The sequence below is a fragment of the Paenibacillus sp. LK1 genome (genome assembly GCF_002750415.1).
Taxonomy (GTDB): domain Bacteria; phylum Bacillota; class Bacilli; order Paenibacillales; family Paenibacillaceae; genus Paenibacillus; species Paenibacillus taichungensis.
The window spans coordinates 173015-230685 of sequence record NZ_PEII01000011.1 but is presented as its reverse complement, the minus strand read 5'-3'; the positions used below and the strand labels follow the sequence as shown (position 1 = coordinate 230685).

Sequence of the window (57671 nt, the reverse complement as noted above, 5' to 3'; positions counted from 1 at the left end):
GTCTGTATTATTTGAGAATGCATACTATGTCTTGACCCCTTCAGAACAAGTACCTGAGGAAGCTTATGACAGATTATCTGATCTTCTTGCGTACACACGTGCACAGATTGTTCGTGTAGAGCCGCTGCTGCACGATGACATAGTTGGAGCGATCAGTCATTTGCCACATGTTATTGCAGTTGCGCTGGTGAACCAGGTGCGTGAATATAATGAGTCGAACCCTTTGTATAAAATGCTGGCTGCAGGCGGTTTCCGTGATATTACTCGGATTGCCTCCAGTGATGCCATTGTATGGAGAGATATTCTGCTGAGCAACCGTGAGGTGCTGCTGGGCTTGTTGAAGGACTGGAACGGCCAAATGACGGCTTTCACCGAAATGCTGGAGCAACAAAATGGTGAGGGCATTGAGGAGGCGTTTCGTCAGGCACGCGAGTTCCGCAGTGTGCTGCCAGAACGAAGGAAAGGCATGATCTCGTCGTTGTTTGATCTATATACGGATGTACAGGATGCACCGGGGATGATCGGCAAGATTGCCACCGAGCTTGGGGCGAATGATATTAACTTAAGCAACATGGAGATTATTGAGAACCGGGTCGATGTGCCGGGCATTATGCGTTTGTCGTTCCGGCAGGAAGAAGAAATGGAACGTGCCAAAACGTTGCTGGATTCCCTGGGGTATCAAGTGTGGGTTTAGGTTATTGGAAGGGGGCGAAAGCCCTCTTTTTTATGTTGATAATCAGCTGTTACAGGACATGTTCTAAAAAAGGACAAAAAAAAGACCGCTTACATAAGCGGCCATTGCTCACGTGGAGCAATACAGTTATTGGATAGGAGTGGAGAGAAACCATACTGTACTTTTATTATATGTATCCGTTTTCATTTTGTCAACACTTTGAGTAAAATTGTTTAAGTTAATTATAACATTCGTAAATTAAGGAAATATAATCCTTGCATAAAGTGAGTTGGAAATGCATTTTGTCTATTGCTTGATGATCGGAAATAAGGTTTAATGGTGCAATTGCTAAAAATATGTTATGACGAAATTCTGCTGAAATTTTAAAATTATTTCTTAATTCACACAAACTTTTTGAGGCCTTCGTTCGTCCAATATATGAGTGGCTTCACAAAAGGGATCAAATTGAAGTCATGGACGAGAAAATGGCTGCATAATAATGACTGGTCGGGCTTCAACGGAAGCCATGGATTTGCCAGGATGATGCAGACCGTTGTACAATAAATACTGTTAATGTAGAAACGTTGGGGAAATTGCCATTACATAGGGGAATTTGGCGGGAAGGCCTGTTTTGGCGCTGAACGCTGTTTTATGCGGTGAAAACCGCAACTTTTTTGTGCCTGTTCGGTAATACATGGATAGAGTCGAACGGGGAGAAGCACATGGATGGGCGAGGAGGGGTCGCACTCAAATGACGGATTCCCAGTTGATTCGAGAGATCAAGGAAGGTAACCTGGAGTTATATTCCGAGCTGATGAGTCGTTATCAGCGTAAAATACTGGCTTTCGTATATCATATGTTGAAAAGTTCTAATATGGAGCTGCTTGCGGAAGATCTCTGTTCTGAGACTTTCTATAAGGCGTTCCGCAGTCTGCACTCATTCCGAGAGGTGGATGCCTCATTCTCAACCTGGTTATATACCATTGCGAGAAATACGGTACTGAGTGAGCTTCGCAAACAGCGTAGTGGGAGTGTTCCACTTGAAGAGAGCGGTATTGTACCTGTTGCTCCTTCTGAGAATGCGCCAGAGCATGCTGTATTGCGCAGTGAGCGGGTGATGCTGGTTAGGGATGCAATTAACAATTTACCGGAGAAGCAGCGTTCTGCCATTATACTCCGTGAGTATGATCAACTAGATTACCAGGAGATTGCAAATATTCTTGGGCAGAGCGTCAGTTCTGTAAAATCGTTATTGTTCAGAGCAAGGTCAAGCGTAAAAACTCAATTGGAACCTTATTTCTTCGAACCGGTCTACGAGCCATATGAAGGGATGAAGAACAGATGAATTGCAATGAAGCCCAGGAACTGTTTGCACTGGTCTGGGACTTGCCGGAAGCTCATCCTCAGCGAATTGCATTTCATGCTCATCTCGCTGGTTGTGAAGATTGCTCGCAGCAATTTGAGGTTTGGGAAGAAGCTCAAATTCTGCTGCACAGCATACCGGTCCCAGTGACAGAACAACAAGCAGAGAAAGTGAACCGTAATGTTATGGACCGGATCTATGCGGAGTCTCCATGGCTACTGCCGGAAGAGGCAAAGGTTAATCGTTTCTCTGCTGTGATCCGCAAGCATATGTCTTTGTGGATTGCTGCGTTCCTGGCAATTTTCTTATGCAGCTTTCTGTACATGGCGATGTTTAAGCCGGACGTATCAGAAGCTGAGCAGACCAGCGTGGTCTCTACGGGTATTTTGGAGACAGGAGTAGCGGGCAGTGAGCCTTCTTCCTCCGGATTGTACAAGTACAACATGACGGGAGCAGATAGAGGGAGTATTATTGAGCCCTTCGTTGTGAGCATGGGCCCAGCGTATCCACAGTACTGGATGGCGTTGTCGCTGCTTGCAATAGGTATGGCTCTGTTCTCTCTTGGGCGGATGCATCGTTCAACAAACAAACGCAAACAAGGTGCACGTGCTTAGGTAAAGCTTTCGTTCACCGTATAGAGAAATGAGGGATGAGATGCGCATTGGGCTTATTCGTCACGGTCTAACCGACTGGAATGCAGCAGGGCGTATTCAGGGACAGACAGACATACCTCTGAATGCGGAAGGTCGTGAGCAAGCTGAGCGTCTGGGTAGACGTTTGCTTACCGAAGAGTATCGCTGGGACCATATCATTACGAGCGGGCTGTCCAGAGCTCAGGAGACGGGAGAGATTATCTCCGGGCTATTGAATGTTCCTTTGCTTGAGCCGGATGCACGCTTGAAAGAGCGTGCCTTTGGTCAAATTGAAGGTCTGACATCCGAAGAGCGTGTGGCTCGCTGGGGCGCTTCCTGGGAGACGCTTGATTTGGGACAGGAACAGATTGCTGATATTCAGACACGTGCATTGGGCTTTCTGGAGGATTTATGGGAGGCTCATCAGGACCAAAATGTGCTGATTGTCTCCCATGGCGCTTTTTTAGCCAGTTTGCTATCAGCTTTGTATAAAGACCGCTATACGGAACGAATTGGAAACCTATCGCTTACGATCCTGGAGAAGGAACGTGACGATTGGAGTCCATTGCTTTATAACTGTACACGACACCTTTCATTAGATCTGGCAAAACAACCTGAGTAATTAACTCAGGTTGTTTTTTTGCGTTATAGCAATGTGTAACTGGCATTCTATAGAGATTGAAATAAACATTTACACAAGAACGGAGAGGACAGAATTAACCTGAGGAAGCGGAGCTAAAAGCTTTCTGAAAGAAAGCTGCGTCGGAAGCATACGCTTCGCCTTTATCCCCAGATTTTCCCCTTCGAAAAAAGGGAATCCAAAAAAATTGGGGATAACAGCGATCAGAAGGTTGTTCTGTCATTGGAGTGGCAAGTGTAAATATTCTCTAGTTCAATTTCTATATGATTTTGAACCTCTCATTCTTCTTCTGAGCAGGCAACTTCGGGCATAGTATGGTTAAAACATAAAAGATTTGCAAAAAAGAGGTTTAGATCATGGGAATTCCGTCAACGATGTTTACAAAACCAAACTACTCCAGGCCCCGAATCAACAGCCAAAAAGTAGTCAAGGGCGAGGCGATGGACCCATGAATCTAGCGGATATGCTTACTTTTGCCGATATCGGCCAGCTTAATCGAATAGCAGACTATTACCAGTGCGAGTGTAAGCCCAATTCCAAACATGAACTCATCCAGAGTATTCTCACTACATTGGGCAGCAGACCTTTTTTTGAGCAGCAGGTTAGGGAACTAAACCAGGTAGATCTACGGTTTTTGAACAACTTGCTGTTTGATACCCGCCAATACTTCGGTATGGAGGAACTTGTCGCCATTGCTCGTCAATCGATGGATAAAAAAGATAGCGAGGCTGGAGCCAGTCCACGTGATCTTATCGTACGCTTCACGAAGAGTGGATGGTTATTCAATGGCACAACTCAGCAGACCAGATACCTGTATCAGGTACCTAAGGATTTGCAAATGAGATTTCGTGATGTGTTATCCACTCACCTGAAAGCAGGCATTGCACAGACGAGCGAGCCGCCCGTTTACAGGGATGAATACCATCTACTCGCAGATGATCTGAAACTGTTTCTGCAATTTGTCCAGCAGCATGAAATAGCACTGAACGCAGAAGGCATGATGTATCGTCGTTCTCAACAGCAGATCATGGAGCATTTGCATGTGAGTGAGGCGCTGGTGGGTAAGGCAGGATGGAGATTCGGTTATGGTCGTTCGTTCAAAGACTACCCCGACCGATTTGCGTTCATCTACGACTATGCTTTTCATCATCGTCTGGTCCGTGAGGAGCAGGGCACGCTGAAATTGTCACCTTCTGGTGAAGACAAGCTGGGTGCGGAGAAAACAGCCGAGATGATACAGCTATTTCGGTTTTGGTTAAGACTTTATAAAGGTGCTATTCCCAATCTGTCCTCCATAGTGTACTGGACAGGGGAATGTGCAGCTGGCTGGTCCACAGCAGAGTCTTTGTTCCGCCAGATTGGTCCCTACATTCAGCCGTTCTATTATGACACTGCCGAGACGATTTATGACAACAGGATACTCAAAATGATGCTGCACCTAGGCATGCTTCGCATTGGAGAACATGCAGATGGGCGAACAGTACAAATGACAGCATGGGGTTCACGGCTTGCGTCATCCTGTCGCTCGCTGTCCGGGGATATTAGTCCCGTTATGTTTGACAAGTGAAGGACAAGTTGCTAAAATCACTCCCAAATTAAGGAGTGATACTAATGATAATTCCATACAAAGGTATGCAACCCCAGTTACACCCTTCGGTCTATATGGCTGAAGGCGCCAAACTTATAGGTGATCTGACAATGGGTGAAGAATCTACGATCTGGTTCAATGCTGTGCTGCGCGCCGATCTGGCACCCATTGTGATTGGACGGCGCTGTAATATACAGGATAATGCTGTTGGGCACGTCAACACGGATCAACCTTTGATTTTGGACGACGATGTATCGGTAGGGCATTCTGCGATTATCCATGGATGTCGTATCGGAACAGGTTCGCTGATTGGTATGGGCGCTATCCTTCTCAATGGAGCCGAAATTGGTGAATATACGCTGATCGGGGCCGGTTCTGTTGTAACTGAAAATACTAAAATACCGCCCTATACCCTTGCTTTGGGCACACCAGCCAAAGTGATACGTGAGTTGACTGACGCAGATCTTGAGCGGATGTCCAGAACTACACTAGGTTATGTTGCCAAAGGAAAGGAATATAGGAGCTCTTAAATCCGTTTTGGAGGTGCATCCTATTGGATAAAATGAAAGTTACGTATGAAGTCATGTTGGGGCTGGCTGCTGAGATGGTGTGGGACGACGCGCTTCGTAAACAGCGCAGCGAGAAGCTGTATATGGAAATCGATAAGGCATTGGCTACCGGAGACGAAGTAGCTTTCCGGAATCTGACGGATGAACTAAAGGCCATAAACTGATGAGCATGTAAAATAATATATACGACAGGAAATGCGTGAAACACGCATTTCTTTTTTGTGTTCTTCATCATTCTTATGCGGAAAAAGTATGAATCTCTGGATTTATAATATACGCTCATATATAATATGGGAATAAAATGGATAGAGAGGGGAATTAGGGAATTGAAATTCAGTGAGATGACTCAAGACAGCTGGGCGGAACTGCAACTCTATCTGGATACATGCCTTATTCCATATACAGCCCTGACGGGCAAGCAGTCCCCGGTTGAAGCAACTGAGGCGTTGGAGCGACTTAGAGATTTTTTGGATCTGGTGGAGATTCCTTTTAAAGGACGTATCATGACTTACCCTGCATTCCATTATGCGTGTCCAGATATGTCAATGGCATTAAATACCTTATCCGAACAGCTCAAATCCTCCGGTTTCAAATATGTGGTTATAATGTCATCTGATGGCGAGTTGGAACATACCCAAATTACCTCTGCAGATTTGGTATTAAGTCGTTCTACTTTAATTCAAGAGGTTGGAGAAGAAGGGATTTCGCGTTTTGTCGGGGAAAAAATCCGTGAGTTATGGAAAAGATGACCTACCTGTGACAAATGTGACAATTTACCAACATTTTTTTAATAACGCTTACAAATGAACCTTAAAAATGTGTGACAAATTCTTGACGGTGTTCTAGGGCTACTATATGATTATGTATGTTCTAGTAAGTCGTGGAATTTCTGATAATGAAAACGATTGAGAGAGTTGGCTGAAAAAGGGGGTTGGAGACAGTATGAGCAGTGAGCATGACCAGCACGAAGCTTCGATGAAATTGCCAAGCCGCATGGAAATGTCACGCAGGCAGTTTTTGACGTACACGCTTGGTGGAGCTACAGCCTACATGGCCGCCGGTGCAATACTCCCCATGGTCCGTTTTGCGGTGGACCCGATTTTGCAGCACAAGGGAGAAGGCACCTCTGTCAAAGTAGCGGAAATCAGCAAAATTACGAATGAACCTCAAGAATTTACGTTTGAATTGAAACAGCAAGATGGTTGGTATTTGAGCAATGCTTCGTTAATCGCCTGGATCAGGAAAGATGAGCAGGGCAAAATCTATGCGCTTTCACCCATTTGTAAACATTTGGGATGTACCGTAGGTTGGAACAGTGATAAGCAATATCCTGACGAATATCATTGTCCGTGCCATGGCGCGCATTATAACAAGGAAGGCAAGAACCTTGCCGTAGCCCCGAAGCCGCTTGATGAGTATGTGGTTAAAGAAGATCAGGGTTGGGTTTATCTGGGCGACATTATTCCGAACACCCGAGTCAAATAGGAGGCGTGAACGCAGATGTTTAAAAATGTCTATGACTGGATTGACGAGCGTCTCGATATCACGCCAATTTGGAGGGACGTTGCGGATCATGAAGTTCCAGAGCACGTAAACCCGGCTCATCACTTTTCCGCATTCGTGTACTGCTTTGGTGGATTGACGTTCTTTATCACTGTTATTCAAATTTTGTCAGGGATGTTCCTGACCATGTATTATGTGCCTGATATTATTAATGCTTACGCCAGTGTTGAGTATTTGCAGACTAAAGTAGCCTTCGGCCAAATTGTACGCGGGATGCACCATTGGGGAGCCAGCTTGGTTATCGTTATGATGTTCTTACATACGATGCGTGTGTTCTTTACCGGCTCTTACAAAGCACCACGCGAGATGAACTGGGTTGTCGGCATGCTGATCTTTTTTGTCATGCTGGGTCTGGGGCTTACCGGTTACCTGTTGCCTTGGGATAACAAAGCCTACTTTGCAACCAAGGTTACTCTGGAGATTGCGAATACGGTTCCTTGGCTGGGACCGATCATTAAGGAATTCCTGCAAGGTGGAACTATTGTAGGTGCGCAGACGTTAACACGATTCTTTGCCCTGCACGTCTTTTTCCTTCCGGCTGTGCTTCTGGTGCTTCTGGTCGGTCACTTTATTATGATCCGCAGACAGGGCATTTCGGGACCACTATAATCTGAGAAGGGAGGAATCGACATGGCTCACGGACACAAGTCAGATGACCAGGAAAAGATTATCTTCGTCGGGGACTCACGCGTCCGTAAAGGAGCGGGGTTTATAACTCCACCGGATTACACGGCGTATCCCGGCAAATCAGAGGCTTTTATTCCTAACTTCTTGCTGAAGGAATGGATGGTTGGTGTCGTTGTACTGGTTGGTATTCTGGTATTAACGATTTCGGAACCTGCACCACTGGGCTATCCGGCCAATCCAAGTGCATCGGTTATCCCGATGCCGGACTGGTACTTCCTTTTTCTGTATCAGTATTTGAAATACCCATATGCCTCAGGTGATTATGTCCTGCTCGGGGTACTTGGAGTCAGCGGAGTTGCTTTCGGTGCTTTGTTACTGGCCCCTTTTCTGGATACAGGCAAGGAGCGGCGTTTCTACAAACGTCCGATTGCATCATCACTTATGATTCTATCGGTGATGGCCGTTTTCTACCTGACCAATGTAGCGTGGACACACTACGCGCATGAATTGGAAGCAAGCGGCCAAAAGCCGGAACATATTCAGCGTGAAGAAGAAGCGCGGGAGAAACACGCGCAGGGTCTGCCTACCTCCAACGCGCCAGGTCAAAAAGAAGAAGTGGCGATCGTTGAGAAGGATGACCCTGCAATGGAAACCTTCAAAAAGGCCGGATGTATCGGATGTCATGCGGCTGATATGAAGGGTGCAGGAGGCCCTTCGCTTCGGGGGGTGGGTGACAAACACAGCCAGGAAGAAATCCTGACGATTATCAAAGAAGGATATAACAGTATGCCTGCTCAGTACGACAACGCCATTGCTCAAGGGCTAACAGATGATGACATCAATCACTTGGCGGAATGGCTTGCGAAACAGAAGGCAGAACAGTAAAATCGAAATAAGCAATGAAACCTGATCGTTTATGCGGTCAGGTTTTTTTGAGGCGTTTTTCGCAACATCATCTTTTGGAACGCAGAATACACATAATGGAAGGGGCAGAGCATGTGGCTTTATCGTACTTTTGGAGCCGGGAATTTCTAACAAACCGTTACTTCCTGTGGCTTCTTTTTTGGTGTAACGCATTAGGAACAGTATATGGATACATATGGTACGGGGATCAATTGGAATATACGCTGGCACAGCAACCACTATGGCAAATTGTGTTTGTGCCGGACAGTCCGACAGCGAGTCTGTTTTTTACACTATCCTTATTGTGGATTTTGTACAAGCCGAAATCGAGGCTTCTGAATCGGATTGGACATGTCATACAGGCGCTTGCTGTGGTTACTTCGGTAAAATACGGCGTATGGGCAGTCTCCATCATTTTTGCAGGTTGGATGCAGGGGGGCGCACAGAACTGGCAGGATTGGATGTTGATTGCGTCGCATAGCGCCATGGCTATCGAGGCTTTGCTGTATGTGAGGTTCTTTGGGTTCCGTTGGGGTGCTTTGGTGATTGCTGCCTTGTGGACACTGCTAAACGATACAATGGATTATACCTATGACATCTTCCCTTGGCTGCCCGCATCGCTGATGGAGCATCTGGATGGTGTACGCAATTTCACCGTGGGATTGACGCTAGTGAGCATTCTCTGTGCGTGGCTTGCCTTGAGACAGGCCAAACGGGCCTGATTTCATCATGTAAGCTTGTTCTAAGGAACTCTCCCTTGCCATACATTGATGGTGGGAGGGATGTCCATGAAGAGAACGTTCAGGATCAAAACTGGATTTGTGGTGGTGTCGTTCATGACTCTACTGTTCTGGACGAACTTGTCATACAGCGTATCGGCGGAAAGTACAGGTGCGAATGGAAATACAGATCAGCAAGTATCAGCCAAAAAAACAATTGAGCAATTAAATGAAGAAGCGGCCCTGCTGTATCGACATGCCTTGGAGAATGATATTGAAGAGGTTAGAGGCAGTATTTTGCGAATCAGTAAAGGTCTGGAGCATATATCCTTTGAGGGTCAGACTACTGTAGAAGGCATTCATGCCCTATCCGAGACCATTGTTGAAGTAAAAGAAGCTGCGGTCAGGGTGAAAAATGATGATGCGTCTTTGCAGCAGGCCTCTGCCAAACTTCGACTTGCGGCTGATAGTCTCGCTAACCCGGCCAAACCTCTATGGCTCCAGTATTATAAAATCGTAAAAAATGATATTGATGCGCTGTCAACCGCGGCAGACCAGCAGTTAAGTTCGACGATAATAGCAAGCCGCTACGCCTTGCTGGAGGAGCATTACGAGACGATTCGACCTGCGGCGATGATCCGCCGTGAACCTTACGAGATCGCCCAACTGGATGCCTGGTTGTCTCATACCAAAGGTCTGACTGCGGCCAAGCAGATTGACACCGCACAATTAAAGAGTATGGTAGCCCATGGTGAAGAGTTGGTGAACCAGTTGTTTGGTCGAGAAAAGGACGAAAGTGCCTTTGTACCGTTTGTTCAGGGGCCCAATCGCAGGGCGGCCGGATTGCTGATTACTTCCATAATCATAGCAGCACTAAGTTATGCGGGTTACCGTAAATATCGGGCACAGCAGCAAGGCATTTTTCCGTTTCGTCGTTGAGCCATTACTGTCATCATGATATGACAAAGACCTCTGTCTACAAGGAAGGCCAGCTGGTGGCGCTTCTCTTGAAGATAGAGGTTTTCTTTTGTACAAGTATAAAGTTCAGCTTTCCTTAAACCCTTCTCCATGTACGTCATGCACATCGCTAATAATAACAAATGCTCTAGGATCAACCGAACGCACAATCGTCTGCAAACGTCTGAATTCCTGCCTGGAGATGACACAGTAAGCAACATGTTTGGCTTGTTTCGAATACGCACCAATGGCTGGAATGAGCGTTACGCCGCGATCCATATCACGGGTAATCAAATCTGCAATCTCAGGTGCATGATCACTGATGATCATAAATGCGCGGGCCGAATAAGCCCCTTCCTGAATGAAGTCGATTACTTTAGAGGCGATAAATACAGCCACAAGGGTATACAGTATTTTTTCTTTGGGAATGTAGACGAGGGAGATACCAATAATGATGAAATCGATACCTAATAGTACTCGTCCCATACTCCAGCCATATTTTCGATTAAGAATGCGGGCTATGATGTCAGAACCACCTGTCGTTCCGCCCCAGCGGAAAACGATTCCAAGGCCTGCTCCCAATGTAACCCCAGCGTAAAGCGCCGCAAGTAAAAGGTCATTCTCGGTATGCAGCGGTTCAATCCAGCCAAGATCAATCATTTTTTCAAATAACCACAGGAACACCGTAAGCGCTCCTATACCCACGCCTGTATAAATCATCTGTCTGCCGCCCAAAATCTTGAGCCCCACTAGAAAGAGTGGAATATTAACGACCAAGGTTGTAAGCGAAGGAGAGATGTTGAATGCATAATTTAGCAGGACCGTAATCCCGGTTACGCCGCCTTCCATGAGCTGGTTGGGGATGATGAAGTACAGAAGTCCAAAGGCATACAATGCCGTACCCAATAGGATGGGGAGAATCAATTTGAATTGAACCCAGGTTTTGGAAGTGCTCATAAGTTCCCTCTCCGTTTTACAAATTAGAATGAGAAAGCAATCATTCCCATCTTAGTATACCTGTTTATTGATTCTTTAAAAATGATTTGTCGTTTATGATGGTGGAAGTGAATCTAAATAACTGATATATTAGGAACAAATACGACACAATTTCAAAAGGAGAATCCGTTCTCATGGAGAAAAGCATTGCAGAAATGCAGCGTGAGGTTGATCTGTATATTTCCCAGTTCAAAGAAGGGTACTTCAGCCCGCTGGCCATGCTCGCCCGTATGTCTGAAGAGGTGGGAGAGCTTGCAAGGGAAGTGAATCACGAGTTCGGTGAAAAACCGAAAAAATCTTCCGAAGCAGACAATTCCATTGAGCTTGAGCTCGGGGACATTTTATTTATCACGATTTGTTTTGCTAACTCTCTCGGGATCGACCTGGCAGAGGCGCACGACAAAGTCATGCATAAATTTAACACACGCGATGCAAATCGGTGGACGCCAAAAAACACCGATTAGGCGTAGATTACATATGCTGTACCATCACCTCAATGGGGGAGGGACAGCTTGGATGATGAAACCGGAAGAGTATATGCAGCATGCTTACCGCTGTATTTTGCAAAATGATTTTGAGCAGGCGATTCGTTGGTTTGAATCTGCCATTAATGCTTACCCGGAACATGCGGAGCTCTATTATCGTTGTTCCATTACACATGCCCGTAGTCAACACCTTGTTCCAGCGCTTGAATATGCACGTAAGGCTGTTGAACTGTCACAAGGGATAGAGGAGTATGTTTTGCATTTGCAGACCCTGGAAGCCAAACAGATAAGCCTCCAGGCCAAGGTGCTGCTTGAACAGGCAGGAAACGGAACGCATGAACGATATGTGCAGGCGGCCGATCTGCTGAAACAGGCAGTAAAACTTGACCCGTTATATGTGGAAGCGCATATCATGCTTGCTCTTGCTTACAGTGATCTGAATGAGTTCGACCTTGCAACCCGTTCCGTTCGTGACGCATTGTTGCTGGACCCGCAGAATGATCAACTGCATCTATTGTTACAGGAAATTAAGCAGCGTATGAAATCCATTCAATAAGATGCCGTTTCATAGCGGGATGGAGATCTTTTGAATGGATTTAACCAATCGAACCAATATAGTGAGGAGATGCAGTCAAGATGAGTGAAGTAATAAGAGTTGCCGTAATCGGAGCAGCTGGCCGGATGGGCCGTGAAGTAGTGAAACTGGTGCTTCAAGATCCTGAACTGGAGCTCGCCGCAGCGGTCAACCGCTCCGGAGTAGGCACGGATGCCGGAACACTTGTCGGTCTACCCGAATGTGGGGTGCTTCTGACCGATGATATCGAGATGGCTTTTGCAGAGACTAAACCACAGGTTATGGTGGACTTTACAGTCCCTCAATATGCCTTTGCTCATACAGAGATTGCGATCCGGCATGGGGTCAGACCTGTTATGGGGGTTACCGGCTTTACGCCGGAACAGATCGAACAGCTGGACAAGCAGTGTCAGGACAAAGGCATTGGAGGGTTGATTGCCCCGAACTTCTCAATCGGTGCTATTCTGATGATGAGATTTGCCGCACAGGCTGCCAAACATATGCCGAATGTGGAGATCATCGAATATCACGGGGATCAGAAGCTGGATGCTCCTTCGGGTACAGCAATCAAAACAGCCGAGCTAATTGCAGCAAACCGCGAGGAACTTCGTCAGGGTAATCCGAATGAAGAAGAGACGATCGAAGGATCGCGTGGTGGATATTATAATGGTTTCCGAATTCATAGTGTCCGGTTGCCGGGGGTATTCGCCCAGCAGGAAGTGGTATTTGGAGACTTTGGCCAATCCCTCAAAATCCGTCATGATTCATATGAGCGTGCAGGTTATATGCCTGGTGTTAAGATTGGTGTACAGAAGGTTATGGAATATACAGGACTTATCTACGGATTTGATCACTTTATCGACTAAAAGAGGTAGTTCAAAAAGTCAACTTTTGATCACGAGGTCACTCGAGAAGCGGATACGACATCGAATCTTGAATTCAGCCGGGCCTTCCGTTGCTCACGTAGGTTCGCAAGCACATGCTTTCGAAGCCGTTTTCTCCGAAAACGTGTAGCTCCGCTACTCAGTTCCTAGCTTCATCCAACCTTCTTGGTGCTGAGAACCTGACTTTTTGAACACACACTAAAAGGAGATTGTCATGTTGAAAATTGCATTTATTGCCCATGATCGCAAAAAAGAAGAGATGGTTAACTTCGTGACAGCCTACGAAAACGTATTTACAGACCATCAATTATACTCGACAGGTACAACAGGTCTTCGTATTATGGAAGGAACCTCACTACAAATCCATCGGTTTGAATCCGGTCCACTGGGCGGAGATCAACAGATCGGAGCCTTGGTTGCACAAAATGAGATGGATTTGATTATTTTCCTGCGTGATCCATTGATGGCACAGCCTCATGAACCAGATATTAACGCTTTGCTGCGTCTGTGCGATGTACAGGGGATTCCGCTTGCTACGAATATTGCAACTGCAGAAATTCTCGTCAAAGCGCTCGATCGCGGTGATTTTGGCTGGAGAGAGCTTGTACATAAATACAAGCCTGAGGGTGGATTGAATTCGGGTGATGCTCAATGAGTTTGGACATTCTCATATTTGGTGCACACGCGGATGATGCAGAGATTGGGATGGCAGGAACGATTGCCAAACATACTGCAGCTGGACTGAAAGTAGGCGTGTGTGATCTGACCCGAGCGGAGATGTCTTCCAACGGGACGGTAGAGCGCAGAGCCGAGGAAGCGGAGCAAGCCTCCCGCGTCCTCGGTCTTTCGTGTCGAAGCAATCTCGGTTTGCCTGATCGGGGGCTGTATATTACTCCTGAACACATCGAAGCTGTGACTGCCGAGATACGGCGTCATGCCCCTCGAATCGTGTTTGCGCCATATTGGGAGGATCGTCACCCAGATCATGTAATGTGCAGCAAGCTGGTGCAGGAGGCTGTCTTTAATGCCAAGCTTAGAAACTATAAGCCGGACATGCCCGCAGTTCAAGTGAAAGAATTGTATTTTTACTTCATTAACGATATCGGACCAACGGATTTGATTGTGGATATTACGGAACACTATGAGCAGAAGGAAAATTCATTGCTAAGTTATCGTTCCCAGTTCGAATTGGGAGAAGGCGCAGTTGCCACTCCATTGACTCAAGGATATATTGAACGTGTGAAAGCCCGGGATTCTTTGCTCGGACAGCGGAGCCTCATTCCTTTTGCAGAAGGATTCGCTAGCATTACACCTTATGTAGTTCATCAATTTGGCCAAGCAGCCAAGTCATAAAACGATCGAACTTGCTCGTATAAATCATTTATCAATTGCATTTCCGTTGCATTACATCAACCTGCACACGCGGGAGATTAAAGGAGCGTCCACCGGATGGATCAAAAGCTAAAAATTGGTATTACCTGTTATCCGTCCCTCGGAGGGTCTGGCGTTGTCGCAACGGAGCTGGGCAAATTGCTTGCCGAACAGGGTCACCAGGTTCACTTTATTGCCAATAGTATCCCGTTTAGACTGGGTAAATTTCAGAAAAATATTTTTTATCATGAAGTTGAGGTCAACGATTATTACGTCTTCCGTTATCCACCGTATGACCTGTCATTGGCCACGAAAATGGCGCAAGTAGCCAAAGCACAGCAACTGGATCTGCTGCATGTACATTATGCAGTGCCCCATGCGGTGTGTGCCTTCTTGGCAAAACAAATGGTTGGTGAGGATTTAAAGGTGGTCACAACGTTACACGGAACAGATATTACCGTACTGGCGCAGGATGAGTCGCTGAAGGATCTGATTCGACTTGCCATCAACGAGAGTGATGCGGTTACGGCCGTATCCCAGGATTTAATTCGTGAAACGGTTGATTTGCTGGATATTAGGCGTCCAATCGATCTGACCTATAACTTTATTGATAAAAGAATTTATTATCCACGTGATGCAGCAAGTCTGCGTAGAGACTTCGCAGCACCTCACGAAAAAATACTGATGCATATTTCCAACTTCCGTCCAGTGAAGAGAACACAGGATGTGGTAGAAGTGTTCCGTCAAGTACAGGAGCAAGTACCAGCCAAACTGTTATTTGTTGGAGAAGGACCGGATTTGCCGAAGATTCAATGGAAGATTAATGAGCTTGGACTGAATGACAAGGTCCATTTCCTAGGCAAGCAGGATGATATTGCTCAAGTCATTTCAATGGCTGATGTGCTTATGCTGCCGTCGGAGAAGGAAAGCTTTGGTCTGGTGGCACTCGAAGCCATGGCTTGTGGTGTACCTACCATTGGTTCAATAGCAGGGGGGATCCCTGAATTGGTATTGCACGGCAAGACCGGATTTTTGTCTCCAATCGGTGACACGCAATCGATGGCGGAGAACACGATTCGTTTGTTGACAGACGACCGTTTGACAGCGGACTTTAGAGAAGCGTGCCTGAAACGGGCACACCATGATTTCTGCAACGATGCTATTCGGCATGAATATGAACAAATATACTACCGGGTGCTGGGACGTGAAGTTCCGAATCTGAAGCCGGTTTGTGGCTGATTGTCAGATAGGATTGTTCCATCTTGGAAATATATCTGTGTAAGCCACACCAAGCAACACGTAGTTATGGGGTGAGAGTAAGTGGTTCAATGGACACAGGTAGATCATGAAATGGCAAGACAAAGTGAACAGGTGCTGCGAACATTAAATGAAAAAGGATACGAAGCTTATTGGGTCGGTGGTTGTGTGCGTGATGAACTGCTGGAACGTAGCGTGGATGATATGGATATCACCACGTCCGCTTCTCCTGAGCAAGTCATGGAACTGTTTGCGGATTGCATTCCTACGGGCCTCCAGCATGGAACGGTTACTGTACGTTCAGGAGGTTTTTACTTTGAAGTTACAACGTTCCGCACTGAATCTGAATATAAGGATAATCGAAGACCCGCTGCCGTTCAATTTGTGCAGGATGTCAAAGAAGATTTGCAGCGGCGTGACTTCACCATGAATGCTCTCGCTATGGATCAAGACGGAAATATCGTTGATCCTTTCGGCGGACAATCGGATATCCAGGATGGACGGGTCAGATGTGTAGGATCGGCGACAGAACGGTTTGGTGAAGATGCGCTGCGCATGCTTCGCTGTGTTCGTTTTGCTTCGGTATTTGATTTCAAAATTGCCTACAACACCTGGAAAGGGCTTGTTCATCAAAAGGATCTGCTCCAACATATCGCCATGGAGAGAGTACGTACCGAAATGGTGAAAATGATGGCAGGCCCCCATCCGCTGCGCGGTCTGGAATTGCTGTTTCGCAGTCAGGCACTGGAGCATGTGAAGGCACCAATTCACAGGGAACGATTCAATAAAGCCCTCATGTCTAATATGGAACAATTAATGGAACAGAACGTTTTGTTGCGCTGGTCCATGATACTGATTGCAGGCCATTATACCAAGGATGAAGCAGATGCTTTGCTTCGAAAATGGACGTTTTCTAATGAAGATCGTTCCCGCATTAATGGAGTTCTGCAGGTCGAAGAGTTGATCCAGAAAGTCATACAGGAGCAAAAGGATGAAGAGACACTGCGATCAGAATGGATCATAACTGTGCTGTCTTGCGGACGTCAGGCAGTAGAGGACTGGCTCATTATTCAACCACTGCTTCCATCAGGTTGGAGAGATCAAGAGGTCCTACACGAAGAACAGATCATGGTAATACAATCCCAAGGCGCTGCATGGAGCCAATCCATGAAGGTGCACGAACTGAAAGATTTGCAAATTACAGGTGAGAACATTCTACAGTTGCTCGGACGTAAGGGTGGACCATGGCTTGGACAACTGATGAAACATCTCTTAAGAGAGACTGCGATCGGAAATATAGCGAATCAGCATGACATGCTGACCAACGAAGTAAAGCGGGTGGCTGCAGATGACAAAGCATGAGGAACTGTTACATATGTTACTAAATGCAGAAGGAGAGTTTGTGTCTGGTGAAGAGATCAGTCGCAACCTTTCCATTAGCCGAACGGCCGTGTGGAAGCACGTAAACAAACTGCGTGACATGGGTTATGAGTTTGAAGCCGTATCTCGCAAAGGGTATCGCTTGGTCACGAAACCGGACAGTATCGATGCCACAGCGCTTCAACTGGCACTGGAAACGACGGTGTTTGGTCGGAAGGCAATCATTCTGAATTCCACATTGTCCACCCAAGGTGATGTTCAGCACATGGCTGAACAGGGGCAGGGCGAAGGGACAGTGGTGCTGGCAGAAGAACAGACGGGTGGACGAGGCCGCTTTGGACGTAAATGGTTCTCACCACCGGGAAGAGGCATCTGGATGAGTGTTCTAATGCGTCCGGAGCTTGCACTGCAAAATACACCACAGCTTACATTATTAACAGGTGTGGCGGTGTGTCGTGCGATTAGATCGTATACAGGCGCTGATGCCGGTATCAAATGGCCTAATGATCTTTTAATTGATGGTCGCAAGGTATGCGGGATCCTGCTTGAATCAACCGTTGAAGACCACGAATTACGTTACTGTATCGCAGGCATAGGCGTAGATGTGAACTTCGATCCCAAGGATTATCCCGAGGATCTGATATCAATTGCTACTTCACTTAAGATGGAGACCGGACAAACGATAGACCGAACCAAACTTGCAGCGGCCATTCTCTCGGAATTGGAGCGTTTGTATTATTTGTATCAAAAAGAAGGGTTTGGCGTGATCTCTTCGCTCTGGGAAGCTTTGTCCGTATCCATGAACCGTGAAATTAAGGTGGCTAATCCGCAGGGTATCATCGAAGGTACAGCCATAGGGCTTGATCCTTCTGGTGCATTGATTTTGGAGAAGAAAAACGGTGAGCGTGTATCGGTATACTCCGGTGAAGTTTCATTGATAAATTAAACAATTTGTCGAATTTACACCGTTAAAATGAACATAAGACGTGAACTTTGGGCAGAACTTTGGTATACTGTGTTCGTGAGGCGATATCGGCTAATGCAGACCGAATTGCACTCCGGCAATAGTATGCTTTGTTCTGTTTTTAAAATGTTACAGTGACAAGGCAGGAATAGTAGTAAAGTGAGTTGTTGGATTCTGCTCTGAGCCGAAGAGGACCGAGACAGAAGGGACGATCGCAAGTGACTCTTTTTTGACTTTTCGGGACTTTTTAGTGGAAACTAAAAGGTTTTTTTGTTGCGTTTAAATTGAAAAGATGAGAGGAGCCATGACGAAAATGGCAAACAAACAAGCATTGAATATTGTGAAAATGAAAAAATATAAGCAGGACGGCGTGCCGCTTAGCATGATTACAGCTTACGATTATCCGACAGCCCAATTGGCCGAGGAAGCTGGTATCGATCTCATTCTGGTTGGTGATTCACTGGGAAACGTGGTATTGGGTTTTAACTCGACCTTGCCTGTTACGATCGACGATATGGTGTACCATACACGCTCTGTAGTACGTGGAGCGGGAAATACGTTTATCGTGGCTGATATGCCCTTCATGACGTATCATGGCAGCTTGGACGAGACGCTCAAAGGGGTTCGTCGCCTGATGCAGGAAGGTCATGCACAAGCGGTCAAGATGGAGGGCGGTCTCGAAATTGCAGATACGGTAAAAGCGGTTGTGCAAGCCGGTGTACCTGTACTTGGACATATCGGGCTTACCCCACAATCCGTGAATCAAATTGGCGGTTATCGTATTCAGGGCAAGGATGCTGCTGATGCCAAACGGCTGATGGACGAAGCCAAGGCGCTTGAAGCAGCGGGAGCCTTCGGCATTGTACTCGAACTGGTTACGGAAGAAGTGGCAAGAGCGATCTCGGAAGAACTTTCTATTCCCACAATTGGTATTGGCGCAGGTAGAGGGTGTGATGGTCAGGTACTGGTATTCCATGATGTGGTTCAGTATGCTTCCCCATACACGCCAAAACGCTTTGTTAAATCGTATGGAGACGTAGGTACATTGATTCGCAATAGCATTGAGTCCTATGTGAAAGAAGTCAAGGATCGCTCATTCCCGGCAGAAGAGCATGTATTTACCGCCGCTGACGGCGTTCTGGATCAACTATACGGACATCGTAAAGAAAAGGTGGAGACGAACGCATGAAAGTGATACGGACAATCGCAGAATTAAGACAAGAACTGAGCTTGAAACGTCAGTCGATTCAGTCCAGAGAGTCCGTTGTAGGACTCGTGCCTACGATGGGATTTCTTCATGAAGGCCATGCAAGTTTGATGCAAGCGGCTAAAGAACAGAGTGATATCGTGGTTTTGAGCATATTTGTAAATCCAATTCAATTTGGTCCGAACGAAGACTTTGACAGTTACCCAAGGGACGAAGCCAGAGATGTGGAAACTGCACGAGCAAAAGGGGTAGATATCGTATTTATTCCCTCTGTTGAAGAGATGTATCCACAGCCTACACAAACGACTGTATCGGTTTCTCGTCTAACGGATCGCTTATGCGGTGCATCACGTCCAGGGCATTTTGACGGAGTGACTACAGTCGTGTCGAAGCTTTTTAACATTGTACAACCACAGCGTGCATTTTTTGGCATGAAGGACGCACAGCAGGTAGCAGTGATCCAGCAGATGGTTAACGATTTGAACATGGCAGTTGAGATTGTGCCTTGTCCTATCGTCCGTGAGAGTGATGGCTTGGCGCTTAGTTCGCGCAACGTGTACCTCAGCTCAGAACAGCGTCAGGAGGCTCTTGTTCTGTCCAAGGCATTACGTGAGGCACAGGAAGCTGTAGATGCAGGGACGGCGATGACAGCAGCGGATATCCGCAGTATATTGCGTCAGAACATTGAACGTTCACCAATGGCTGTGATTGATTATGCTGAAATTCAGGCTTTTCCAAGCCTGGAGCCACTTGCTGATCAGGAAAAAGTTCATGGTCGTGACGATCTGTTGATCGCACTTGCAGTAAAATTCGGCAAAACAAGATTGATTGACAATATAAGGCTGCAAAAATCGGAGGTACTGTCCCATGTTTAGAACACTAATGAAATCCAAAATTCACCGGGCAACCGTTACGGAAGCAAACCTGAACTATGTGGGTAGCATTACCATAGATGAAGATTTAATGGAAACTTCCGATCTAATGGAAAATGAGAAAGTACAAATTGTGAATAATAACAATGGTGCACGTCTGGAAACCTATGTCATTCCAGGTCCACGTGGAAGTGGAGTGATCTGCTTGAACGGAGCAGCAGCTCGTCTGGTACAGCCTGGGGATACAGTCATTATCATTTCATATGCGATGATGTCTCAAGAAGAGGCAAATAATCACAAGCCTACCGTTGTGTTTGTGGATGGACAGAATAAACCTGTGCAAACGATGAAGCACGAAGTTCATGCGACGATTATGTAATCGACTGGTAAGGGGAATGAAATCGACCCATTCTACAAAAAATGAGTACAGGTCACTGCACTAATCCATTTTTTCAAGGGTGGGGATGCATCGATGTTCCAGCATGTTTTCGCAGAAATGAACGACATGTTAGATGAAATTATCAAGCGCTACCCTTCTGCTGAAGGCCTAAGCAAACAGGAATTGCTGCAAAAGTGGAATTTGCTGAAGCGGATGAGTGACGGGATGATTGATGAGTGGCTGATGTTTGAAGAAAAAATGAGCCAGGTGAGGGAAAGGGAACTGGATAAGCCTGCTTCCCTCGAACCTGAACAGGAAGCTGTTACCGCACTGCCAGAACTGCATCTGGAGTGTTTCAGTCGCGGTCAGGGATATTTCAAACTGCAAATGTACCCGCAGGCGATTATGCAATTTTCTAGGGTTGTGACCGACTATCCGGAAAGTGCATTAACTCGTTTTTACCTGGCTCTTGCTCATCTCAACCTGGAACAAACCGAGGAAGCCGGAATACACTTGCAGCGGATCATGCATCTGAACGGTTCGCCGAGATTGAAGGGGCTGGTATGTAACGTCCTGGGCTGTATCGAGGCCAAGCTCGCGAATCCTGAAGGTGCATGTTCATTATTTGCGCAGGCGCTTCAGTATGACCCATCGTTGACCGAACCGCTGTATAACATGGAAGCATGTCGATTAAACAGCGGAAAACTGCAATATGCAAATCAGCTGACTGCCTTAAATTAAGGCCAATTCGGCGGCATAAAGACGGTGTTCCCTCCTCTGGCATAGCGGCGGGGACACCGCTTTTTTGTCAGTTAATTTTCAAATGCCCTTTTTTTTGCTATGCTGTAACATAGACTGGAATGGAAGGGACCGTACATTGCAATGAAATTTGCCGTATTGGATTTCGAAACAACCGGCACGCAGTCCGACGGTGAGATAATACAGGCCGGACTTGCCATCATAGATCATGACTACAGCATAACTCAAATATATAGTTCTTATGTGAACCCAGGTGTACCGATTCCTCCGTTTATTACGGGGTTAACCGGTATTACTGATGAAGATGTGGCGGATGCTCCCTCATTGGAAGAGATGATGATGGAGATGGTTCCGCTGCTTGACGATGTTGTTCTTGTTGGACACAACGTTGCTTTTGATTTTCATTTTCTTCAAAATGCACTCGATCGATGCGGTTATCTGCCATTTACCGGACGGATTCTGGATACGATTGATTTCCTGAAGATCACGTTTCCGTCACTGGGGTCTTATCAACTCGGTTATGTGTCTTCGGAATTCGGATTTCAGCATGACCGCCCTCATCAGGCGGACAGTGATGCTCTCGCAACAGCTTTTGTATTACTGAAGTGCCTCGATGAGCTGCGTGCACTGCCTCTGATCACGATTCAGCGCCTCAGTGACCTGTTTGCGCCGGAAGACAGTGACTTGGGTTGGTTCTTTGATGGAATGCGTACTGAGAAGGAAGCAGAGCCGATTCAGGATCTGGATGGTCATACGTATTACCGCCAGCTCGCCCTGAACGTGAGTGACTGGACCGATATAGGCTCACCACGCGATGAGCGAGAAGGTAATCCGCTGGAAGGCGTAAGTTTTGAGCAGTTCATGGATCAGGTTAGAGATAACCTGAAGGAGACGCTGGACCATTATGAGGAGCGTGAGGCGCAAACTCAGATGTTCAGCAGTGTACGACAAGCTTTGGATGAAGAGAAACATCTCTTGATTGAAGCTGGAACAGGTACAGGTAAATCACTTGGGTATTTGCTGCCTGCCATCTATGAAAGTGTGAAACAGGAACAGAAAGTCATGGTCAGCACACATACCATCAACCTGCAGGAGCAATTGAGAGAGCGGGATATTCCTATGCTGACCCAGGTAGTTCCGTTCCCGTTCAAGGCAGCAGTGTTCAAAGGACGTGGGCACTATCTGTGTCTGCGTAAGTTTGAGCACAAAATCAATAAACGTGAATTCGCTACACCGAAAGAGGATTATTTTACAGCGGCTCAGATGATTGTCTGGCTTACTCAGACGGAGACTGGAGACGACGAGGAGCTTAATCTAAGCGGGCGCGGAGGAGACTTCTGGGAGACAGTACAGAGTGAGTCTGAGTCTTGTCTTGGACGTTCCTGTCCTTGGTTCCGCAAATGTTTCTATCACCGGGCCAAACATGAAGCCGGGCTGTCTGATATCGTCATTACCAATCACTCGAAATTATTTACGGATGTCAAAGCAGCACATCAGCTGCTGCCGGCCTACGAAAGTCTCGTCATCGATGAAGCACATCATTTGGAGGACGTAGCAGGTAAGCATCTGGGTCTTCATATGAAATATTTCACGTTGGTTCATACTCTGACCCGACTGTTTAAAGATAGCCGTAATGGCCAACTGCCGATGCTTCGTTCTCAATTATCGGGTCACGAAAATTCGGTACAGTGGGGCTCCATGATTGATCAGATGTTCCCGCTTGCCGTCGAAGTCAAAGAGATGTGGGATCGACTAAGTGATACATTGTTTGGACTGCTGCCTGAACGCAGCGATGCTTCTCCAGGCGAGACAGGACAATTCTCTCTTAGACTGAAGCCTTCACAAAAACCAGCTAAATGGCAGGAATTGCAGGATGCTGAAAACCAAATCTATGTCACTCTAGGTGATTTGATTCGTAAAGGCGACAAGCTGCTGCTTGAAGTGAAAGAAGATCAGGATGATTATCAGTCCGATAGTCTGATTACGGATATCTCAGGTCTGCTCAAGGACTTGGCAACGATTAAGGATAATCTGCGATTCTTCATGCGGATGGATGATGCCAACACCGTGTACTGGATGGAGGCCAGCGGCCAATTCCGCAGTAAATCACTTCAGCTCTATGCTGTTCCTGTCGATGTCAGTGCACAATTGAAGGATATGTTCTTTGATAAAAAGAAAAGCGTTGTGCTTACATCGGCTACGCTCTCCGTTGACAAGTCATTTCAATTCATGATCGAACAGCTGGGTTTGCAGGAAGCTGCCGAGAATAACCGTTTGTTAACGTCCATGTTGCCGTCACCGTTCAATTATCGAGAACAGGCGCTGCTCGTCATTCCGCGTGATTTCCCAAGCGTGAAGGGCAGTGTAGGCGATGCCCACTTTGTGGATATGCTCGTGCACTCCCTCGCGGAAACGGCTATTGCCACTCGTGGACGTATGATGGTGTTGTTCACCTCCTATCGCATGCTGCGCCAGGTCTATGACCCACTTAAGGAGGCCTTGTCAGGCAATGATATCTCTTTGCTTGGGCAAGGGGTGGACAGTGGCAGCCGTTCCAAGCTTACACGCCGCTTCCAAGATGCAAAAGCAACGGTGCTTCTTGGCACAAGCAGCTTCTGGGAAGGGGTGGACATTCCAGGAGAGGCTCTGACTTGTCTCGCGATTGTCAGACTGCCGTTCCAGCCACCGAATCATCCATTAGTCGAAGCGAAGAGCGAGCTTTTGCAGCAGCAGAAGAAAAACCCGTTTATGAAGCTGTCCGTGCCACAAGCCGTCATCCGTTTCAAACAGGGTTTTGGCAGACTGGTTCGTACAGGCAAAGACAGAGGCATTGTAATTGTATACGATACACGCGTTATTGAAGCGTATTATGGCAAGTACTTTTTATATTCATTACCTGGTCCTAAAATGGAGCACATGCTCACCGAGCAGATGGTTCCTCGTATTTCGGAATGGCTCGAGAGACCGACCGAAGAGCAACAATAACAGATACGCTCTGTAGCTTCCATTATTGCAAGACGCCAGTGGTTGGCGGTAAAATTAAGTAATATGATTTTTGTTTCGTGGATATGCGAGTAAAGCAATTAAAGGAATAAAAGCAATTATCCATTATATAACAACGAGCATCCTGTTTAACTCAGTAATCTTTTTGCTCGTTCTAGACAGGGTGCTCATCTTTTTCATCTATCTATCGTGGCCTTTGTAAGGGGGAGCAATGAATGAAATCAGATAAAATTTCGGAAGCCGTGGTGCGTAGATTGCCTGTTTACTTGCGTTATTTGAATGAACTGCATCAGCGCGAAGTCAATACGGTCTCTTCACAAGAACTGGGACTGAGGCTGGATTTGAATCCTGCCCAGATTCGTAAAGACCTGGCTTACTTCGGTGACTTTGGTCGTAAAGGGATCGGGTATGACGTTTCATATCTCATTGAGAAAATCCGCCATATTTTAAAAATAGACCAGCAGATCAATGTAGCTCTTGTCGGAGCAGGTAATTTGGGACATGCCTTGTCTAATTACAATGCCTATCTCAAAGACAACATGAAGATCGTCGCTGTATTTGATGCCTACGGTCCGAAGATTGGGAGTCAAATCAACAGTTTGACGGTGCAACCAATGAATGAATTAACGGATTCGGTCAAAAAAGACAACATTCGTATAGGTATTATCACGGTTCCGGATACGGAAGCCCAAAATGTTGCAGATCAACTGATTGAGTCAGGAATTGAAGCGATTCTAAATTTTGCGCCAACGATTCTGAAGACTCCGCCGCATATTCGTATTCATCATGCCGATTTTACGACGGATTTGCTTAGTCTGGCTTATTACTTGGAGAATGGAAAGGACGACGAGGAAGATGACGACAAATAGATGGGTAATTCACAACGGCAAATTTGCCGTGTGTGAGGGTACGAATTGGAAAGTGGTTCAAGGTTTTATGGTTGTTGAGAATGACAAGATTGTGCATATTGGTGAGACATTGCCGGAAGGAGACGAAAGTCTGACAAAGGTGGACGGAAAAGGACTGTTCTTCTTGCCGGGTCTGATCAATACGCATGGTCACGCGGCCATGTCACTTCTGAGAGGCCATGGAGACGATCTGGCGTTACAAGTATGGTTGCAGGAGAAAATGTGGCCAATGGAAGCCAAAATGACGTCTGAAGACGTATATTGGGGCACATCACTATCTGTTCTTGAAATGTTGAAAGGCGGAACAACAGCTTTCCTGGATATGTATGATCATATGGATCAGGTGGCGAAAGTGGTGGAACAATCCGGCGTTCGGGCTGCTCTGGCACGTGGGGTAATCGGACTTTGCTCAGAAGAAGAACAACTGCGCAAGCTCGAAGAGTCCGCAGCATTTGCCCGTCAATGGAATGGACAAGCAGACGGAAGAATTACAACTGTAATCTCTCCACATGCCCCTTACACTTGCCCTCCGGATTACATAGAGAAGCTGGTACAGGTTGCTCATGACCTGAATCTGCCTTTGCATACGCATATGTCTGAAACGCTTCGTGAAGTGGAACAGAACGTGGCTGATCACGGACTTCGTCCGGTTGCACATCTGGAGAAACTAGGATTTTTCTCCCGTCCATCTCTGGTTGCCCATGCGGTACATCTGAATGATGAAGAGATCGAGATTCTCGCAAAGCATGATGTAGCAGTTTCCCACAATCCAGGTAGTAACCTGAAATTGGCTTCGGGTGTTGCACGAGTACCTGATCTGTTGAAAGCAGGCGTGACTGTGTCCCTGGGAACAGACGGACCAGCAAGTAACAATAACCTGGATATGTTTGAAGAGATGAGATTGGCTGCGTTGATTCATAAAGGTGTATCTGGTGACCCTACTGCAGTGCCAGCAGGGGAAGCGCTTCTGCTTGGAACTTCATATGGTGCCAAATCCATATTCCTGAATAATACAGGCGCTCTGCAAGTTGGCATGAAGGCTGACTTCATCGCGTTGAACATTCAACAAGCTCATTTCTATCCGCATACGGATCTGATTTCCCATACGGTCTACTCGGCATCGGCCAAAGATGTGGAGCATGTGTGGGTGGATGGTAAACAAGTGGTTAAACATGGCGAATGTCTTACAATGGATGAAGAGCGCATTCTGCGTGAGTCTCAGCTGGCATTTGACAGTTTGCTTGGCCGATAATTACAAGGACAGCATCGTCATAGGGAAAGGAAGTTCAGCTTTTGAAGAAAAAAAAGAAGTGGATATGGATTTCGCTGCTGCTCCTGGTTCTGATTCTGTTTGGACTTCAGCGTTATTATGTCTATGTTACCCAGGATCAGCGCAAGGAAGAGGCGTTGGCCATACAGGCGGCCCAGGAACAGCTGGGGATTACGTCCCACGAAGAGCTGCGTAAGTATGTTTGGGGACAGAAAGACGGCGGAGACAACATATACTGGACCCTGATCGGCAAAAATAAGGATAACCAGGATGTCATGGTGTGGGTGAAGTTTGATGAGAATAACAAACCGGTGACGGGAACTAATGCGGTACACGGGGAACTGTTAAAGAACGGCATGAATGAGGCTCAGATTCGAAATCGGTTCAGCTCTGAAGTTCCGGGCGGGGAGATCAAACGAATCATGCCAGGCGTTGTGAATGGAATCTATGTATGGCAAGTGTATTACAACGATGATACGCACAACTATTATCGGTTTTACCGCTTCAGCAACGGGGAACAGGTGGACCTGGTCTATACGATACCGAACAGCTAGAATTAGCAGACGTACTAACGTCTGAAGAGAATACATTAAAGAACCGGCAGACGGAAACCCGACTGGTCCGGTTCTTTGACGTACTTTGTTGATCATTTTGGATTTGAATAGTTAAAATTAATAATTTATTCATATTTTCGCCTTAGATATTGTATATACGATGTGATATACTCAAATATGTATTCAAGGATACATCATACACAAATAAATCCTGTTAGGCACATCACAGGACATTACGTACACATATTTATATTCTTGCCTACAAGTTATAGGATGGGCCAAAATTTAGGAGGGGTAACTCACTTGAAAATAAAAGTATTGCCTATTGCTCTGACTGCCGTCATTTCAGCCGTTGTGTTGTTTGGAGGTTGGTTTGTGTATCGTCATTTGGCTGTGCAAAGCCCAATTGAAAAGATGGTTACCCAGTACGATGGAGTCAATGATGTTCAATTAACTATTAACCGCAATGATGTACAGTTGAAACTCGATCTGCAGCCGGATGTTGATCTGGGCAGGTTGGTACAATATATTCACAAAGAAGGACAGACCTTGATTGGCACTCGTTCGTTGAAGTTGGATGTCGTGGATCATTCCAACGAAGCGCTGGAGAGCTGGTGGGGAAGCGCGATGTTTACCGTAGCTCAAGCGATGGAAAACAAGCAATACACCGAGATTACACCGACCTTGTCTAAAATGGCTACAAATGGGATCAAGGTAAATACAGCCATGGATGACAATAATGTATATGTCAGTCTCAGAGATGGAGATGCCAGCAAGTTTATCATTCTGCCGCGTGTGCCCGGTCAGATAGGAGTGTGGCCTAATGCCTAAATGGACGAAAGAAATTGCCATTGGATTTGTACCCGTATTAATTATCTTTCTCGCTTTTATCGGTGTAAACATGATTCCCATTCTGATCGCTGCAATGCTTGTGGGTGCTCTGCTGCTTATGATGCAAATGCGTGGCGGAATTACGGTGGGCGCAGGTCAGGAACGTAAACGCAAGAAAAAAGGACCTTCCAAGCTGACTTTTGAAGAAATCGGGGGTCAAGAGAGTGCCAAGCAGGAACTGCGGGAAGCGCTTGATTTTCTCATTCGACATGAAGAAATTCAGAAGTTTGGTATTCGTCCTTTGAAAGGTATCCTGCTTACTGGCCCTCCAGGAACAGGTAAAACCTTGATGGCCAAAGCTGCTGCTCATTATACCGATTCTGTTTTTGTTGCTGCTTCAGGCAGTGAGTTTGTTGAGATGTATGTTGGTGTAGGTGCAGGCAGAATACGGGATTTATTCCGTGATGCAAGAACACGTGCTGCTAAAGAAAATAAGGAAAATGCCATTATATTTATCGATGAAATTGATGTAATCGGTGGAAAACGGGAAGGCGGACAACAGCGTGAATATGATCAGACGCTGAATCAGCTGTTGACGGAGATGGATGGCATATACTCTTCCGACACACCGCGCATCCTTGTGATCGCCGCTACGAACCGAAAAGAAATGCTGGACAGCGCGTTGACACGTCCAGGACGCTTTGACCGTCATATACAGGTAGACTTGCCGGATAAGAAAGGCAGAAAACACATACTGGAGCTGCATGCAGTCAATAAACCTCTTTTGGAAGGGGTAAGTCTTGAGAAGACAGCAGAAGAATCCTATGGTTTCTCTGGAGCACAGCTGGAAAGCGTTATGAATGAAGCTGCAATTTACGCTATGAGGGACGGGCTGCCCAACATTGAACAGCGTCATCTGTCCCTTGCGATTGATAAAGTAATGATGGGTGAGAAGACAGACCGCGAATCCAGCGTAGAAGAGAAGAAAAGAGTGGCTATTCATGAATTGGGACATGCCATCATGGCTGAACTGGTTCGTCCTGGCAGTGTGAGTCAGGTTGCACTCAGCCCTCGTGGACAGGCCCTGGGATATGTACGTCATAACCCGCAACAAGAGCAATTTTTGTACACGAAGCGCTTCCTTGAAGAGCAAATCATGATTGCCCTCGGAGGTGCAGCAGCGGAGGAAATGTATTATGGTGGACGCAGTACTGGATCACGCAATGACTTTGAACAAGCAACGAATGTGGTACAGACGATGATGGCTTCCGGGCTCACAACGTTGGGTATTGTTAACATGGATATGGTCACAACGGAAGAACTAATGCGGGAGAACAAATTGATCCTGCAAGACCTGATGGAACAGACCAAACAATTGCTTGAAGAACAGCGGACAATTTTCGACAATTCTCTCGACACGTTGCTCAGGGAAGAAGTATTGTCTGGCGATCAATTTCGTTGTCAATTTCGTGACAGCGCCCTTCTACCGGCATAATTTATTTATGTCGGTTATTTTTTTTTACATTTCAGTCGTGCTAAGATATTATTATATGTTGGGTCGAAATTTGTAATTTTCGGCGAACAGGGTACAATAGAGAAATAGAGAACCGAAAGGATGGAGCAGAACCATGTTTTTCAAAAAGATAGGAGTTGTCGGCGGCGGCACGATGGGGCAAGGTATTTCCCAGATGCTTGCAGCCAAAGGACTTGATGTGCTTCTGGTGGAACACACAACGGAGAAGCTGGATCATGCATATAACATGATTGAGACTAACCTCGATAAACAACTGGAGAAATGGGCTATTACGAAGGCTGAGAAGAAATTGATTCTCTCCCGTATTACCAAAGTTGCTCATCTGGCTGAACTCGGAACTTGCGATATGGTCATTGAGACTATTTCTGAAGATCTGGAAGCGAAAAAAGCGGTATTCAGTCAACTTGACCAAGTTTGCCCAAGCAACGTAATTCTTGCAAGTAATACATCCACGCTGAGTTTGACTGAGCTTGCAAGCTCAACCAAATACCCAGAGCGTGTTATTGGTATGCACTTTATTCACCCGGTTTCCCGGGTTGATCTTGTAGAAATTATTCGTGGTCTGAAAACATCCGATTCCACTTTTGCAGAAACTAGACGTTTTGTAGAAGAAGTAGCGGACAAAAAAGGCGTTATGATCTATGAATCACCTGGATTTGTTACGTCCAGATTGATCTGTCTTTTGATCAACGAAGCGCTGCATGTACTGCAGGAAGGTGTCGCTTCCGCTGAAGATATTGATGACGCTATGCGTATCGGATACAATTTCCAGCACGGACCGCTTGAGATGGCAGACCGTTTCGGTTTGGATTCAGTAGAAGCTGCACTTGAAAGAATGTTCCGTGAATTCGGTGAATTGAAATATCGTCCTTCCACAGTCCTGAAGAAAATGGTACGTGCAGGACACCTGGGTGTAAAAACAGGCGAAGGATTCTTCAAGTACGACAAGGATGGTGACCGGCTGTGAAAGTACTCGTAATTAATGCGGGGAGTTCCTCGCTCAAATATCAATTGTATAACATGACGGATGAATCCGTATTGGCAAAAGGTCTGGTAGAGCGGATCGGGATGGATTCTTCCATTCTGACTCATAAACCAACCGGCCGCGAGGATGTTACGGAAGTTAGCGAAATTCTAGAACATACTACAGCGATTCGTAAAGTTATTGACATCCTGACAGACAAAGAAAACGGTGTGCTTGGTTCCGTTGATGAAATTCAGGCTGTGGGACATCGTGTAGTTCACGGTGGTGAAGCATTTAAGGAATCAGCATTGGTTGATGATGCTTCCAAAGCAGAAATCCGCCGTCTGTTCGATCTGGCTCCACTGCATAACCCTGCAGCAATGATGGGGATTCGTGCGGCTGAATCCAATATGCCAGGGGTACCACAGGTAATGGTCTTTGATACGGCTTTCCATCAAACGATGCCTGAAAAAGCATATCTGTATGCCATTCCACGTGTGCTTTACAAAAAGTATAAAGTGCGTCGTTATGGAGCACATGGTACTTCCCATGATTACGTAAGCAAGGCAGCAGCTGAATATCTGGATCGTCCATTGGAAGATCTGAAGATCATCACATGCCATGTTGGTAATGGTGGTAGCGTAACGGCTGTACATGGCGGCGTATCCGTGGACACGTCCATGGGTATGACTCCACTCGAAGGATTAATGATGGGAACACGTAGTGGTGACCTGGATCCGGCCATTGTACCTTATGTTATGAACAAGGAAGAACTGAGCGTGAGCGAAGTAAACTCCATGTTGAATAAGCATAGTGGACTTCTTGCAATCTCCGGTATTAGTAGCGACATGCGTGAAATCACGGAAGGTATGGAGGCTGGCGATGCTAACTCCACGCTTGCATTTGAGATGTACGAATATCGTTTGCGCAAATACATCGGTTCTTATGCAGCAGCAATGAACGGTGTAGACGTGATCGTATTTACGGCTGGTGTAGGTGAAAACTCCGTTGTTCTTCGCCAAAAAGTATGTGAGCAACTCACGTATCTGGGTGTTGAACTGGATGAAGCGCTGAATGCAATTCGCTCTGGAGAACCACGTCGCATCACAACAGCGAATTCCAAAGTAGACGTTCTCGTAGTTCCTACGAACGAAGAATTGGTGATTGCAAGAGATACACACCGAATCGTATTGAATTCTCTGTAATCTAATTGTAAAGTGAATATAGCATGACAAGGAAGTGCAGGGGACAGGCATATGCCTGCCCGCTGCATTTTCAAATTCAGGATTCCAAGGAGAGATATGTGCATGAGTACGGATTGTGTAATTCGTAATGTGAGTGAGCATGTGGGCGAGACTGTTAAGATCGGCGCCTGGATTAACAACAAACGTTCCAGCGGCAAAATTCAATTTTTGCAACTGCGTGATGGAACCGGATATATTCAAGGGGTAGTGGTTAAGAGTGAAGTCAGCGAAGATATCTGGAATGCTGCAAAGAGCTTGACTCAAGAAAGTTCATTGTATGTAACAGGAATTATCCGTGAAGAACCACGTAGTGCATCCGGTTATGAGATGACGGTTACTGGTGTGGAAATTATCCATCTGACTGAAAACTATCCAATTACTCCAAAAGAGCATGGGGTAGACTTCCTGATGGATCATCGCCATCTGTGGCTGCGTTCGACAAAACAACGTGCGATTATGGTTATTCGTGCGGAGATCATTCGCGCTGTTCAGCAGTTCTTTGATGGTAACGGATTCACACAGGTTGATCCTCCGATTCTTACACCTTCATCTGCTGAAGGAACGACGAACTTGTTCCACATCAAATACTTTGATGAAGATGCCTATCTGACACAAAGTGGACAGTTGTATATGGAAGCTGCAGCAATGGCGCTGGGCAAAGTGTACTCCTTCGGTCCTACTTTCCGTGCCGAAAAATCCAAAACACGTCGTCACCTGATCGAGTTCTGGATGATTGAGCCGGAAATGGCTTTTGTGGATCATGAGGAAAGCCTGCGAGTGCAAGAGAAGTTTATTGCACACGTAGTTCAAACGGTTCTGAAAAACTGCCGTGCTGAACTGGAGTCCATTGGACGTGATGTATCCAAGCTTGAAAAAATTGTAGCTCCATTCCCGCGGATTACGTATGATGAAGCGATTGAATTCCTGAATGGACAAGGCTTCGATATTCCTTGGGGAGAAGACTTTGGTGCTCCACACGAAACGGCGATTGCCGAGAAATACGAAACACCGGTCTTTATTACCCATTATCCGGCTGGGATCAAGGCATTCTACATGAAACCTGATCCAAATCGTCCTGAAGTGGTCCTCTGTGCAGATATGATCGCACCAGAAGGATACGGAGAGATCATTGGCGGTTCCCAGCGTATTGATGATCCGGAACTGATGCAGCAGCGCTTTGATGAGCATCAATTGTCGGAAGAGGCATATCAGTGGTATCTGGACTTACGTAAATACGGATCGGTTCCTCACTCCGGCTTCGGTCTGGGATTGGAGCGGACGGTAGCATGGATCTGTGGATTGGATCACGTACGTGAAACAATTGCATTCCCACGTATGCTCTATCGTCTGTACCCTTAATGCTTAACCGCGAGTCCATGGAAGAAACCGGCTCCAAAGCCTGGTTGAATGGAGCAGCTTACGGTATGGCATCAGGGACAGCGCAGCTCCCATATGCTTTATTGCGCTATTATCATCAGCTGGGGTTAAGTGATGCAGAGGTGCTTCTGCTGATTCAATTGTTTGGATTCCGGCAAGTCGAATTCAATGAGTTCCCAACGCTTGAAGAGCTTGCAACCCGTATGGGTCTTGCTCCTGAAGGCATCGCCAGAATGCTGCAACGTCTTATGAGAGACGGGTACATTCACATTGACGAGCATCGGGATGAAGAGCGTGACATTCAATATGAACGGTATGATCTTCATGGATTATATGCCAAGCTTGCAGGTTGTACAGCAGAGGATATGGCCGTTGCTCGTAAGCAGCAGCTGGACAGTAATGCATTGCGCCCGGATTCGAACAGTGTTCAAAAAGAAGAGGAAGAACGAAATATGTTCTCTATTTTTGAAAAAGAATTTGGCCGCCCGCTTTCCCCGATGGAATGCGAGACTATATCCAGCTGGTTGGATCAGGATCGCTATCAGGAGGAACTGATTCTCATGGCATTGAAGGAAGCGGTGTTTGCTGGTAAAGTGCATTTCCGCTATATAGATCGAATCCTGCTTGAATGGAGTCGTAACCGCGTGAAGAATGTGCAGGACGCCAAGGCATATACGCAGCGGTTTCGTAACGGAGGACGTTAACACCAATGTTAGATTAGGCAACAACTTCATTCAGAATAAATCAAAAACAGGCCAGAATTTATTCTGTGCCTGTTTTTTTAGATTATAGAGATGTTAAGTAAGATGCATTAAGTTCCCGGTAGGACTGACTTTTCAGGCAATGTAAAACCTTTTTATAAAAAAATGAATGAATACGCAGGGGTCAACAAACAAGTTGTCGTCTATTGTAGTGGAGAGGAGGGGAGAGTTATTGATGAAGCGCGCTTAATTGAACAAATCCGTCAAGGCGATACATCCCAGATGCGCTTGTTGATCGAAAAGTACAGCCAGCATGTATACCATGTGGCCTACTCCGTATTGCGGAACGATCAGGATGCACAGGATGCAGCACAGGAGGCGTTCATTCAGATGGTTAAATCTCTCCCCGATTACCGATCCGAAGGTTTCAAAACGTGGTTAACCCGAATTGCCTTTCACAAAGCAATTGATGCCAAACGCAAGCTGGGCAGACGAAGCGCTGAGGATCTGGGCGGAGAAGAAAAAATAATAAACATGCCTGGTCGTGAAGAAGATGTTCTTGCCCGCCTTGTGCGTGAAGAGCGTCAGGAGAAGTTGCGCGAGCGTATCAATCAGCTGCCTGCCCAGCACAGGGACATTATAACTGCGTATTACTTAAGCGAAAAAAATTATGAGCAGATTGCCCGTGATGCACAGGTGGCAGTGAAAACCGTGGAGTCCCGTCTGTATCGTGCCCGGCAGTGGATTCGAAATCATTGGAAGGAGGATGAGTGGCGTGAGAAATAAAAGAATGTATACCGTCCAGGAATGGACTGATTATATTGAAGGCCGAATGACTGCAAACCAGGCAAGTATGATGGAACAGGTGCTTATGGACGTTCCGGCAGCAATGGACAACTATCTCGAAGCACTCGGCATTCATCGGGAGCTGCCACAACTGAAGGACCCGGTAGGCTTCGCCGATACAGTCATGAATCAAATTACGGAAATGCAATCCTCCAAGCCAAAGCGCAAATCGCGTTCCGGACGAAGACGTCTCTGGCTGGATCACAAAGTGTTTCATTATGCTGTAGCGGCTTGTCTGACGTTAATCTTCCTCTCCTCAGGGCTATTTGACAAGGTTGCGCCTTATCATAAGTTCCAGGATGGTGATCACAGAGGTTCATTTACGGAAAAATGGACGGAGGCAGCTACTTCATGGCTGGATCACTTCAAGCCTGGACCATAAATTAAATTTATTCGCATTGCCTGAAAAGAAAGGATGAAGACTGTGCAATCAGATCGTAACAAATTACTTGCATTCTTATTAAACCTGATTCCGGGTTTGGGTTTTCTCTATTGGGGTCGACCTGCCAGAGCTGTAATCTATCCATTACTCTTTTTTGGGACAGCTGTTGGTTCGTTTATGCTGGCAATTCTGGTGAGTGAGCGGGAATTAATGATTCTTGGGGCTTTGGGGACCATATTCTTCTGGTGTGTCAGCATGCTGGATATGATTATCGTTCTGCTGCGTGCCCCATCGCCTAATGATGCCCGATACCATGGATATGGCGCACATTACAGTGGACCGCATCAGGGGGCGGCATATCAGGGAGCATACACTGGTCAGGAAGGTCATCTGGGACAGATGGAGATGGACATGGAGGGAATACATCAGCATCAGGGTGGTGAGTATGGTGGCCCCGAAGGGGCTTACGGTCAACCCATGTATCGAAAAGGCAGTGAAAGCGAACGATTTTTTACGATTTTGCTTTCTTTTGTTCCAGGTCTGGGACATCTTCATCTCGGACTGTTACATCGCGGTTTATCATTCCTGATCGCGTTCTTCGGTTCATTTGCCATGATGGTTTTTGTAGCTTCCATTACGAATGAATCCGTATTTCTGATGTTCTTGCTCATTCTGCCTGTCATTTGGGTATACTGCATGTTTGATGCCGTCCAGCACGTGCATCGCAAGCAGGCTGGTGAGGTATTGCAGGATCGTACGTTGTTCGAGGAGCTGGAGATGGGCAGGGCTTCTGGACGGAGAAGCAAAGTGCTGGCAACCCTGTTGTCAGCCTTCCCGGGTGCGGGCCATCTGTATCTTGGACTGCAAAAAAGAGGCATGCAACTCATGTTCCTGTTTCTCGGCAGTATCTACGTTCTGGACCTGCTTCATTTATCGGTGTTCCTGTTCATGATTCCGTTGATCTGGTTCTACAGCTTCTTTGACGGACTTCAGTGTTCAAGCCGGTATGGCCGCGAACCGTTGACAGATCAACCCATTTTCAAGGATTGGGCTCGTCACCAGCGCCTGATTGGATTCGGAATTGCTGCGTTGGGATTGTACTATCTGTTTATCCGTTTGGTCATTCCACAGCTCAATGAGATGTTCCCGGATGCATTTATGACGTACGAGATTCGTTCGTATGTGAACACCGTCATTGTGTCCTTGCTGCTCATTTTTGGCGGTCTGAAGCTGTTGTTTGGCAAGCAGAGGGGGACGGGTATCCCTAGTGCGGCTCATCGAAATGATGAGGGAGCAGACAGTCTCTTTTTATTCAAGGATCGGGATGATCGATTGTAGAACTTTACAGATTTTTTCTGAATGGGAACAAAGAAATCATAGAAAACAAGAAATTTTCCAAACATAAAAAACACGCCAAGGCCTATGTATATCAGCCTTGGCGTGTTTTGGTTGTGCAGCTTTGATTTCGAATAAATGATTGCTATTTCGTAGCACCCTTTAACAGAAGCTGACGGTACATCACTTCAAATAGGAACTCGAACGCTTCCAAATGACGTTTGGCTTCAAAAGCATCTTTGCCCCAGGCATAAATACCGTGGTTACGCAGTAAAATTCCCGGTACGTTGGCATCAAGTACACCTGGCACCAATTCAGCGATAGATGGAATATCTGCAAAGTTAGGTAGGACCGGTACACGAATCTCCGCATTTTCTTCCCAGATGTTGAAAGCCTTGATCAATTCGATGCCTTGAATCGGTACGTGTCCGTCTGCTCCAAAGAATTCACTGATCAGGTTGTTAAATACGGTATGCACGTGGAACACCGCGCCGCAGCCGGTTAAACGATAGATTTCGCAGTGAATTAACGTTTCAGCGCTCGGTTTCAGGGTTGTGGTCTCAATGGCTTTACCATGCTTGTCCACAAACAGAAAGTCTTCCGGTGTACGGAGAGATTTGTCTTTGCCTGATGCAGTAACTGCAAAGTAGAATTGCTCCGGGTCGAAGTCGCCCACACGCATCGAGAGGTTGCCACTTGTACCAGGGAACCAGTTACGGCTGGCAAACAGCGCTTTGATATCAGCCAGCTCTTCGAGGACCTGGCGTTTATGTTCCAATGTAATCTTTTCAAAACCCATTTTTACAGCACTCCTTGTGTTTGCTTCTGTTTCATATCTTCCATAATATCGTAGAAGGTTGTGAATGGGACATGGTCCACACCCAGCTCTATACACTTATCCGTCAGAATAGAACGGGAGTAGACAAGATCAGCGATTTTGGCACCTTCAAAATCCGTTAGACTGTCTCCAATGAGGATACGATTATATTGTTCTTCCGGGAATGTACGAATAACCGTCGTTTTACACATGCCGCAGCCATTCTCACAAGGAGGCTGACATGGATTAGGCCATTCAATACGTATGAATTCATCTGTGAAATCTGCCCCGTTGCAATAAACGTGATCCTGTGGAATATCGAATGGAGCGAGCAAAGGCTCAATAAAAAAGTCCATTCCGCCACTGGTGACATTGAATTCAATGCCCTCCTCCCTAACATATGCAAGAAATTCGCTGAAACCTTCTCGGATGCCGGCCTGTCCAAGGACAAATTCCACAATCTCATCTTTCTGCGAAGAAGGCAACAGAGCGAACATCGCTCCCACACCTTCGCGGAGCGAAATTCGCTGTTCAATCGTGTCTTTCATAATCGCTTCAATACCTTCGGGTTTAAAATGTTTCATAATCGCTACGATATTGTCCGAAAGGGTGATCGTGCCATCAAAATCACAGAAAATAACTGTTTTTTTATCACTTCTCATCGTTCGCCACCCCACAGATCCAGTGCACTTTTCAGCTCGGGATGTTCGACTGCATATTCTGCCAGTGGAATGGAACGTTGGGCTGCCTCGATAGCCTGCAAGAATGCCCGTCCGCCTGCCTCAGTGCCCATGGGATGTCCATGGATACCTCCGCCGGCATTAACGATGACATCAGTGCCGAAGTCACGCAGAATAAGCGGTACAAGCCCTGGATGTATACCAGCCGAAGGCACAGGCATGCTGGTTCTGACCGGAAGCTCAGGTGAAAGCAATTGTTCTGTAATGGCCATATTCTCTTCCTTCGGCATCGTCACCGATCCGTAAGGGGAAGGGAAGAGCACCAGATCCGCTCCGGCAAGTCGCATCAGCTGCCCCAGCAGGACGGAAGCCGAGATTCCATAGTGTGGTGAAGGATACAGTGCACCTGCAAGCGCAGGGTGAGCCATGATTGGTACGTTGATGTCCGGATCACTGCTTAGTTCGTGCAGCACGTCATATCCGTAAGACAAGACATTGAACAACAGCGCATTTGCTCCTGCCCCTATCGCGCGTTCAGCCTGTTGTTTCAGGCGTGAGGTAGGTCCAGTTAAATTTGCGGCATAAAGAAGTTTCTTACCCGTCTCCTTGCGTGCCTGTTCCGCAGCTTTCATGCAGACCTCGACTCTTTTCTCAATCGGAGTCAGTTTGTTCTCAAACAGAATTTCATCATCTTTGATCAAGTCTACTCCACCAAGAGCTTGGCGAATAAACTGTTCCCTCAGTTCTTCAGCATCCAGTCCAATGACTGATTTAAAGATACTCATTAACAACGGACGATCATGTACACCTAACAGATCACGAATACCATTCAGTCCAAACTTGGGACCGGGGAATGCGCTGAGGAACCCGTCCGAGAATCCAAGTCGTGTCAGTTTGATGCGTCCGTCCATTGAAATTTTGCCAAAGACCGTCACGAGTAGGGCAGGAATGTCACGGCTGAAATTTACATCCGGATAACCGATGGTAATATCAGCGTAACGCTCACCTGGGGCCATGTCCTCAGCTTCATGCACTTCAACGCTGATGACCTCACCCAGATGTTTCTGCATCGCCTCACGCTTGGCCTGAGGCAATTCAGTCCAACTGCCAACGGTCATGCCGACAGCAATGGACTCAGCTTTCTTGCGGAAGTCTGCACGATCATCATGCAGACGATATGTGGCTGTGCACATATTATTCATTTTAAATCTCCTTCCAAAGCAGCTCCCATCTCCCGTGAGCGCTCTGCACAGCGGTTGACGGCTGCGATTACATTTTCAAAGAAATCTCCCTCATCCAGCGTTTTTAGTGCTGCCTGAGTTGCACCTCCCGGGGAGGTCACATCACTACGGAGTTTCATTGGCTCTAAGCCAGTCTGTTGTACCATGCGTGAAGCACCCAGCACGGTCTGAACAGTCAGATCGCGGGATTGTTGGCTGGATAGTCCGCCACGAATACCTGCGGCAATCATGGCCTCCATCAAATAGTATACATAAGCCGGACCACTTCCGGAAATACCTGTGAGCACTTCGAGTTTATCTTCAGGCACGATGGTCACGATTCCAACAGCTTCGAACATCGTCATGACTGTACTGCGCTGTTCATCCGTAATCTCTTCGGAAAAGGCAAGTCCGGTTGCGCCGAGCCCGATTGTACTGGACGTATTCGGCATGGTGCGGGCGATCGGTTGTTTACGTCCCAGTAGGGATTGCATCGTACGGATCGATAATCCGGCAATAACCGAAACGATTAATTGATCCGGCGACAGGAGCGGCCCAAGTTCACGCAGCGCTGCGGCAGCATCCTTTGGCTTCATGCAGAGTACAATAACCGGAGAAGCAGCGAGATGATCCAGCGATTGTGCAGCAGTTCCGGTATGTACGGCATAACGGGTGCTGAGCTCCTCCTGACGTTTCTGGTTGCTTCGGTTCAGCATCGTAATATCCTGAGGACGAACGACAAGGCGGGAAATTAATCCGCGCACGATGGCTTCAGCCATCGCACCTGCTCCGTGAAATGTAATCTTCTGTTGTAATAACGTCTGTTGTTCTTGACTCATATTTATCGTTCCTCCTATATAACTGTAGCTGCGATATTATTGCCGGATTTGTCCATTTCCAGTGATACGGTATTTGGTTGACGTTAATGCAGGCAGACCCATAGGTCCACGAGCATGCAGCTTCTGGGTACTGATCCCAATTTCGGCTCCATAACCGAATTCAAATCCGTCTGTGAAACGAGTAGAAGCATTATGGTATACAGCAGCCGCATCGACATCATGTAAAAAACGTTCTGCATTGCTGGTATCCTTGGTGACGATACACTCTGAATGCTTTGTGCCATAACGGGCGATATGCTCCATCGCTTCATCCAGGTTCTGAACTACACGAATATTTAAAATATAATCATTGTACTCTGTAGCATAATCTTCTTCCGTCACAGAAAGGGCAGAGGGAACGAGACGGCGGACCGTGTCACAACCCTTCAACAGGACATTCGCCTCACGGAGTTGTTCAGCCAGAGCCGGCAGATGCTCCTCCGCGTATACAGCGTGCAGCAACAAGGTTTCCATGGAGTTGCATACGGATGGACGCTGTGCCTTGGCATTAACGGCAATCTCCGCTGCCATGACTGGATCAGCAGATTCATCCACATAAGTATGACAGATACCTGCACCGGTTTCGATCACAGGCACTGTTGCATTGGCGACCACATTGCGGATCAGTGAAGCACCGCCGCGTGGGATGATGACATCGAGCAGTCCATTTAACTTGAGCATTTCGTCCACGGAGGAACGGTCTGCATCCTCAACAAGCTGCAATGCATCAGCTGGCATATCTGTTGTTGCCAGTGCCTGATGGAGTACCTCCACAATTTTGCGATTGGAGGAGAGGGCCGAGGAGCCGCCTCGTAGCAGTACAGCGTTACCTGTTTTGAGGCAAAGTCCGGCAGCATCTACTGTAACATTTGGACGTGCCTCGTAAATGATGCCGATTAGACCGATGGGCACTCTCAATTTTTCAACATGTAATCCGTTCGGACGAGTGAAAGTCTCCAGCACTTCGCCCACAGGGTCCTGCAACTCCACGATCTGACGCAGTCCTTCAGCAATACCGGCGATACGCTCCTTATTCAAAGCGAGGCGATCCAGCATCGATTCTGGCGTACCTTGATGTCTGCCACGTTCCAGATCGTCAGCGTTTGCTGCAATAATGGAATCCGCTTGGGCAATTAATGCGTCCGCCATGACCAGCAGGGCGTTATTTTTTTGTTCTGTGCTCAGTCGATTCAGCTGCGGAACCACGGCTTGGGCCTTGCTCGCTTTTTCCCTGACTTCACTCATCATAAATTCCTCCCATATATAAAGTGGAAACAAAAGAATATTTAATAGCTGTATCATATGATCCTGAGTAGTAAACTCGGTAGGATTATAGGTGTTCTATTTTAACGTAATCCACTCGTCTCGATGGATAACCTCAAGTCGATGGATGCTGTTCAACTGCTTCATCACTTCGCCACTTGGCAGTCCTGCGATGAGCCGTAGCTGGTCATCATCATAATTGACGATACCACGACCGAGCAAAGTGTCATCCATACCCAGCACCTCTACAACATCTCCGGCATGGAAGGTACCCAGCACACGTTTGACACCTACAGGCAGGAGACTATGACCACCATGAACCAGTGCTTCTTCGGCACCATTATCCACAACGACGGTACCGAGCGGAGTAGACATGAAGCCAAGCCATTGTTTTTTGCGAGAGAGAGCGGCAAGGCGAGTTTCGAAATACGTTCCTTTTCCGGTGCCATCAACCGCTCTTTGCATATCTCCAGGTTCCTTCACACTTCCTACAAAGACAGGTACGCCTCCACGCGTTGCCACTTTGGCTGCATCTACCTTGGATCGCATGCCGCCGGTACCTACGGATGATCCAGAACCGCCAGCATAGGCGTAAATTTCTGCCGTAATTTCGGGGATACGGTCATAACGAAACGCAGATGGATCTTTTCGAGGATCAGCCGTGTACAGACCGTTGGTATCTGTAAGAATGACCAAATGCTGTGCCTTGACCAGATTCGCTACCAGAGCAGACAGGAGATCGTTATCTCCGAACTTCAATTCATCGACAGATACGGTATCATTCTCATTAAAGATCGGAATGACGCGCTGTTTGAGCAGTTCTTCTACCGTCATGCCTGCATTGCCCATACGTTTCCGGCTGTGAAAGTCGGTACGGGTGAGTAGAATTTGTGCTGTAGTAACGCGGTGCGCTGCAAAAGCCTGTTGATATGCCTGCATCAGCAAAGCTTGCCCAACAGCCGCTGCAGCTTGTTTTTCATGCAATTGCTTGGGACGCTGGGGGTAACCAATCTCCCGGAATCCGGCAGCTACCGCTCCCGAAGTGACCAGAAGAACCTCGTGGCCCTGTTCGGCCAAGGCAGCAATTTCTCCAGCAAAAAAAGTAATGGCACTCCGATCTAGCCCGCCTTCTTCCGTAGTAAGCGAACTGCTTCCGATCTTAACTACAATACGTGAGGTCATAATTTCACTTCCTTAAACAATATTAATGATTGACCCTGGAGCAGACCGTTGGGTACAAAAAAAACTCCCGCCCTTTTAATTAAAAAGGACGAAAGTTCGTTACTTCCGCGGTACCACCTTTATTGATGATTGGATCATCCGGCTTCATGCCCTGTAACAGAAGGCACTGTCCTGTGCATCACAGGCCGCTCAGGGGTAGGTTTCGGAGAGAAGCCGCGGTAAATTCTTGCAGCCCGATGGAATTTACTCTCTGGGCGCGGCTGATCCTCTCGTACTGGTCCCGTCATCACGTTTCGTTCAATATTTCCTTATAACATACCATGGAAACTTGGCAGATGCAAAGGGGTTATGCACCTGTAAATTACTTGAATAAATTCAACTTGCCAATCCGCTCCGCTGCTTCCCTTAATCGATCTTCATCACTTAGCAGTCCTGCGCGCACATAGCCCTCACCATGTGAACCGAAACCAATACCCGGTGCTACGGCCACCTTAGCTTCACGCAGTAATACGTCAGCAAAGGAAGCAGAAGTAAAGCCTGCAGGTACAGGCAACCAGCTAAAGAAGGAACCTCCCGGTTTAGGAGCCTGCCAGCCGATGGATGAGAGTGCATCATAGAAAGCGTCGCGACGTGATTCATAACGTGCAACCAGTGAAGTCACACATTCCTGGGAAGATGTCAGTGCTGCCGCAGCAGCGGCCTGGATGCCTCCGAAGAGGCTCACGTAGATATGATCCTGCAGCAGATTGATTTTGGAGATGATCTCCGCATTACCTAGAGCAAATCCGACGCGCCAACCCGCCATATTGTATGTTTTGGATAATGTGTAGAACTCAATGCCCACCTCTTTGGCACCTGGTGCCTGCAAAAAGCTCACTGGACGATGTCCATCGAATCCAATTGCACCATAGGCGAAGTCACTGGCTACGACGATTTTATTTTGAATGGCAAACTCTACCGTATCTTCATAGAAGGAAAGAGGGGCAGTTGCTGAGGTTGGATTGTTAGGATAGTTCAGGAACATCAGCTTGGCCTTTTCTCGATCCTCAGTAGAGATTGCTTCATAATCAGGCAGGAATGCATTGGACTCCAGCAGTGGCATAAAAGACATGTGCGCTTTCGCCAGAGCCACACCAGACCAATAATCCGGATAACCTGGATCAGGTACAAGACATACGTCGCCGGGATTGAGCAATACCTGAGGTAACTGGACCAAGCCCGTTTTTCCGCCAAATAAAATCGCAACTTCCGTTTCGGGGTCCAGGTCCACGTTGTAATCTTCCTTGTAACGTTTCGCAACGGCTTCCTTCAGGAAAGCATGCCCGCTAAAAGGCGAATATTTGTGATAGAGCGGGTTCTCAGCCGACTCCTGCAATGTTTTGACAATGTGGGGTGGTGTAGGTGTATCCGGGTTCCCCTGACCCAAGTTAATGACGTCGTGACCACTTGCAATTTCTCGGTTTACATTTTGAACTAGGGAAGCAAAAAATTGTGTAGGAAGCTGTGTCATTACATCGGATGTAGGTATGGTAAAGGCTGAACGACCCGATGATTGAGGTTGATTAGTCATGCTATACATCACTCCGGTTATTAAAGATGGCAATATAGTATTCATTAATTTATCACGTCAATCCCGAGCTGTATAGGGGGAAAACACTTCATGAATACTTGGGAGGAGCCAATATTTAAGTTTTTGTACAAAACTGAAATGAGATATTTTGTTTTGTCCATTGAGATTAGGGGAAATCCTGTTTTATGATAATATTCGATAATGATAATCAATATCATTGGTGAATAGGAACGAAGCACTTATTAGGGGGAGAAATAGAAATGAAAAAGGGTATACGAAATACGGCAGTATTATTGACGGTTACATGGTTATCCATTCTTCTGCTGGCTTGTGGAAATCAGACTTCAACTCCGTCTGCCGGAACGGATGATTCCAAAACGGTCAATGAAACACAGACAAACGAAGATCAGTCCAATCAGGAACAGACGGCATCCGCAGATAACAGTGAGGGTGAAACCCGGATGTTCAAGGACTGGACAGGCCATGATGTAGAGGTTCCGGTTACGCCGAAGCGTGTAATTTATCATGGTGAAGTTACAGGGGACTTGCTAGCGCTGGGCGTTGTACCTGTAGGTATTCTTCGTCAGGAGGGAACAGTATATGATGATCAGGTCGCCCAAGCGGAAGATGTGGGTTTCCCGTTGAGTGTTGAAAAGGCGCTTACCTTGAATCCTGATCTGATCATTTTCTCGAATAGCGATGAGGCACAATATGATCAAATCTCGAAGGTTGCGCCAACGGTTACCTTTGATTCATTTGCGTCATTGGACGACCGCATGCGTATTCTTGGCGATCTTTTGAACAAAAAGCCGGAAGCGGAAGCTTGGATCACGGCACATCAACAAGCAACGGAAGAGATGTGGAAGCAGCTTCATGAGAATGGACTGAAAGAAGGGGAAACGGCTTCGGTATTCACCATGTATCCTGGTAATCGACTGTTTGTAATGGCCGGAGCAGGATTGCCACAGTTATTATATGGAGCCGATGGGATGAAGCCAACCGCGGAAATTCAGAAAGTGTTAGATGAAGGAATGGGCTTTGCTGAGATTTCTACTGAAAAGCTGCCTGAAATAGCGGGTGATCGCGTATTTATACTGGATCCAGTAACGGATGATGCGAAGCAGTCCACCAAAGAATTGCTGGATAGCCCGATTTGGAAGAACCTGCCCGCTGTAAAAGAAGGAAAAGTATATCGCTTTGATCTGGTCAAGGCTTCAAGTGACGCAACTTCAAGAGAATGGCTTTTGAAAGAGTTGCCGAAACAGATGATTCAATAGTCGTTTATAGATAGATACATCATAATATTGTATTGGATTAAGAACGAAAATGCCGACTAAAAAAGAGCCTTCAACATTTCGTTGAATGCTCTTTTTTGTGCTGAGTACAGCCAGATCTGGATTAATGACAAAAGCTCGCTTATAATCAGTTCATACAGATAGAATGATAATCATTCTCATTTTAAAAAACGAGGTGAACCACCATGCAGGCTTTGAATGCCGATGCCAGAGGGTTGTATTTTTCAGCATTCATTTTTCGGCTGGATCATCTGGAACAACGAATTGAACAACCAGAACAGGTGATGCTGGAAGTGGCATGTGATAAACATACATTTTTGATCTGCGAAGAAGGGGAAGGTCGCTTATATATAGGATATGAACAGTTTCCTTTTACCACCGGATGTGTTTACCCGCTTTCTCCGGGTGAAGGGTACCAGATTGAACATGGAAACCGATTAAAATTGAAATATATGGTGATATCATTTGATGTTATTCATGTGTTGACGGGAGATCCGGAACAGTATACGCGCCCTGTATTCGAACATAGAAATCAATTGAATGGCTATCCTTATGCCCCGTTAAGTGGGCTGTTGGAGCAATTGTATGCCATTCGGGATTATCAAACAGATGCCGAATATAGCCATTTGAATGCACAGTTTCAGAGATGGATGGAGATGATCATCACCCGGTACACTTCACCAAAAACAGAGCAGAGCATGGAATCCAGACTACACAGTACAATTCAATATGTAGAAGATCATTACGCTGAAGAAATCACAGTAACGAAACTGGCCCGTCTTGCAGATATCCGACCCGTGCAATATACAAACTTGTTCAGACAATTAACAGGCCACAGGCCGCTTGATTATGTGAACCATGTACGAATTAAACATGCTAAGGATTGGTTGCGCAAATCCGATGAACCGCTTCGGGATATAGCAACCCGGGTGGGTTTTAAGGATGAGTATTATTTCAGCAGGCGTTTTCGTCAAATGACCGGATTATCGCCTCGTCAATATGACCGATCTATTCAGCAACAAACACTGGTTCAGGATTGGTTGGGTCATGATGTGAATATTCCGTCACAGCCCAAGCGAATTATGTTTTATGGTGATTCCGGTGGAGATTTGCAAGTGCTGGGCATTGGTTTATTAGGAGATCAGGCCTATGATGCGGTTGCCCCGGTTAATGTGGAAGAGGCAGTCCGGATGAGACCAGACCTGATCATTTTCGATAGCACTAACGAACAACAATATGAACAATTTTCCCGAATAGCACCCACACTGGCATATAACTCTCATGCAACGCTGGAAGATCGAATTTGTAGGGTGGGAAGCTGGTTTGGCAAGCAATCAGAAGCTGAAAAATGGCTCTCCTCCTATCAGCAACGTATGGAAAAGATGTGGATGAAGATTCATGCTTCAATTGAACCGGGGGAAACGGTGTCCGTATTCACCTATCATCGGGGTGCCCGATTATTTGTCATGGGCAATATTGGTCTGGCCTCACTCTTGTATCATCCGATGGGATTCAGACCCGTTACGAAAGTGAAGGAGGCGCTTGTCGCGGGCAGAGCGTATAAGGAAATTTCGTCTGAAGCGATTCGTCAGTATGCCGGTGACCATATATTTGTCTTGCTTCCTGAAGACGTTATTGCAATGCAGGCCACAGAGAAGTTGATGCAGAGTCCAAACTGGCGAGCACTTACAGCCGTGCAGAAGGGGCAGGTGTACGAAGTGGAAGAAACAACATGGAATTTGGGCGATGCACTGACGAGCAACCGTTTGTTAACTTTGTTGCCCGAGTTATTATGTAGGAGTTCAGAACGAAAACAGGTTGCAGATGTTTGAATGATCAAGCTATGATTACAGGTATTACGGTTCAGAGGAGTGCTGGTTATGACAGAACAACAACAAGGGGAAATGCGTGTAGCCCTGATTCAGGGCGATATTCAGATCGGAGACCCTGAGGCCAACCATAAACATATGCAGTCTTTGCTCGAAAGAGCGGTAGAACAGGTTCCCGACTTGGGATTGGCTGTGCTGCCCGAGATGTGGAATACGGGATATGCTTTGGAACAAATTCATGAGCTTGCTGACCCGGAGGGCCAGAAATCAAGAGAGTGGCTCGCGACTTTTGCCCAAAAACATCGAATCTCCATCGTTGGCGGTTCCATTGCGGAGAAACGTGATGGCCAAATCTTCAATACAATGTACGCCTATAATAGTGAAGGAAATCAGGTGACACGTTACGATAAATTGCATTTGTTCCGCCTGATGGATGAAGAGAAGTATTTGCAGCCTGGTGCAGAACCGGAAATATTCGAATTGGAGAACGGCCTCACCGCTGGAGCTTCGATCTGTTACGATATCCGTTTCCCTGAGCTTGCTCGAACACTTGCCTTGAACGGAGCCAAAGCATTAATTGTCCCCGCTGAATGGCCGAACCCGCGCTTGCATCATTGGCGCACACTGCTTACAGCAAGGGCCATTGAGAATCAGATGTACGTTATTGCCTGCAATCGCGTAGGGAAAAGCGGAGACACCGAATTTTTCGGGCATTCCCTCATTATTGATCCTTGGGGTGAAATTGTGGCTGAAGGTGGAGAAGGAGAAGAGATCGTGACCGGAATTATCCGTCCTTCACTTGTGGATGAGGTTCGTGGCCGTATTCCGGTATTCGAAGACCGTAGACCTGGCATATATTTTGGCAGCAAATAAAAATCTGTAATTTTCCAATAAAGTGTTTATTCATCCGGGAGGCGGGTAATGATAATTATCCCGTCACCAAGGAGGATGATCAATCAATGGACAACCATGTGAAAGATACGCTCAGGAGACTGGAACAGGAAAACACTAGGGTAGATCACTTGAGGCCATTCTTAGAGAATGGGGCAGGAGGGCTATCACCACCTGAACAATCTGTTCAGGACGAAGGCCGCCTTGTGAATCAACAGAACAGGCTGACAAGTGAACGTAATTTGCGAAAATAAACCGCCAAACTTGAAATTCTCATATGTACGTTTTTACGTTAACAATTCAATGATGATTTAGTAACATTGTACTGTAACGATGATGTACTGCTAATACCATGTAAGAACTTTATCCTGCGGATGCGGGAGACGAGTATAGAACAAAGGCTTGGCCCTTATGGGTCAAGCCTTTGTTTATTTTGTTGCCATGTATGGCGTGCTATTTCGCTGACCGTCCCATTATTCTCCTTGAGAGAGCTCGGCTACGGTTTGTTGAAAAGTATGAATGAATGCCTCCGCGGCTTTGGAGAGAACCCGTCCTTGGCGGTATGCAACTACAAGGGTACGACTGGGCGTTGGCTCAGCTAGCGGTACGTAAACAGGAACAAATTCACTGCGGGGCGCACGGGCAATAAAGCGCGGAACCAGTGTAATCCCCATACCTGTAGCCACCAGTGACTGCACCGTCTCAATATTTGTACTCTCAAATACCACATTGGGGTCAAACCCAGCTTCCTCACACAGATCAAATGTAAGTTTGCGGAAGCCTTGTCCTTTCTTCAGCACAACAAAGGGTTCATCTCGAAGCTCTTCCATCCGTACTGGAACTGGATGCTCCGGATCTCCTCTGCGTGCTAGAGGGTGATTTGGGGGAACCGCCAAGTCAATTCGCTCTTCACCAATCGTTACATAAGATAGGCTTGGCTCCTGCAATGGGAGCGAGAGCAGGCTTAAGTCAGCCTTGCCACTAGCCGTCAACTTTTCAAGCGTCAGCCCGGAGTCTTCCAGCAAGGTTACTTCAATCTCGGGATAGGCCTGCTGAAATGCGGGAAGCACATGCGGAAGCAGGTGGGAGCCAGTGATCGGCATGCTGCCTACAACGACTTTACCTTTGCGCAGCTGGGAGATGTCCGACATTTCCTGTCTTAGCAGCTCGACTGCATCAATTATTTTCTGAGCCTGCTCTACAAAAGTCACCCCTGCATGGGTCAGTTCCACGGTGCTGGTATTACGCTGAAATAACAGTACGCCCAGTTCCTTTTCAAGTTTGGATAGCTGCTGACTTAAAGAAGGCTGAGCAATGTGCAGCTTCTCAGCTGCCCGGGAGAAATTCCGCTCTGCCGCAATCTGCAGCGTATATTGAAGTTGTCTGAATTCCATATCCACACGTCATTCCTTTCGTTATGCCATTATTATATCACTACAAATAAGAAATGATTAGTTTAACTGAAACGCTTAAACTGCTTACAAAGAGTTAATACAACACAGGCAAAACTATAACAAAAAGAACTGTCCCAAGGGAGTGAAAAGCGTGAAGTCCAATTCTGCAACGAGCATTAAAAAAACCTATTGGGAATCCATTGGACTCAAGATCGTATTTATCTGAGTGATTTAAGTCAATTTGATAAGCAAATGGCTCCGAAATCCATTCATTAATTTTTTCTTAGCAGTAAATCTTAACTTATGAAGACGTTAACGGATGTAAATTCATCTGGCTAACGTTTTTTTTATTGAAAAGTCAGGAAAAAATACTTGCACTTACTTAATATTTACTTATAATAACTTGCTAAAATTAAAATAATGCTTATAATTACTTAAAAGGAGGTGCATGTACTGTGTATCAAGAGGAAAGATTGTTAAAAATACTCGAATACTTGAAACAACACCAATCGATGAGTGTTACAGATATATGTACGCTGTTTGAAGTATCAAGGGATACTGCACGAAGGGATATTGTTAGATTAGTACAAGAAGGCGTTGTGATTCGAACTCATGGGGGGCTATCGTTACCTGAGTTACAGAAAGAAATGCTGTCTTATCAGGATCGTTTGATTGATGAATCCGAGAGTAAGAAAAAAATAGGGAAGTTTGGGGCAAAACTTATCCAAGACCATGAGACTGTGATTTTAGACGTATCAACCACGGTGCAATTTGTAGCAGAACAAATTAGCGCAAAAAATTGTACGGTGGTCACGCACTCGATTGATAACGTAGGGATCTTGTCCAATCGAGAGGATCTTCAAATCTATATTCTCGGTGGTTACTTAAATGTAAAGCACCGCTTTTTATATGGTTCTTCCATTATCGATAAACTAAGTGAAATTCGTGCTGATAAAGCCTTCATTGGAGCATCGGCGATCCGGTCTGATGGACTTTATTATCCATATGAAGAAGATGCCCGGGTAAAGAAAGAAATGGCCAGAAGATCTGATCAGGTTATCGTAGTAGCCGATCACACAAAATTTAACGGCAAATCTATTCATCGGCTGGACTTTGATTTCGTTGATATTTTAGTCACAAATCTGGAACTCCCGAGTGAGATCAGAGAAGTTCTGGATCAGAAGAACATCACTGTTATTGAGTGTCAGGAAGAAAATGAAGAGGTTCGAAAGCAAGACTGATAACCATCGGGTAGAGGAGGATTTTTATGGATTATATTTTGCATAATGTACAAATGGCACTCCGCAATCGTATCGTTCCATCAGCCAATGTGTGGATTTCTGAAGGGAAAATCATGAGGGTAGACACAGCTGATCTTCCTACGCTAGAAGGAGAGTATGAACGGATTGATGGGAGAGGACATTTGCTAGTCCCAGGGATGATAGATGTCCATATCCACGGTGCCAATGGCTTTGATATGATGGACGGTACTGAAGAGAGTATTCAAGAAGTTTCACGCCAATGTGCTTTAACGGGGTGTACCTCATTTCTGGCTACATCTGTTAGTTCTACGATGGAGGATCTTCTAAAAATGATTCGTAGTGTCAAGCGTGTAATAGGACAAGAAGTGGGAGCAAAGATCGCAGGGATTCACTTAGAGGGACCGTATCTGAACCCGAAGCGAAAAGGAATGCAGAATGAAAAGTATTTGCGGCATCCCAACATAGAAGAAATGAAGATCATTTTCCAGGAAGCAGGGTCACTCATTAAGATGGTTACTATTGCTCCCGAGCTGCCGGGAGGAATGGACTTGATTTCCTTTTTGAAAGAAAAGGGAGTAGTTATAGCGATCGCTCATTCGGATGCCACATATGAGGAAGCCAAACAAGCCTTTACATCAGGTGCGAGTCATGTTACGCATTGTTTTAATGGCATGCGGCCGATCCATCATCGAGATCCGGGTCTGATTGTGGCTGCTTTTGAAGAGAAACATGTAAGTCTTCAAGCTATTGTGGATAATGTCCATCTGCATCCTGCTATTATTCGACTGATGCATAACCTGAAAGGACCTGAAGGGATGGTCTTGATCACAGATGCTTTACAAGCAATGGGTATGGGCGATGGGAATTATCTATTTGGAGGCCATCATGTCACGGTATCGGGTGGCATTGCAAGACTGGAGGATGATACACTGGCCTCCAGTACAGTTACCATGAATGAAGCCTTACGTTATACTGTCGAAACCGGTATTCCCTTGATAGATGCCGTACAGATGGCTTCAACTACGCCGGCCAATATTCTTGGTTTTCAACAAAAGGGGGAAATTTCCTCTGGTTTCGATGCCGACCTGGTCCTATTGGATGATGAATTTCAGGTTCTCTGGACGATGGTGGGCGGTCAAATTCTATAAATCACTATTATTTGCGATTCCACAGAGAAAGCCCATTAGATAAGTCTAGTGGGCTTTACATAAATAAACCCAAGAATTGTGAGAGGTAGGGGCTTGACGCCCCCACCTACTCGATTATGGGTATTTTTCAAAAGGTATCCATAATGGCGAATGAGTATATGAGGTAATCTCACTAACCGGAATGTTAGTATTCTATCGTTATACATGTCGGCAGGGTACGCTAGTATGCTTTCGAATACAGCGATGCCCTGTTTATGCAAATCAATTCCCAGTACGAAGGGGAGGTCAAGCCGTACAAAGCCGATATTCAGTTCACGAAGCAATTGGACTGGATGCGGAATCAGATGGCAAAGACCGACAAGAAGTGGAAATTCGTCTCTATGCATAAAGGAGCTTATTCTTCTGGGGATAATGCTTCCGCAGAAAGCGAGCGGGTAGAATTTTACCGAAAATATCTGATTCCTGTATTTGATGAGCTGGGTGTGGATATGGTGTTTGAGGGACATGACCATATGTATATGAGGTCTTTTCAAATGCTGAATAACGTTCCTATTAAGAATGTCATTACCGATGAGCAAGGAAATGTGCTGAATCCCAAAGGGACCGTATATCTAATGGGCAACTCGGCCGCTTCGAAATTCTATGCTCTTAATCCAGATGCAGACACGTTTTTTGCAGCAAAAAACGATCAGCCCAACAAGAAAATGTTCATGGATGTCTCCATTACAAGAGACGTGCTGAAAGTTACATCCTACACAGCAGTTAAAGATAAACCTCTTGCCGTCTATGATGCTTACAGTATTAAACGGACTGACGTCAAACCCGGAATAGTCGAAAATCCAAGCGCAGTAAGACAGTCAGCGAACCGTGCAGTTCTTTCGTGGAAAGCGCCAGCTTCTAGCTCTGAGCCGGTGCGAGGTTACCGGATTTACGAGAAGAATGATAAAGTTAGCACGAATTGGAGCGTGTATGTGCCGGCGGTCAGCGGTCAAACAAGTTACAGCTATACTTTAAACGGCATAGATTCTGCCAAAGCCTATAATTTCGTTATTAAAGCAGTGGGGATAAGAAGTAATTCACTTCCAGCAGAGGCAGGAATGCAATGAATGGATAGATGTGGAGAATACGGGAGGTAGCGATCGTACTTTTTTTAAAGACCTCAATCAGCTGATTCGTTGTCACATTTATTTCATTCGGTTATTCATATGTCGTTTGTACTGTGTGTGGAAGGGAACGTCTGGAGCTGGTGAGAATTAGTCATCGCAGCCCTGATATCAGGGCTGTTTTTCTGTTTAACATAAAAAGCATTGACAGCGAAGAAGCTGGAACGTAGTATAAGACTTATATGATAATGATAATTGTTATCAATTGAAGCCTCTGCATATAGAAGTGGTTTATTTGCTTTCCCCTCATTATAGGTTAAACCTATTACATCTATAGATATTATATCTTGGAACAATGAAGGACAGGGTGATATATTTATGTCATTCAAGAGCTTCACTTTTAAAGGAACTACTGAGGCTCTTCCAAGGACCGAACTTATGATGAGGTGAAAATGATGAGTAAAAAAACGATGTTTGAGAAAATTTGGGAAAATCACGTGATTCATCAGGAAGAAGGCAAACCAAGCATTTTGTATATCGATCTGCATTTGGTACATGAAGTAACATCCCCACAGGCTTTTGAAGGTCTACGTCTGAGCGGCCGTAAAGTTCGTCGCCCTGAGCTGACATTTGCAACAATGGATCACAACGTTCCAACGAAGGATCGTTTCAACATTACAGATCCAATCTCCAAACAACAAATTGACACACTTTCACAAAACTGCCGTGACTTCGGCGTAAAACTGTATGACCTGGATACGATTGATCAAGGTGTCGTACACGTTATGGGTCCTGAACTCGGCCTGACTCATCCAGGTAAAACGATTGTATGTGGTGACAGCCACACGTCCACACACGGCGCATTTGGCGCACTTGCATTCGGGATTGGTACGAGTGAAGTAGAGCATGTTATGGCAACCCAATGTTTGCAGCAAGCCAAAGCCAAAACGATGGAAGTTCGTTTTGTCGGTAAACGTAACCCGGGTGTAACCGCGAAGGATATGATTCTCGCAGTCATCGCCAAATACGGTACAGACTTCGCTACTGGATATGTTATTGAATATACGGGTGAATCGATCCGTGAACTGAGCATGGAAGAGCGCATGACCGTCTGCAACATGTCCATTGAAGGTGGAGCAAGAGCGGGTATGATTGCTCCAGATGAAACAACATTTGAATATCTGCGTGGACGTGAATACGTACCTGCCGATGGCCAATTCGATGAAGCGGTTGCTGCCTGGAAAGAGCTTGTAACCGACGAAGGTGCTGAATTCGACCATGTGGTTGAAATCGATGTAGAATCATTGATTCCGCAAGTGACTTGGGGTACTAGCCCAGGTATGGGAACCGACATTTCTTCGAAAGTTCCTGTTCCGGCTGAACTGCCAACTGAAAACGAACGTAAAGCCGCTGAAAAAGCGCTTGAATATATGGGCTTAGAACCTGGAACACCAATCTCCGAAATTCCAGTTGATTATGTATTTATCGGTTCATGCACGAATGGACGGATTGAAGATTTGCGTGCTGCTGCACAGGTAGCCAAGGGTCACACCGTATCCAGTAATGTTACAGCGATCGTTGTACCAGGCTCGGGACGTGTTAAAATTCAGGCGGAAAAAGAAGGTCTGGATAAAGTCTTCACAGAGGCTGGATTTGAATGGCGTGATGCCGGATGCAGTATGTGTCTGGCAATGAACCCGGATGTATTGAAACCAGGACAACGTTGTGCATCGACTTCCAACCGTAACTTTGAAGGACGTCAGGGACGCGGAGGACGTACTCACCTCGTATCTCCTGCAATGGCTGCAGCAGCAGCGGTTAAGGGACACTTCGTAGACGTACGTGACTGGAATTTCAAAACGGAAGCAGCTATCTAACAACGAACGGATTGAAGGGAGAACGAATGATATGGAAGAATTCAAAACACTGCAAGGCATCGTTGCACCGGTAGACCGGGTCAATGTAGATACAGATGCAATCATTCCGAAACAATTTTTAAAACGGATCGAACGGACCGGATTTGGACAATTTTTGTTCTACGAATGGCGTTTTGACGAAGAGGGTAACAATAATCCTTCTTTTGAAATGAATAAACCACGCTACGAAGGGGCATCCATTCTGATCTCACGCGCAAACTTTGGTTGCGGATCTTCTCGTGAGCACGCACCATGGGCAATTATGGACTACGGATTCCGTTGTGTAATTGCACCATCCTATGCGGATATCTTCTATAATAACTGTTTCAAGAACGGGATCTTGCCGATCAAACTGTCGGAAGAGCAGGTTGAGGATCTGTTCCAGCGTACAGCGACACATGAAGGCTATGAGATGAATGTAAATCTGGAAAACAAAACGATTACAGATGCATACGGACTGCATATTGATTTTGATCTGGATGAGCATCGTCGTCAATTCTTGTTGCAAGGACTGGACGATATCGGTCTGACTCTTCAACATGATGATGAAATCGCTGCATATGAACAGCGTCACGCGGCAAAGCTGTTTGGACAAACGGCCTCAGTCTAATCTTTCATCTGTAATTTGTATTTCAAACCTCCAATTGTGCAGGGAACTTCACCGTTCCTTGGATCGAATTGGAGGTTTTTTTGCATTTGGCAAGGATGCAATTATGTTTTCGAGTTATAGGATATTCCGACTAAATATGACAACGTTGTAACCGGATGACGTGACAATATCTGATAAACTGATTAGTAGATTATGGAAGGGTAGATAGAGTCGAGTGTTGCATCACAGCGAATCAGGTCGAAGGTTCAAAAGACAAACAGAATGGTGGTTGATGTATGAAGAAATGGTCGGCAGCAGTCTTTGTTTTTCTGTTCCTGTGTTTATTTCCTGTCATGGCAAATGCCGATTCGTCTCCCTCGATTGTGCTGGACGGTGTGACCATTAACCAGCAGTCGGGAGCTCCAGCCGAGAATACTGGCAAAACCGTGATGGTGCCCATTCGGATCGTCTCTGAAAACCTCGGTTATCAGGTGAAATGGGAGAAAGCCACTCAGACTGTTCGTATTCTCAAAGGTAACAGCAGTATCCAGATGACGGCAGGCGAAGATGCGGCCACCGTGAATGGAAATCGGGTGAATCTCGATTCTCCGCCTCTAATTAAACAGGGGACTACACTGGTTCCGTTACGTTTTGTCGGTGAAGGCATGGGTCTTCAGGTGGGATGGGACAATGGAACCAAGACAGTAAGCCTATTAAGTATTCCTCCTGTAGCAAGTATGGAAGGTGAAAATGACCCGGTGGAAGCTCCTGTACCAGAAGGTCTGTCAGAGCTTCAAAGTATCAGCTTCGGCGGGGATCGTTTGATCTTGGCGACGAACGGGAAAATCACACCAAAGGTTTCCAGTCTCAGTGGACCTGATCGTATCATCGTAGATCTGCCCGGCACCACATTTGCTAAGGAGTTCACCCAGGGACAGGCTTCCAATCCGGATGGCAGCGGAACTCTTCTGGTTACGGATTCATCGCTGGTATCCAAGGTGCGATATGCAATGTTCAGCCAAACGCCTTCAACGGTGCGTGTGGTCCTTGATCTGAGTCAGGTGGCGACTGCCAAATGGTCACTGGGCGAGAACAACGTGTTGCTTGTTGACCTTGCGGCGAGTAATGGAGAACCAATAAGTCAGCCTGCTGTTCCAACCAATGATGGCAAAAAGGTTGTCATTATTGATCCAGGACATGGTGGACGACAGTCGGGGGCAGTCAGTGTGACAGGCGCCTATGAGAAGGACTTTAATTTGGCTGTGGGACTCAAAGTTCAGGCACTTCTGCAACAACATACGGAGATTCAGACGGTGATTACAAGGCAGGATGATACGGAATTATCCTTGCAGCAGCGTGTAGATATCGCCCAACTGAATCAGGCGGATATTTTTGTGTCGATCCATGGAAACAAGTTTACAACTCCTGTTCCTAATGGAATTGAAACGTTGTACAGTCGTAAAGATAGCAAGGATTTGGCCGACATTTTACACAAGCATGTGTTGCAGATTACAGGATTTAAGGATCGGGGAGTCAAAACGGCAAGTCTGCATGTAACCCGTGAAACAACGATGCCCGCAGTTCTGATTGAACTTGGATTTCTAAGTAATCCAGCTGATGAAGCAATGATGCTGACTGAAGATTATCAGAACAAATGTGCACAGGCCATCGTAGACGGAATTGTAGAATATTTGGGTCATTAATGTGGGTTGTGCGCAAATATGAAGGTCAGGGTAGTCCGTTGTTTCGAGATGCATAATTGATAATTAAGGAAAAATTCAGACAATAAAATGTAGAAAAAGCTTGATTTGACAACGTTTTTTTTCTGTTATGTTGGAATATATTCGCAACTTTTGAGAGTACGAGGCGTCTAATAGGTGTCTGGTAATGCCTCAGTGGTCAGTCGGAGCTGAAGGTTCACAACATGCGGCAAAAAAATATGAGAATGGTAGGGGTGAAGGATGAAGAAGTTCGGTTTTTTGGTACTGTTATTTGTCTTTGGGCTCGTTTTCCCGGGCTATAGTCATGCAGCAGCAGATACGCACATTATCCTAGATGGGAAAGAAATTGTGCAGCCTTCGGATGCCAAAGCGGAAATCATCAATAGCAGTGTGATGGTTCCGATTCGGGTTATTTCGGAGAGCCTGGGATATGGTGTGGACTGGAAACAGGCAACAAGCACCGTGACTATTAGCAAAGACAACACTGCCATGCAGATGATTGTTGGACAGAAGACGGCAACGGTGAACGGCAGTAACGTGAACCTGGATGCCCCGCCACTCGTGAAAAATGGAACCACACTTGTGCCTTTAAGGTTCATTGG

Annotated in this window: 58 protein-coding genes (2 of these 58 running past the window's edge); 49 read left to right on the top strand and 9 right to left on the bottom strand. The window is 46.3% G+C overall.

The window, feature by feature from the left end; genetic code table 11:
- The 13 genes from CS562_RS23620 to CS562_RS23560 form a co-directional block, all read left to right on the top strand.
- Positions 1-694: the 3' portion of a prephenate dehydrogenase gene (locus tag CS562_RS23620; protein ID WP_099858394.1), read on the top strand. It extends 401 nt beyond the left edge of the window; only the last 694 of its 1095 coding nucleotides appear in the window; its start codon lies beyond the left edge, outside the window; its stop codon occupies positions 692-694.
- Positions 695-1424: 730 nt separating this feature from the next.
- Positions 1425-2018, top strand: coding sequence for an RNA polymerase sigma factor (locus CS562_RS23615; RefSeq protein WP_053780698.1), 594 nt, complete (start codon positions 1425-1427; stop codon positions 2016-2018).
- Positions 2015-2650 carry an anti-sigma factor family protein gene (locus CS562_RS23610; RefSeq protein ID WP_076288946.1) on the top strand — a complete coding sequence of 212 codons (636 nt, stop codon included), beginning with the start codon at positions 2015-2017 and terminating at the stop codon, positions 2648-2650. The genes CS562_RS23615 and CS562_RS23610 overlap by 4 nt, the downstream gene beginning before the upstream one ends.
- A gap of 40 nt (positions 2651-2690) precedes the next feature.
- Entirely contained in the window at positions 2691-3290 is a 600-nt protein-coding gene (locus tag CS562_RS23605; protein WP_076288947.1) for a histidine phosphatase family protein, read from the top strand.
- A 466-nt stretch (positions 3291-3756) separates the two neighbouring features.
- Positions 3757-4875 (top strand): hypothetical protein, encoded by a 1119-nt coding sequence (locus CS562_RS23600; RefSeq protein ID WP_099858393.1) that lies wholly within the window; start codon positions 3757-3759, stop codon positions 4873-4875.
- 44 nt (positions 4876-4919) lie between these two features.
- Positions 4920-5426 (top strand): gamma carbonic anhydrase family protein, encoded by a 507-nt coding sequence (locus tag CS562_RS23595; RefSeq protein ID WP_063566783.1) that lies wholly within the window; start codon positions 4920-4922, stop codon positions 5424-5426.
- A gap of 23 nt (positions 5427-5449) precedes the next feature.
- Positions 5450-5629 (top strand): IDEAL domain-containing protein, encoded by a 180-nt coding sequence (locus CS562_RS23590; RefSeq protein WP_024630643.1) that lies wholly within the window; start codon positions 5450-5452, stop codon positions 5627-5629.
- A gap of 162 nt (positions 5630-5791) precedes the next feature.
- Positions 5792-6214 (top strand): DUF2487 family protein, encoded by a 423-nt coding sequence (locus CS562_RS23585; RefSeq protein WP_076288949.1) that lies wholly within the window; start codon positions 5792-5794, stop codon positions 6212-6214.
- A gap of 193 nt (positions 6215-6407) precedes the next feature.
- A complete protein-coding gene (locus CS562_RS23580) occupies positions 6408-6950 on the top strand; it encodes a QcrA and Rieske domain-containing protein (protein ID WP_076288950.1) in 543 nt (180 codons plus the stop codon).
- Between the two features lie 15 nt (positions 6951-6965).
- Positions 6966-7637 (top strand): menaquinol-cytochrome c reductase cytochrome b subunit, encoded by a 672-nt coding sequence (gene qcrB / locus CS562_RS23575; protein WP_017687726.1) that lies wholly within the window; start codon positions 6966-6968, stop codon positions 7635-7637.
- 21 nt (positions 7638-7658) lie between these two features.
- Positions 7659-8540 carry a menaquinol-cytochrome c reductase cytochrome b/c subunit gene (locus CS562_RS23570; protein WP_090807379.1) on the top strand — a complete coding sequence of 294 codons (882 nt, stop codon included), beginning with the start codon at positions 7659-7661 and terminating at the stop codon, positions 8538-8540.
- Positions 8541-8653: 113 nt separating this feature from the next.
- A complete protein-coding gene (locus tag CS562_RS23565; protein ID WP_099858420.1) occupies positions 8654-9280 on the top strand; it encodes a DUF1405 domain-containing protein in 627 nt (208 codons plus the stop codon).
- A 66-nt stretch (positions 9281-9346) separates the two neighbouring features.
- Positions 9347-10216, top strand: a complete 870-nt coding sequence (locus CS562_RS23560; RefSeq protein WP_180287210.1) for a sporulation protein YpjB — start codon at positions 9347-9349, stop codon at positions 10214-10216.
- A 105-nt stretch (positions 10217-10321) separates the two neighbouring features.
- Here the strand turns inward: CS562_RS23560 and CS562_RS23555 are convergent, their stop codons facing one another.
- The gene (locus CS562_RS23555) at positions 10322-11191 is read right to left on the bottom strand and encodes a YitT family protein (protein ID WP_099858391.1); all 870 of its coding nucleotides are present in this window, start codon (positions 11189-11191) and stop codon (positions 10322-10324) included.
- Between the two features lie 173 nt (positions 11192-11364).
- Here CS562_RS23555 and CS562_RS23550 point away from each other — a divergent pair, with 173 nt between their 5' ends.
- From CS562_RS23550 to CS562_RS23430, 25 genes are all read left to right on the top strand, one after another.
- Positions 11365-11694 carry a nucleotide pyrophosphohydrolase gene (locus CS562_RS23550; RefSeq protein ID WP_024630636.1) on the top strand — a complete coding sequence of 110 codons (330 nt, stop codon included), beginning with the start codon at positions 11365-11367 and terminating at the stop codon, positions 11692-11694.
- Between the two features lie 52 nt (positions 11695-11746).
- Entirely contained in the window at positions 11747-12271 is a 525-nt protein-coding gene (locus CS562_RS23545) for a tetratricopeptide repeat protein (protein WP_256716795.1), read from the top strand.
- 80 nt (positions 12272-12351) lie between these two features.
- Positions 12352-13155 (top strand): 4-hydroxy-tetrahydrodipicolinate reductase, encoded by an 804-nt coding sequence (gene dapB / locus CS562_RS23540; protein WP_053780709.1) that lies wholly within the window; start codon positions 12352-12354, stop codon positions 13153-13155.
- Between the two features lie 232 nt (positions 13156-13387).
- Positions 13388-13828: a methylglyoxal synthase gene (mgsA, locus tag CS562_RS23535; RefSeq protein ID WP_024630633.1), complete on the top strand. Its 441-nt coding sequence runs from the start codon at positions 13388-13390 to the stop codon at positions 13826-13828.
- Entirely contained in the window at positions 13825-14526 is a 702-nt protein-coding gene (gene bshB1, locus CS562_RS23530; RefSeq protein WP_099858390.1) for a bacillithiol biosynthesis deacetylase BshB1, read from the top strand. Before mgsA ends, bshB1 begins: the two co-directional genes overlap by 4 nt.
- A 96-nt stretch (positions 14527-14622) precedes the next feature.
- Entirely contained in the window at positions 14623-15783 is a 1161-nt protein-coding gene (gene bshA / locus CS562_RS23525; protein ID WP_076288956.1) for an N-acetyl-alpha-D-glucosaminyl L-malate synthase BshA, read from the top strand.
- An 81-nt stretch (positions 15784-15864) separates the two neighbouring features.
- The gene (locus CS562_RS23520) at positions 15865-17163 is read left to right on the top strand and encodes a CCA tRNA nucleotidyltransferase (RefSeq protein WP_257219589.1); all 1299 of its coding nucleotides are present in this window, start codon (positions 15865-15867) and stop codon (positions 17161-17163) included.
- A complete protein-coding gene (locus tag CS562_RS23515; protein ID WP_099858389.1) occupies positions 17150-18127 on the top strand; it encodes a biotin--[acetyl-CoA-carboxylase] ligase in 978 nt (325 codons plus the stop codon). The genes CS562_RS23520 and CS562_RS23515 overlap by 14 nt, the downstream gene beginning before the upstream one ends.
- 331 nt (positions 18128-18458) lie before the next feature.
- Positions 18459-19334 carry a 3-methyl-2-oxobutanoate hydroxymethyltransferase gene (gene panB / locus CS562_RS23510; protein WP_099858388.1) on the top strand — a complete coding sequence of 292 codons (876 nt, stop codon included), beginning with the start codon at positions 18459-18461 and terminating at the stop codon, positions 19332-19334.
- Positions 19331-20227, top strand: a complete 897-nt coding sequence (panC, locus tag CS562_RS23505; RefSeq protein WP_099858387.1) for a pantoate--beta-alanine ligase — start codon at positions 19331-19333, stop codon at positions 20225-20227. The genes panB and panC overlap by 4 nt, the downstream gene beginning before the upstream one ends.
- Positions 20220-20603, top strand: a complete 384-nt coding sequence (gene panD, locus CS562_RS23500) for an aspartate 1-decarboxylase (RefSeq protein ID WP_024630626.1) — start codon at positions 20220-20222, stop codon at positions 20601-20603. Before panC ends, panD begins: the two co-directional genes overlap by 8 nt.
- Positions 20604-20696: 93 nt before the next feature.
- Positions 20697-21344: a tetratricopeptide repeat protein gene (locus CS562_RS23495; RefSeq protein WP_063566796.1), complete on the top strand. Its 648-nt coding sequence runs from the start codon at positions 20697-20699 to the stop codon at positions 21342-21344.
- A gap of 141 nt (positions 21345-21485) precedes the next feature.
- Positions 21486-24347 carry an ATP-dependent DNA helicase DinG gene (dinG, locus tag CS562_RS23490; protein ID WP_099858386.1) on the top strand — a complete coding sequence of 954 codons (2862 nt, stop codon included), beginning with the start codon at positions 21486-21488 and terminating at the stop codon, positions 24345-24347.
- 233 nt (positions 24348-24580) lie between these two features.
- Positions 24581-25234, top strand: coding sequence for a redox-sensing transcriptional repressor Rex (locus CS562_RS23485; RefSeq protein ID WP_053780717.1), 654 nt, complete (start codon positions 24581-24583; stop codon positions 25232-25234).
- Entirely contained in the window at positions 25221-26525 is a 1305-nt protein-coding gene (locus CS562_RS23480; protein ID WP_099858385.1) for an amidohydrolase, read from the top strand. The genes CS562_RS23485 and CS562_RS23480 overlap by 14 nt, the downstream gene beginning before the upstream one ends.
- A gap of 41 nt (positions 26526-26566) precedes the next feature.
- The gene (locus CS562_RS23475; protein WP_076288963.1) at positions 26567-27097 is read left to right on the top strand and encodes a cell wall elongation regulator TseB-like domain-containing protein; all 531 of its coding nucleotides are present in this window, start codon (positions 26567-26569) and stop codon (positions 27095-27097) included.
- A 303-nt stretch (positions 27098-27400) separates the two neighbouring features.
- Positions 27401-27928, top strand: coding sequence for a hypothetical protein (locus tag CS562_RS23470; RefSeq protein ID WP_099858384.1), 528 nt, complete (start codon positions 27401-27403; stop codon positions 27926-27928).
- Positions 27921-29423: an AAA family ATPase gene (locus CS562_RS23465; protein ID WP_099858383.1), complete on the top strand. Its 1503-nt coding sequence runs from the start codon at positions 27921-27923 to the stop codon at positions 29421-29423. Before CS562_RS23470 ends, CS562_RS23465 begins: the two co-directional genes overlap by 8 nt.
- A gap of 133 nt (positions 29424-29556) precedes the next feature.
- Positions 29557-30429, top strand: coding sequence for a 3-hydroxyacyl-CoA dehydrogenase family protein (locus CS562_RS23460; RefSeq protein WP_063566802.1), 873 nt, complete (start codon positions 29557-29559; stop codon positions 30427-30429).
- Entirely contained in the window at positions 30426-31631 is a 1206-nt protein-coding gene (locus tag CS562_RS23455; RefSeq protein ID WP_099858382.1) for an acetate/propionate family kinase, read from the top strand. The genes CS562_RS23460 and CS562_RS23455 overlap by 4 nt, the downstream gene beginning before the upstream one ends.
- Positions 31632-31733: 102 nt before the next feature.
- Positions 31734-33029 carry an asparagine--tRNA ligase gene (gene asnS / locus CS562_RS23450; RefSeq protein WP_063566804.1) on the top strand — a complete coding sequence of 432 codons (1296 nt, stop codon included), beginning with the start codon at positions 31734-31736 and terminating at the stop codon, positions 33027-33029.
- A 17-nt stretch (positions 33030-33046) separates the two neighbouring features.
- Entirely contained in the window at positions 33047-33751 is a 705-nt protein-coding gene (locus tag CS562_RS23445; RefSeq protein WP_053780724.1) for a DnaD domain-containing protein, read from the top strand.
- A gap of 279 nt (positions 33752-34030) precedes the next feature.
- The gene (locus CS562_RS23440; protein WP_256716797.1) at positions 34031-34534 is read left to right on the top strand and encodes an RNA polymerase sigma factor; all 504 of its coding nucleotides are present in this window, start codon (positions 34031-34033) and stop codon (positions 34532-34534) included.
- Positions 34524-34976 (top strand): hypothetical protein, encoded by a 453-nt coding sequence (locus CS562_RS23435; RefSeq protein WP_099858381.1) that lies wholly within the window; start codon positions 34524-34526, stop codon positions 34974-34976. The genes CS562_RS23440 and CS562_RS23435 overlap by 11 nt, the downstream gene beginning before the upstream one ends.
- Positions 34977-35018: 42 nt before the next feature.
- The gene (locus tag CS562_RS23430) at positions 35019-36314 is read left to right on the top strand and encodes a multi-tm2 domain protein (protein ID WP_257219588.1); all 1296 of its coding nucleotides are present in this window, start codon (positions 35019-35021) and stop codon (positions 36312-36314) included.
- 142 nt (positions 36315-36456) lie between these two features.
- Here the strand turns inward: CS562_RS23430 and CS562_RS23425 are convergent, their stop codons facing one another.
- From CS562_RS23425 to CS562_RS23395, 7 genes are all read right to left on the bottom strand, one after another.
- A complete protein-coding gene (locus tag CS562_RS23425; RefSeq protein ID WP_036607600.1) occupies positions 36457-37110 on the bottom strand; it encodes a methylthioribulose 1-phosphate dehydratase in 654 nt (217 codons plus the stop codon).
- 2 nt (positions 37111-37112) lie between these two features.
- Entirely contained in the window at positions 37113-37790 is a 678-nt protein-coding gene (locus CS562_RS23420) for a 2-hydroxy-3-keto-5-methylthiopentenyl-1-phosphate phosphatase (RefSeq protein WP_099858379.1), read from the bottom strand.
- Positions 37787-39010, bottom strand: a complete 1224-nt coding sequence (locus CS562_RS23415) for a 2,3-diketo-5-methylthiopentyl-1-phosphate enolase (RefSeq protein WP_180287209.1) — start codon at positions 39008-39010, stop codon at positions 37787-37789. Before CS562_RS23415 ends, CS562_RS23420 begins: the two co-directional genes overlap by 4 nt.
- On the bottom strand, positions 39007-39867 hold the full coding sequence (gene proC / locus CS562_RS23410; protein ID WP_076288972.1) for a pyrroline-5-carboxylate reductase: 861 nt from the start codon (positions 39865-39867) through the stop codon (positions 39007-39009). Before proC ends, CS562_RS23415 begins: the two co-directional genes overlap by 4 nt.
- Before the next feature lie 36 nt (positions 39868-39903).
- On the bottom strand, positions 39904-41151 hold the full coding sequence (locus CS562_RS23405) for a glutamate-5-semialdehyde dehydrogenase (protein ID WP_076288973.1): 1248 nt from the start codon (positions 41149-41151) through the stop codon (positions 39904-39906).
- 96 nt (positions 41152-41247) lie between these two features.
- Positions 41248-42351: a glutamate 5-kinase gene (gene proB / locus CS562_RS23400; RefSeq protein WP_076288974.1), complete on the bottom strand. Its 1104-nt coding sequence runs from the start codon at positions 42349-42351 to the stop codon at positions 41248-41250.
- Positions 42352-42712: 361 nt separating this feature from the next.
- Positions 42713-43921, bottom strand: coding sequence for a pyridoxal phosphate-dependent aminotransferase (locus tag CS562_RS23395; RefSeq protein ID WP_076288975.1), 1209 nt, complete (start codon positions 43919-43921; stop codon positions 42713-42715).
- Between the two features lie 260 nt (positions 43922-44181).
- Between CS562_RS23395 and CS562_RS23390 the strand changes: the two genes are divergently transcribed.
- The 4 genes from CS562_RS23390 (at position 44182) to CS562_RS23375 (ending at position 48190) form a co-directional block, all read left to right on the top strand.
- Positions 44182-45198, top strand: a complete 1017-nt coding sequence (locus CS562_RS23390; protein ID WP_076288976.1) for an ABC transporter substrate-binding protein — start codon at positions 44182-44184, stop codon at positions 45196-45198.
- A gap of 203 nt (positions 45199-45401) precedes the next feature.
- On the top strand, positions 45402-47048 hold the full coding sequence (locus CS562_RS23385) for an AraC family transcriptional regulator (protein WP_099858378.1): 1647 nt from the start codon (positions 45402-45404) through the stop codon (positions 47046-47048).
- A 48-nt stretch (positions 47049-47096) separates the two neighbouring features.
- Positions 47097-47918, top strand: coding sequence for a carbon-nitrogen family hydrolase (locus tag CS562_RS23380; RefSeq protein WP_076288978.1), 822 nt, complete (start codon positions 47097-47099; stop codon positions 47916-47918).
- A gap of 86 nt (positions 47919-48004) precedes the next feature.
- Positions 48005-48190 carry a hypothetical protein gene (locus CS562_RS23375; RefSeq protein WP_024630602.1) on the top strand — a complete coding sequence of 62 codons (186 nt, stop codon included), beginning with the start codon at positions 48005-48007 and terminating at the stop codon, positions 48188-48190.
- 219 nt (positions 48191-48409) lie between these two features.
- On the opposite strand, the gene CS562_RS23370 is transcribed toward CS562_RS23375, so the two are convergent.
- Positions 48410-49330 carry a LysR family transcriptional regulator gene (locus CS562_RS23370; RefSeq protein ID WP_064636917.1) on the bottom strand — a complete coding sequence of 307 codons (921 nt, stop codon included), beginning with the start codon at positions 49328-49330 and terminating at the stop codon, positions 48410-48412.
- Positions 49331-49785: 455 nt separating this feature from the next.
- On the opposite strand from CS562_RS23370, the gene CS562_RS23365 reads away from it, so the two are divergent.
- The 7 genes from CS562_RS23365 to CS562_RS23335 form a co-directional block, all read left to right on the top strand.
- Complete coding sequence (locus CS562_RS23365; RefSeq protein ID WP_076288980.1) at positions 49786-50571, top strand: DeoR/GlpR family DNA-binding transcription regulator; 786 nt, start codon at positions 49786-49788, stop codon at positions 50569-50571.
- Positions 50572-50597: 26 nt separating this feature from the next.
- A complete protein-coding gene (nagA, locus tag CS562_RS23360; protein WP_099858377.1) occupies positions 50598-51740 on the top strand; it encodes an N-acetylglucosamine-6-phosphate deacetylase in 1143 nt (380 codons plus the stop codon).
- A gap of 254 nt (positions 51741-51994) precedes the next feature.
- On the top strand, positions 51995-52846 hold the full coding sequence (locus tag CS562_RS23355; protein WP_257219587.1) for a fibronectin type III domain-containing protein: 852 nt from the start codon (positions 51995-51997) through the stop codon (positions 52844-52846).
- 452 nt (positions 52847-53298) lie between these two features.
- Positions 53299-54720, top strand: a complete 1422-nt coding sequence (gene leuC, locus CS562_RS23350; RefSeq protein ID WP_076288981.1) for a 3-isopropylmalate dehydratase large subunit — start codon at positions 53299-53301, stop codon at positions 54718-54720.
- Positions 54721-54751: 31 nt separating this feature from the next.
- Positions 54752-55369, top strand: coding sequence for a 3-isopropylmalate dehydratase small subunit (gene leuD / locus CS562_RS23345; protein WP_076288982.1), 618 nt, complete (start codon positions 54752-54754; stop codon positions 55367-55369).
- Positions 55370-55644: 275 nt separating this feature from the next.
- The gene (locus CS562_RS23340; RefSeq protein ID WP_099858376.1) at positions 55645-57051 is read left to right on the top strand and encodes an N-acetylmuramoyl-L-alanine amidase family protein; all 1407 of its coding nucleotides are present in this window, start codon (positions 55645-55647) and stop codon (positions 57049-57051) included.
- Positions 57052-57309: 258 nt separating this feature from the next.
- On the top strand, positions 57310-57671 hold the start of the coding sequence (locus tag CS562_RS23335; RefSeq protein ID WP_076288984.1) for an N-acetylmuramoyl-L-alanine amidase family protein. 1051 nt of this gene lie beyond the right edge of the window; 362 of the gene's 1413 nt are visible here — the first part of the coding sequence; the start codon lies at positions 57310-57312; its stop codon lies off the right edge, out of view.

Bases quoted from the DNA above. Each gene is read 5' to 3' on its own strand.
- bshB1 (WP_099858390.1), top strand. From the start codon at position 13,825: ATGAGTTTGGACATTCTCATATTTGGTGCACACGCGGATGATGCAGAG.
- panD (WP_024630626.1), top strand. From the start codon at position 20,220: ATGTTTAGAACACTAATGAAATCCAAAATTCACCGGGCAACCGTTACG.
- CS562_RS23460 (WP_063566802.1), top strand. From the start codon at position 29,557: ATGTTTTTCAAAAAGATAGGAGTTGTCGGCGGCGGCACGATGGGGCAA.
- CS562_RS23385 (WP_099858378.1), top strand. From the start codon at position 45,402: ATGCAGGCTTTGAATGCCGATGCCAGAGGGTTGTATTTTTCAGCATTC.
- CS562_RS23390 (WP_076288976.1), top strand. From the start codon at position 44,182: ATGAAAAAGGGTATACGAAATACGGCAGTATTATTGACGGTTACATGG.
- bshA (WP_076288956.1), top strand. From the start codon at position 14,623: ATGGATCAAAAGCTAAAAATTGGTATTACCTGTTATCCGTCCCTCGGA.
- dapB (WP_053780709.1), top strand. From the start codon at position 12,352: ATGAGTGAAGTAATAAGAGTTGCCGTAATCGGAGCAGCTGGCCGGATG.
- CS562_RS23480 (WP_099858385.1), top strand. From the start codon at position 25,221: ATGACGACAAATAGATGGGTAATTCACAACGGCAAATTTGCCGTGTGT.
- CS562_RS23515 (WP_099858389.1), top strand. From the start codon at position 17,150: ATGACAAAGCATGAGGAACTGTTACATATGTTACTAAATGCAGAAGGA.
- CS562_RS23550 (WP_024630636.1), top strand. From the start codon at position 11,365: ATGGAGAAAAGCATTGCAGAAATGCAGCGTGAGGTTGATCTGTATATT.
- CS562_RS23560 (WP_180287210.1), top strand. From the start codon at position 9,347: ATGAAGAGAACGTTCAGGATCAAAACTGGATTTGTGGTGGTGTCGTTC.
- CS562_RS23420 (WP_099858379.1), bottom strand. From the start codon at position 37,790: ATGAGAAGTGATAAAAAAACAGTTATTTTCTGTGATTTTGATGGCACG.
- CS562_RS23580 (WP_076288950.1), top strand. From the start codon at position 6,408: ATGAGCAGTGAGCATGACCAGCACGAAGCTTCGATGAAATTGCCAAGC.
- CS562_RS23395 (WP_076288975.1), bottom strand. From the start codon at position 43,921: ATGACTAATCAACCTCAATCATCGGGTCGTTCAGCCTTTACCATACCT.
- dinG (WP_099858386.1), top strand. From the start codon at position 21,486: ATGAAATTTGCCGTATTGGATTTCGAAACAACCGGCACGCAGTCCGAC.
- CS562_RS23370 (WP_064636917.1), bottom strand. From the start codon at position 49,330: ATGGAATTCAGACAACTTCAATATACGCTGCAGATTGCGGCAGAGCGG.
- panC (WP_099858387.1), top strand. From the start codon at position 19,331: ATGAAAGTGATACGGACAATCGCAGAATTAAGACAAGAACTGAGCTTG.
- nagA (WP_099858377.1), top strand. From the start codon at position 50,598: ATGGATTATATTTTGCATAATGTACAAATGGCACTCCGCAATCGTATC.
- CS562_RS23380 (WP_076288978.1), top strand. From the start codon at position 47,097: ATGACAGAACAACAACAAGGGGAAATGCGTGTAGCCCTGATTCAGGGC.
- CS562_RS23405 (WP_076288973.1), bottom strand. From the start codon at position 41,151: ATGAGTGAAGTCAGGGAAAAAGCGAGCAAGGCCCAAGCCGTGGTTCCG.
- leuC (WP_076288981.1), top strand. From the start codon at position 53,299: ATGAGTAAAAAAACGATGTTTGAGAAAATTTGGGAAAATCACGTGATT.
- CS562_RS23485 (WP_053780717.1), top strand. From the start codon at position 24,581: ATGAAATCAGATAAAATTTCGGAAGCCGTGGTGCGTAGATTGCCTGTT.
- panB (WP_099858388.1), top strand. From the start codon at position 18,459: ATGGCAAACAAACAAGCATTGAATATTGTGAAAATGAAAAAATATAAG.
- mgsA (WP_024630633.1), top strand. From the start codon at position 13,388: ATGTTGAAAATTGCATTTATTGCCCATGATCGCAAAAAAGAAGAGATG.
- CS562_RS23465 (WP_099858383.1), top strand. From the start codon at position 27,921: ATGCCTAAATGGACGAAAGAAATTGCCATTGGATTTGTACCCGTATTA.
- CS562_RS23355 (WP_257219587.1), top strand. From the start codon at position 51,995: ATGCAAATCAATTCCCAGTACGAAGGGGAGGTCAAGCCGTACAAAGCC.
- CS562_RS23375 (WP_024630602.1), top strand. From the start codon at position 48,005: ATGGACAACCATGTGAAAGATACGCTCAGGAGACTGGAACAGGAAAAC.
- CS562_RS23595 (WP_063566783.1), top strand. From the start codon at position 4,920: ATGATAATTCCATACAAAGGTATGCAACCCCAGTTACACCCTTCGGTC.
- qcrB (WP_017687726.1), top strand. From the start codon at position 6,966: ATGTTTAAAAATGTCTATGACTGGATTGACGAGCGTCTCGATATCACG.
- leuD (WP_076288982.1), top strand. From the start codon at position 54,752: ATGGAAGAATTCAAAACACTGCAAGGCATCGTTGCACCGGTAGACCGG.
- CS562_RS23610 (WP_076288946.1), top strand. From the start codon at position 2,015: ATGAATTGCAATGAAGCCCAGGAACTGTTTGCACTGGTCTGGGACTTG.
- CS562_RS23600 (WP_099858393.1), top strand. From the start codon at position 3,757: ATGAATCTAGCGGATATGCTTACTTTTGCCGATATCGGCCAGCTTAAT.
- CS562_RS23445 (WP_053780724.1), top strand. From the start codon at position 33,047: ATGGAAGAAACCGGCTCCAAAGCCTGGTTGAATGGAGCAGCTTACGGT.
- CS562_RS23555 (WP_099858391.1), bottom strand. From the start codon at position 11,191: ATGAGCACTTCCAAAACCTGGGTTCAATTCAAATTGATTCTCCCCATC.
- CS562_RS23425 (WP_036607600.1), bottom strand. From the start codon at position 37,110: ATGGGTTTTGAAAAGATTACATTGGAACATAAACGCCAGGTCCTCGAA.
- asnS (WP_063566804.1), top strand. From the start codon at position 31,734: ATGAGTACGGATTGTGTAATTCGTAATGTGAGTGAGCATGTGGGCGAG.
- CS562_RS23495 (WP_063566796.1), top strand. From the start codon at position 20,697: ATGTTCCAGCATGTTTTCGCAGAAATGAACGACATGTTAGATGAAATT.
- proC (WP_076288972.1), bottom strand. From the start codon at position 39,867: ATGAGTCAAGAACAACAGACGTTATTACAACAGAAGATTACATTTCAC.
- CS562_RS23605 (WP_076288947.1), top strand. From the start codon at position 2,691: ATGCGCATTGGGCTTATTCGTCACGGTCTAACCGACTGGAATGCAGCA.
- CS562_RS23440 (WP_256716797.1), top strand. From the start codon at position 34,031: ATGCGCTTGTTGATCGAAAAGTACAGCCAGCATGTATACCATGTGGCC.
- CS562_RS23615 (WP_053780698.1), top strand. From the start codon at position 1,425: ATGACGGATTCCCAGTTGATTCGAGAGATCAAGGAAGGTAACCTGGAG.
- CS562_RS23340 (WP_099858376.1), top strand. From the start codon at position 55,645: ATGAAGAAATGGTCGGCAGCAGTCTTTGTTTTTCTGTTCCTGTGTTTA.
- CS562_RS23415 (WP_180287209.1), bottom strand. From the start codon at position 39,010: ATGAATAATATGTGCACAGCCACATATCGTCTGCATGATGATCGTGCA.
- CS562_RS23545 (WP_256716795.1), top strand. From the start codon at position 11,747: ATGATGAAACCGGAAGAGTATATGCAGCATGCTTACCGCTGTATTTTG.
- CS562_RS23570 (WP_090807379.1), top strand. From the start codon at position 7,659: ATGGCTCACGGACACAAGTCAGATGACCAGGAAAAGATTATCTTCGTC.
- proB (WP_076288974.1), bottom strand. From the start codon at position 42,351: ATGACCTCACGTATTGTAGTTAAGATCGGAAGCAGTTCGCTTACTACG.